General features: G+C 44.0%; 60 protein-coding genes. 13 read left to right on the top strand and 47 right to left on the bottom strand.

Annotation, left to right across the window (positions count from 1 at the left end; translation table 11 throughout):
- Window positions 1-590 (top strand): hypothetical protein (locus AC6I5A_RS01930; protein WP_052167833.1); only part of this gene is annotated, 590 nt, incomplete at its 5' end.
- Window positions 591-596: 6 nt separating this feature from the next.
- On the opposite strand, the gene mnmM is transcribed toward AC6I5A_RS01930, so the two are convergent.
- The 8 genes from mnmM to AC6I5A_RS01890 form a co-directional block, all read right to left on the bottom strand.
- Window positions 597-1,178, bottom strand: coding sequence for a tRNA 5-(aminomethyl)-2-thiouridylate-methyltransferase MnmM (gene mnmM, locus AC6I5A_RS01925; protein ID WP_034611084.1), 582 nt, complete (start codon window positions 1,176-1,178; stop codon window positions 597-599).
- Window positions 1,179-1,381: 203 nt separating this feature from the next.
- Window positions 1,382-1,903, bottom strand: coding sequence for a hypothetical protein (locus tag AC6I5A_RS01920; protein ID WP_034611081.1), 522 nt, complete (start codon window positions 1,901-1,903; stop codon window positions 1,382-1,384).
- Window positions 1,904-2,601: 698 nt separating this feature from the next.
- Entirely contained in the window at window positions 2,602-2,766 is a 165-nt protein-coding gene (locus tag AC6I5A_RS01915; protein ID WP_497900423.1) for a hypothetical protein, read from the bottom strand.
- A gap of 170 nt (window positions 2,767-2,936) precedes the next feature.
- Window positions 2,937-3,836, bottom strand: coding sequence for a permease (locus AC6I5A_RS01910; protein ID WP_034611078.1), 900 nt, complete (start codon window positions 3,834-3,836; stop codon window positions 2,937-2,939).
- 24 nt (window positions 3,837-3,860) lie between these two features.
- Window positions 3,861-4,304 carry a MarR family winged helix-turn-helix transcriptional regulator gene (locus AC6I5A_RS01905; RefSeq protein WP_497900422.1) on the bottom strand — a complete coding sequence of 148 codons (444 nt, stop codon included), beginning with the start codon at window positions 4,302-4,304 and terminating at the stop codon, window positions 3,861-3,863.
- Between the two features lie 96 nt (window positions 4,305-4,400).
- Complete coding sequence (locus tag AC6I5A_RS01900; protein WP_034611075.1) at window positions 4,401-4,646, bottom strand: thioredoxin family protein; 246 nt, start codon at window positions 4,644-4,646, stop codon at window positions 4,401-4,403.
- 65 nt (window positions 4,647-4,711) lie between these two features.
- Entirely contained in the window at window positions 4,712-5,719 is a 1,008-nt protein-coding gene (locus tag AC6I5A_RS01895) for a permease (protein ID WP_034611074.1), read from the bottom strand.
- A gap of 13 nt (window positions 5,720-5,732) precedes the next feature.
- On the bottom strand, window positions 5,733-6,101 hold the full coding sequence (locus tag AC6I5A_RS01890) for an ArsR/SmtB family transcription factor (protein WP_034611071.1): 369 nt from the start codon (window positions 6,099-6,101) through the stop codon (window positions 5,733-5,735).
- Window positions 6,102-6,376: 275 nt separating this feature from the next.
- Between AC6I5A_RS01890 and AC6I5A_RS01885 the strand changes: the two genes are divergently transcribed.
- The 4 genes from AC6I5A_RS01885 to AC6I5A_RS01870 all read left to right on the top strand — a co-directional run bounded on the left by AC6I5A_RS01885 (window position 6,377) and on the right by AC6I5A_RS01870 (window position 8,459).
- Window positions 6,377-6,706: an ArsR/SmtB family transcription factor gene (locus AC6I5A_RS01885; protein WP_497900427.1), complete on the top strand. Its 330-nt coding sequence runs from the start codon at window positions 6,377-6,379 to the stop codon at window positions 6,704-6,706.
- On the top strand, window positions 6,703-6,876 hold the full coding sequence (locus AC6I5A_RS01880; protein WP_497900421.1) for a hypothetical protein: 174 nt from the start codon (window positions 6,703-6,705) through the stop codon (window positions 6,874-6,876). The genes AC6I5A_RS01885 and AC6I5A_RS01880 overlap by 4 nt, the downstream gene beginning before the upstream one ends.
- 150 nt (window positions 6,877-7,026) lie before the next feature.
- Window positions 7,027-7,608 (top strand): HDIG domain-containing metalloprotein, encoded by a 582-nt coding sequence (locus tag AC6I5A_RS01875; RefSeq protein WP_034611068.1) that lies wholly within the window; start codon window positions 7,027-7,029, stop codon window positions 7,606-7,608.
- Between the two features lie 206 nt (window positions 7,609-7,814).
- On the top strand, window positions 7,815-8,459 hold the full coding sequence (locus tag AC6I5A_RS01870) for an MBL fold metallo-hydrolase (RefSeq protein ID WP_034611066.1): 645 nt from the start codon (window positions 7,815-7,817) through the stop codon (window positions 8,457-8,459).
- A 322-nt stretch (window positions 8,460-8,781) separates the two neighbouring features.
- Here AC6I5A_RS01870 and AC6I5A_RS01865 read toward each other — a convergent pair whose 3' ends face one another.
- Genes AC6I5A_RS01865 through AC6I5A_RS01855 form a run of 3 tightly spaced genes read right to left on the bottom strand, consistent with a single transcriptional unit; the run spans window position 8,782 to window position 12,875 of the window.
- Complete coding sequence (locus AC6I5A_RS01865) at window positions 8,782-10,680, bottom strand: ABC transporter ATP-binding protein (RefSeq protein WP_034611063.1); 1,899 nt, start codon at window positions 10,678-10,680, stop codon at window positions 8,782-8,784.
- Window positions 10,677-12,404 (bottom strand): ABC transporter ATP-binding protein, encoded by a 1,728-nt coding sequence (locus tag AC6I5A_RS01860; protein ID WP_034611060.1) that lies wholly within the window; start codon window positions 12,402-12,404, stop codon window positions 10,677-10,679. Before AC6I5A_RS01860 ends, AC6I5A_RS01865 begins: the two co-directional genes overlap by 4 nt.
- 30 nt (window positions 12,405-12,434) lie before the next feature.
- Window positions 12,435-12,875, bottom strand: a complete 441-nt coding sequence (locus AC6I5A_RS01855) for a MarR family winged helix-turn-helix transcriptional regulator (protein WP_034611057.1) — start codon at window positions 12,873-12,875, stop codon at window positions 12,435-12,437.
- A gap of 679 nt (window positions 12,876-13,554) precedes the next feature.
- On the opposite strand from AC6I5A_RS01855, the gene AC6I5A_RS01850 reads away from it, so the two are divergent.
- The 5 genes from AC6I5A_RS01850 (at window position 13,555) to AC6I5A_RS01830 (ending at window position 18,515) form a co-directional block, all read left to right on the top strand.
- Window positions 13,555-14,808, top strand: coding sequence for a hypothetical protein (locus AC6I5A_RS01850; RefSeq protein WP_034611055.1), 1,254 nt, complete (start codon window positions 13,555-13,557; stop codon window positions 14,806-14,808).
- Window positions 14,809-14,895: 87 nt separating this feature from the next.
- On the top strand, window positions 14,896-15,639 hold the full coding sequence (locus AC6I5A_RS01845; RefSeq protein ID WP_034611052.1) for an ABC transporter ATP-binding protein: 744 nt from the start codon (window positions 14,896-14,898) through the stop codon (window positions 15,637-15,639).
- Window positions 15,608-16,360, top strand: coding sequence for a DUF2705 family protein (locus tag AC6I5A_RS01840; RefSeq protein WP_034611050.1), 753 nt, complete (start codon window positions 15,608-15,610; stop codon window positions 16,358-16,360). Before AC6I5A_RS01845 ends, AC6I5A_RS01840 begins: the two co-directional genes overlap by 32 nt.
- Window positions 16,361-16,370: 10 nt before the next feature.
- Complete coding sequence (locus tag AC6I5A_RS01835; protein ID WP_034611047.1) at window positions 16,371-17,798, top strand: sensor histidine kinase; 1,428 nt, start codon at window positions 16,371-16,373, stop codon at window positions 17,796-17,798.
- 15 nt (window positions 17,799-17,813) lie between these two features.
- Complete coding sequence (locus AC6I5A_RS01830; RefSeq protein ID WP_034611045.1) at window positions 17,814-18,515, top strand: response regulator transcription factor; 702 nt, start codon at window positions 17,814-17,816, stop codon at window positions 18,513-18,515.
- A gap of 273 nt (window positions 18,516-18,788) precedes the next feature.
- Here the strand turns inward: AC6I5A_RS01830 and AC6I5A_RS01825 are convergent, their stop codons facing one another.
- From AC6I5A_RS01825 to AC6I5A_RS01805, 5 genes are all read right to left on the bottom strand, one after another.
- Window positions 18,789-20,843, bottom strand: coding sequence for a heterodisulfide reductase-related iron-sulfur binding cluster (locus tag AC6I5A_RS01825; RefSeq protein ID WP_034611105.1), 2,055 nt, complete (start codon window positions 20,841-20,843; stop codon window positions 18,789-18,791).
- A gap of 75 nt (window positions 20,844-20,918) precedes the next feature.
- Entirely contained in the window at window positions 20,919-21,908 is a 990-nt protein-coding gene (locus tag AC6I5A_RS01820; protein WP_034611042.1) for an electron transfer flavoprotein subunit alpha/FixB family protein, read from the bottom strand.
- A 17-nt stretch (window positions 21,909-21,925) separates the two neighbouring features.
- A complete protein-coding gene (locus AC6I5A_RS01815) occupies window positions 21,926-22,693 on the bottom strand; it encodes an electron transfer flavoprotein subunit beta/FixA family protein (RefSeq protein WP_034611040.1) in 768 nt (255 codons plus the stop codon).
- A gap of 691 nt (window positions 22,694-23,384) precedes the next feature.
- Window positions 23,385-24,533: a DEAD/DEAH box helicase gene (locus AC6I5A_RS01810; RefSeq protein ID WP_034611034.1), complete on the bottom strand. Its 1,149-nt coding sequence runs from the start codon at window positions 24,531-24,533 to the stop codon at window positions 23,385-23,387.
- Between the two features lie 26 nt (window positions 24,534-24,559).
- On the bottom strand, window positions 24,560-26,863 hold the full coding sequence (locus AC6I5A_RS01805) for a type IA DNA topoisomerase (RefSeq protein WP_034611031.1): 2,304 nt from the start codon (window positions 26,861-26,863) through the stop codon (window positions 24,560-24,562).
- A gap of 152 nt (window positions 26,864-27,015) precedes the next feature.
- Here AC6I5A_RS01805 and AC6I5A_RS01800 point away from each other — a divergent pair, with 152 nt between their 5' ends.
- On the top strand, window positions 27,016-27,939 hold the full coding sequence (locus tag AC6I5A_RS01800; protein WP_034611029.1) for a DUF2935 domain-containing protein: 924 nt from the start codon (window positions 27,016-27,018) through the stop codon (window positions 27,937-27,939).
- Between the two features lie 204 nt (window positions 27,940-28,143).
- Here AC6I5A_RS01800 and AC6I5A_RS01795 read toward each other — a convergent pair whose 3' ends face one another.
- From AC6I5A_RS01795 to AC6I5A_RS01720, 16 genes are all read right to left on the bottom strand, one after another.
- Window positions 28,144-28,683 carry a gamma carbonic anhydrase family protein gene (locus AC6I5A_RS01795; protein ID WP_034611027.1) on the bottom strand — a complete coding sequence of 180 codons (540 nt, stop codon included), beginning with the start codon at window positions 28,681-28,683 and terminating at the stop codon, window positions 28,144-28,146.
- Window positions 28,684-29,079: 396 nt separating this feature from the next.
- Entirely contained in the window at window positions 29,080-29,637 is a 558-nt protein-coding gene (gene efp, locus AC6I5A_RS01790) for an elongation factor P (protein ID WP_034611025.1), read from the bottom strand.
- Between the two features lie 79 nt (window positions 29,638-29,716).
- Window positions 29,717-30,778: a M24 family metallopeptidase gene (locus AC6I5A_RS01785; RefSeq protein ID WP_497900426.1), complete on the bottom strand. Its 1,062-nt coding sequence runs from the start codon at window positions 30,776-30,778 to the stop codon at window positions 29,717-29,719.
- A 127-nt stretch (window positions 30,779-30,905) separates the two neighbouring features.
- Window positions 30,906-31,352 carry a type II 3-dehydroquinate dehydratase gene (aroQ, locus tag AC6I5A_RS01780; RefSeq protein ID WP_034611019.1) on the bottom strand — a complete coding sequence of 149 codons (447 nt, stop codon included), beginning with the start codon at window positions 31,350-31,352 and terminating at the stop codon, window positions 30,906-30,908.
- 121 nt (window positions 31,353-31,473) lie between these two features.
- Window positions 31,474-32,091 carry a LysM peptidoglycan-binding domain-containing protein gene (locus tag AC6I5A_RS01775; protein ID WP_497900420.1) on the bottom strand — a complete coding sequence of 206 codons (618 nt, stop codon included), beginning with the start codon at window positions 32,089-32,091 and terminating at the stop codon, window positions 31,474-31,476.
- 66 nt (window positions 32,092-32,157) lie between these two features.
- Window positions 32,158-32,715, bottom strand: a complete 558-nt coding sequence (locus AC6I5A_RS01770; protein ID WP_034611017.1) for a hypothetical protein — start codon at window positions 32,713-32,715, stop codon at window positions 32,158-32,160.
- A gap of 30 nt (window positions 32,716-32,745) precedes the next feature.
- Window positions 32,746-34,164 (bottom strand): type IV pilus biogenesis protein PilM, encoded by a 1,419-nt coding sequence (locus AC6I5A_RS01765; RefSeq protein ID WP_034611014.1) that lies wholly within the window; start codon window positions 34,162-34,164, stop codon window positions 32,746-32,748.
- A 267-nt stretch (window positions 34,165-34,431) separates the two neighbouring features.
- Window positions 34,432-35,166 (bottom strand): prepilin peptidase, encoded by a 735-nt coding sequence (locus tag AC6I5A_RS01760; RefSeq protein ID WP_497900419.1) that lies wholly within the window; start codon window positions 35,164-35,166, stop codon window positions 34,432-34,434.
- 71 nt (window positions 35,167-35,237) lie between these two features.
- The gene (locus tag AC6I5A_RS01755; protein WP_052167831.1) at window positions 35,238-35,726 is read right to left on the bottom strand and encodes a prepilin-type N-terminal cleavage/methylation domain-containing protein; all 489 of its coding nucleotides are present in this window, start codon (window positions 35,724-35,726) and stop codon (window positions 35,238-35,240) included.
- A 175-nt stretch (window positions 35,727-35,901) separates the two neighbouring features.
- Window positions 35,902-37,104, bottom strand: coding sequence for a type II secretion system F family protein (locus AC6I5A_RS01750; protein ID WP_034611012.1), 1,203 nt, complete (start codon window positions 37,102-37,104; stop codon window positions 35,902-35,904).
- Window positions 37,101-38,147: a type IV pilus twitching motility protein PilT gene (locus AC6I5A_RS01745; RefSeq protein WP_034611009.1), complete on the bottom strand. Its 1,047-nt coding sequence runs from the start codon at window positions 38,145-38,147 to the stop codon at window positions 37,101-37,103. The genes AC6I5A_RS01750 and AC6I5A_RS01745 overlap by 4 nt, the downstream gene beginning before the upstream one ends.
- Window positions 38,148-38,159: 12 nt before the next feature.
- A complete protein-coding gene (locus AC6I5A_RS01740) occupies window positions 38,160-39,848 on the bottom strand; it encodes a GspE/PulE family protein (protein ID WP_034611006.1) in 1,689 nt (562 codons plus the stop codon).
- A gap of 1 nt (window position 39,849) precedes the next feature.
- Window positions 39,850-40,161 (bottom strand): hypothetical protein, encoded by a 312-nt coding sequence (locus AC6I5A_RS01735; protein ID WP_034611003.1) that lies wholly within the window; start codon window positions 40,159-40,161, stop codon window positions 39,850-39,852.
- Between the two features lie 35 nt (window positions 40,162-40,196).
- On the bottom strand, window positions 40,197-40,745 hold the full coding sequence (locus tag AC6I5A_RS01730) for a PulJ/GspJ family protein (protein ID WP_034611000.1): 549 nt from the start codon (window positions 40,743-40,745) through the stop codon (window positions 40,197-40,199).
- Window positions 40,732-41,124 carry a hypothetical protein gene (locus AC6I5A_RS01725; RefSeq protein WP_034610996.1) on the bottom strand — a complete coding sequence of 131 codons (393 nt, stop codon included), beginning with the start codon at window positions 41,122-41,124 and terminating at the stop codon, window positions 40,732-40,734. Before AC6I5A_RS01725 ends, AC6I5A_RS01730 begins: the two co-directional genes overlap by 14 nt.
- Before the next feature lie 63 nt (window positions 41,125-41,187).
- Window positions 41,188-41,610: a type II secretion system protein GspG gene (locus tag AC6I5A_RS01720; RefSeq protein WP_497900418.1), complete on the bottom strand. Its 423-nt coding sequence runs from the start codon at window positions 41,608-41,610 to the stop codon at window positions 41,188-41,190.
- Between the two features lie 126 nt (window positions 41,611-41,736).
- Between AC6I5A_RS01720 and AC6I5A_RS01715 the strand changes: the two genes are divergently transcribed.
- Window positions 41,737-41,976, top strand: a complete 240-nt coding sequence (locus AC6I5A_RS01715) for a DUF3784 domain-containing protein (protein ID WP_497900417.1) — start codon at window positions 41,737-41,739, stop codon at window positions 41,974-41,976.
- Window positions 41,977-42,278: 302 nt separating this feature from the next.
- A complete protein-coding gene (locus AC6I5A_RS01710; RefSeq protein ID WP_034610991.1) occupies window positions 42,279-42,518 on the top strand; it encodes a hypothetical protein in 240 nt (79 codons plus the stop codon).
- A 68-nt stretch (window positions 42,519-42,586) separates the two neighbouring features.
- Here the strand turns inward: AC6I5A_RS01710 and aroB are convergent, their stop codons facing one another.
- The 15 genes from aroB to AC6I5A_RS01635 all read right to left on the bottom strand — a co-directional run.
- Window positions 42,587-43,699 carry a 3-dehydroquinate synthase gene (aroB, locus tag AC6I5A_RS01705; RefSeq protein ID WP_034610989.1) on the bottom strand — a complete coding sequence of 371 codons (1,113 nt, stop codon included), beginning with the start codon at window positions 43,697-43,699 and terminating at the stop codon, window positions 42,587-42,589.
- Window positions 43,671-44,204, bottom strand: coding sequence for a shikimate kinase (locus tag AC6I5A_RS01700; RefSeq protein WP_497900416.1), 534 nt, complete (start codon window positions 44,202-44,204; stop codon window positions 43,671-43,673). The genes aroB and AC6I5A_RS01700 overlap by 29 nt, the downstream gene beginning before the upstream one ends.
- Window positions 44,205-44,299: 95 nt before the next feature.
- Complete coding sequence (gene aroC / locus AC6I5A_RS01695; RefSeq protein ID WP_034610984.1) at window positions 44,300-45,454, bottom strand: chorismate synthase; 1,155 nt, start codon at window positions 45,452-45,454, stop codon at window positions 44,300-44,302.
- Window positions 45,455-45,473: 19 nt separating this feature from the next.
- The gene (locus AC6I5A_RS01690; protein WP_034610982.1) at window positions 45,474-45,929 is read right to left on the bottom strand and encodes a prepilin-type N-terminal cleavage/methylation domain-containing protein; all 456 of its coding nucleotides are present in this window, start codon (window positions 45,927-45,929) and stop codon (window positions 45,474-45,476) included.
- A gap of 147 nt (window positions 45,930-46,076) precedes the next feature.
- Window positions 46,077-46,895, bottom strand: a complete 819-nt coding sequence (aroE, locus tag AC6I5A_RS01685) for a shikimate dehydrogenase (RefSeq protein WP_034610980.1) — start codon at window positions 46,893-46,895, stop codon at window positions 46,077-46,079.
- 208 nt (window positions 46,896-47,103) lie between these two features.
- The gene (locus AC6I5A_RS01680) at window positions 47,104-47,652 is read right to left on the bottom strand and encodes a YqeG family HAD IIIA-type phosphatase (RefSeq protein WP_497900425.1); all 549 of its coding nucleotides are present in this window, start codon (window positions 47,650-47,652) and stop codon (window positions 47,104-47,106) included.
- A 48-nt stretch (window positions 47,653-47,700) separates the two neighbouring features.
- On the bottom strand, window positions 47,701-48,444 hold the full coding sequence (sigK, locus tag AC6I5A_RS01675) for an RNA polymerase sporulation sigma factor SigK (protein WP_034610975.1): 744 nt from the start codon (window positions 48,442-48,444) through the stop codon (window positions 47,701-47,703).
- 74 nt (window positions 48,445-48,518) lie between these two features.
- On the bottom strand, window positions 48,519-49,001 hold the full coding sequence (locus AC6I5A_RS01670; protein WP_497900415.1) for a hypothetical protein: 483 nt from the start codon (window positions 48,999-49,001) through the stop codon (window positions 48,519-48,521).
- 210 nt (window positions 49,002-49,211) lie between these two features.
- Window positions 49,212-49,658 carry a hypothetical protein gene (locus AC6I5A_RS01665; RefSeq protein ID WP_497900414.1) on the bottom strand — a complete coding sequence of 149 codons (447 nt, stop codon included), beginning with the start codon at window positions 49,656-49,658 and terminating at the stop codon, window positions 49,212-49,214.
- A gap of 169 nt (window positions 49,659-49,827) precedes the next feature.
- Window positions 49,828-51,231 (bottom strand): hypothetical protein, encoded by a 1,404-nt coding sequence (locus AC6I5A_RS01660; protein ID WP_034610969.1) that lies wholly within the window; start codon window positions 51,229-51,231, stop codon window positions 49,828-49,830.
- An 84-nt stretch (window positions 51,232-51,315) separates the two neighbouring features.
- Window positions 51,316-52,113: a hypothetical protein gene (locus AC6I5A_RS01655; RefSeq protein ID WP_034610968.1), complete on the bottom strand. Its 798-nt coding sequence runs from the start codon at window positions 52,111-52,113 to the stop codon at window positions 51,316-51,318.
- A gap of 17 nt (window positions 52,114-52,130) precedes the next feature.
- A complete protein-coding gene (locus AC6I5A_RS01650) occupies window positions 52,131-52,667 on the bottom strand; it encodes a hypothetical protein (protein WP_034610966.1) in 537 nt (178 codons plus the stop codon).
- An 84-nt stretch (window positions 52,668-52,751) separates the two neighbouring features.
- Window positions 52,752-53,741: a hypothetical protein gene (locus AC6I5A_RS01645; RefSeq protein WP_034610964.1), complete on the bottom strand. Its 990-nt coding sequence runs from the start codon at window positions 53,739-53,741 to the stop codon at window positions 52,752-52,754.
- Between the two features lie 106 nt (window positions 53,742-53,847).
- Window positions 53,848-54,366, bottom strand: a complete 519-nt coding sequence (locus AC6I5A_RS01640) for a signal peptidase I (RefSeq protein WP_497900424.1) — start codon at window positions 54,364-54,366, stop codon at window positions 53,848-53,850.
- 19 nt (window positions 54,367-54,385) lie between these two features.
- The coding region (locus AC6I5A_RS01635) for a carboxypeptidase-like regulatory domain-containing protein (RefSeq protein WP_034610961.1) at window positions 54,386-55,627 on the bottom strand (1,242 nt) is incomplete at its 5' end.

Here is a 55,627-nt window from a genome sequence, read left to right as displayed (position 1 = left end):
CTTGTGAACCTGGTTCTTATGAATGTCATTCTTCTAAAGAACCTTTAAGTTTGGGTCTTTCTATTATTGCTCCGGTTAGTTCGGTACCGGGAAGCTCTTCGTTTCTTTTCTTCCAACCGCTGATAACGGAAAAAGTATTTGCTTCCGCAGGTGTTCTCATCGCTGCCCAACTTTTCTTGTTTCTTGCTAACCGTTTTTTTGGTCTTGAGTCAATGCCGGTTCAGAAAGGCCCTGTTATATCCCCGGAACAAACTGGGCGAATGACGCCAAGTAATTTACAGAATTTCTTAGCCTTGGTGACCCGCGCCAATGTCCGGCCTTCTACCAACACATCCGCCCCTTCAACCGGTCAAGAAGTCACTGGGATATCCATTGAAACACCGGAGATTCCTCTCGTTTTTGCTTTAACCGTCTTGGGCAATTATACGGATAAACCTTTTTGTCCGTCTATATCTCTTATTTTACCTTTGTTTACTTTTCCGGGCGTGCGAGGAGCCTTACCTTTACTGATCCTGGAACTTCTAACAACTATTTTTGTCCGGACGGTCGTACCGCCGGAAACGACTGGTTCCAAACCATTGACTGAGTGAATATGTTTATTTAGGACATACTCTTTCAACGCAAATAAGTTCAGCTGGGTTATTGATCTGATTAGTTAAGCAAATATTTACTACGTTGTAATCCTTTTGGCTTAATTTTGAGGTATATCTATCCAAAGCCTCTTTTTCCAATTTACCATTTTCGTGTCCTGTATATGTAACTAGTAATATTATGCCATTGGGTTCAAGTATCTCTAAACACTTTTGAACAGCTACTATGGTAGTTTCCTTTGTTGTGGTAATTCCGTGATCTCCCCTCGGTAGATATCCCAGATTAAAGATTACTAATTTAACATATCCTTGTATGTATTTATCAACAAATTGATGATCATCAAGAATTATTTCCGTTCTTTCAAGAAAATTTAATTCCTGAAGCTTCTTTCTTGTATTTATAATAGCAGCTTCTTGTATATCAAAAGCATAAACTTTTCCTTTATCTCCAACCAGAGAGCATAAAAATGCAGTATCATTGCCATTACCCATAGTGCAATCAACCACTGTATCCCCTTTAGACAATTTTAATTTGCATATTGTTTTAGATATTTCAATTGCATTATTAAAAGTATTCTTCGTATTCACCTGTCACCCCTCATATTACCCGTTATTCTTCATATAAAAACCCGAGTTTGCCAAGAAAGCTACCCCCGACAGGTTATTGCGAGGGCAGCGTTGTGGCGAGTGGAAGAATTAAGTTGGATAAGGCATTATCTCATAGTCCATGGTGTGATACAAGTAACCAGAATATATCCCAACGATCCCATGGCAGGATACCACCATGTTTGTTATACAGTTGCGGACATCTTTCCCGAGCGCTGAATTTGTTTTATTTTTCTTTCCAATCTGCGAGGGAACGTTAGATCTTCATTACTGCAAACTAAGACCTTCCAACCTACCTTATTATACTTTTTCAGATTGCACGGATGCTCGGGATCATGAAGGCAAATCAAAAAATCTTCCACTTGGGCCAAAAATATCTGACCCATTAATCTTTTATTCCAATAGACAGTACTTTTTGGAAAGATATTGCTTAGAACCTCTCTAAGGAGATCCGCCTGCTGAGGAACTTGAGTAGTACTGAATATTTGAGAAATTTTAGAGTTGATGGATGTTAATAAAGCAGGGACCTTTCTAAGAGCAAATGGTTCAAGCTCAGTTCCGGCCTTAATAGTATTATTTTCCTTAAGTGCGTTTTCTATGAGATAATCATTCGTGTTAGACATAGGTTTAGCTAGTTCATAGCGTTCTATCTTGGTTATAGCCTCTAACTTCGTGTCAACTTGGGCAAGTGCCTCAGCAATCGCCAACGCGTCCGCATTTGCTTGCGTTCCAGCTTTGGTAAAAGAGTTAACTTGAGCGAGGGCCTCCGCCAGTGCCCGGGCATCTGCTTTCGCTTGTGTTTCCGCTTGAGCGNNGCTTTCGCTTGTGTTTCCGCTTGAGCGAGGGCCTCATCAGTAACGCACTCTATGTTAGATACTTCCATCGGACTGTCGGTATAGCTATCATGAGATTCTGTGCTAATATCTTTAACATTTACAGCAGTTGAATTGCTATTGGAAGCCTCTTTCTTTTGGGTATCAGTGGCTTTCAATATTCCTTCGCGTAACATTCTGTCCATGATAGCTTGGAATGTAGGAAAGTTATTCATAACGCAAGCGTCAGGAAGCTGTTGTTCAATAAGTTGTTTAACCCCATCTGCCAAGAATTCTGATGGGAGAGTTGGGATATCTTTTAATAATGATGTAAGGTTCATGACGATTTGACAACCCTTTTGAAATTCTCCATCTGAATCAACCCCGTTTAATATGCATACCGTGAAAATTCTATCAATGATCTGATTCACCCATTTTCTAATTCGGGGATCATTCTGAAAATAAGTCTCCATGATTATCCACCTCCAGTTAATACCTTGTAAATAACCTATGATAACCTATGCTTGTCACTTCGGAATAAGTACCCAAAAAATATGCCATAGCTTAGGTTAGCTATGGCTAATAGGTATTGTTTAGTCTTTATCTGACGTTGCTGGATCTTTAGAATTTTTGATAGAATCATCTTTATTATCGGCCTTTTCCTCCGGTACTTCTTCTAACTCGAAATCACAACAACCTCCTTTTTCTTTCTTGCCCATTAGCATATCAAAAAATCCCTTTTTCTTTTTGTTTCCCATAATATTCACTCCTTCATAATCATTAAGACTATCGTTATGCTATTTCCCTACAATAGCACCAACTAACTTTCCCCTAAAATCGCCTGCCATTTTTATCCGGTATTTCTTCCTTCCTCTTTTTCATTTTCACTCTTCATAATCTTATTTTCTCCCTTCACATTGTAAAACCTCTATATAAGCATATTAAAAATCAGTCCAGTTACCACGGCTGTAACGAATACAATCAATACAAAAGCAATAATTATTTTTTTCTTAAAAATGCCGGCAAGCATTGTCAATTCTGGAATGGCTATACCAGCACCGCTAATGATAAATGCCATTACCGCACCAATACTTGCACCCTTACCCAATAACCCAAGACCGATTGGAATAGCTGATTCTACGCGAATATATAGTGGCATACCAATTAATGCTACAACGATAACAGCAAATGGATTATCAGGACCTGCAACTTTTGCAAGAAGATTAGTAGGCATATATCCGTAAATAGCCGCCCCAATTCCAACACCGATTATCATATAGATGAATACTCCCTTGAAGTCACCTAAAGCTGTTATAAATGATGCTTTTAGCCTGTTCTTAAATCCTATTGGCGTATCCTCATTTTGATCATGATCACCACCTTTGATTCTCACATTTTTAACTTGATTTTCCCACCCCATCTTGTCAAGAATTGCACCGAAAATAACTGCAAAAGCAGATGTCAGAATTAAGAATCCAACAGCAACCTTCCAACCCATAAATGTTCCAAGCAATATAAATACTAGCGGATCCATCAACGGGGATGAAATAACAAAGGACATAACAGCACCAAAGGGGACTTTTGCTTGTAAAAATCCGAGTGTCATCGGAACAGTAGAGCATGCACAAAAGGGCGTAATCGCTCCAAAAAGCACCCCCAAAATATTGCCCCAGATACCTTTACCTGCCATCCAGTTTTTCATTTTATCCCGGGGTATATACATGAAAACCAATGCCACAACCGTACTAATTCCAATAAACAATACAACAAGTTCTGATATTATCAATGTAAAATATTTAACTGTTTCGATAAATGTATTCAAGAACATTCCCCCCCACTTGATTGTTTACGTTTAGGCTAAATGTTTTTTCTGTTGTAATGCTTTTACCAGTACCTCCAATACATCATAAATATTTTCGATCATCTGGGGTTCCAGCTCATTTAATACATCATCGAGATAGTTAGTATATTTATCCATTATCTTTTTCATTTCTTGACTTCCTTTAACAGTGGTTGAGACACAACAGACCCTACCATCTATTGAGGAGTTTTCCCGTACGACATATCCCTTGTTTTCTAAGCGATTAATGATTCTTGTTGCCCCGCTTTTAGTAAAATTCAGTGCATTTCCTATTTCCTGAATCGAATTATCAGGATTTTCACAGACCTTTTTTAATGCCATGAATTCAACTAATGAAAGTTCTCCACAACACTCTCCATTAATGCCATGACTTCCAAAATACCAGGCTATTTCTTGCAGGTAGTTATAAATATATGGCATGTTCTTGTTTATCACTGGACTTCTCTCCTCATATAATATAGTTGACTCCAGCAACTATATTATATGTTATAATAATTGACGTTGTCAACTATCAAATTTTTTCTCATCTGTCTATTTATTTAGTTCCGCTTGTAATAACTCAATTACGCGAGCTTTATTTGGTACCTTCCCGACTAATTTAACTTCTTCGTTAATCACCAAAGCCGGCGTACTCATAACTCCATAGGCCATAATACTAGCCATATCCTCCACTTTCTCTACCTCGATAACAATACCCAGCTCGGCAACAGCCTCCCGTACTATTTTTTCAAGCTTTTTACAATTTGAACAGCCTGCTCCTAAAATCTTTGCCTTCATTTTTCAAATCCCCTTCCCATTGTAATTTTAATAAACCGTCTTTCTCAAAATTAAACCGCTTTGAGTTAAAACATAAGCAAGTATCCAAAAGCATTGAATGAATACCCAATAATAATAATCCCTATTGTTACCAAGCCTGCAAATATTCCAAGGAGCTTTGTCTTAACAACCGTTTTGAGCATGATCATTGAAGGGAGAGACAAAGCAGTGACTGCCATCATAAAGGAAAGGGCAGTACCCAAACCTACACCTTTTCCTACTAAAGCCTCAGCAATCGGAAGTGTTCCAAATATATCAGCATACATTGGCACCCCGACGAAGGTTGCTATTAGTACGGAATACCATTTATCCTGGCCAAGCACCGCGGAAATTATATTTTGTGGTATCCAGTTATGGATGGCGGCACCAATGCTAACGCCAATCAGTATATATAGCCAAACCTTTTTAATAATATCTAAAACCTGGTCTTTTGAATATTCCAGTCTGTCATGAGTAGTTAATTCATCTTGTTGAATTTCAACCACCTTATTGCTAAAAACAAAAGGTTCAACATATTCTTCAAGCTTTGCCCTACTGATAATTGTTCCCCCAATCACGGCAAGGATTAGCCCGACTATGACGTAAGCAATCGCAATTTTCCAGTTGAATATACTGGCGAGCAAAATTACTGATGCCAAATCAACGAGTGGAGAAGATATTAAGAATGAGAACGTTACGCCAATCGGAAGACCGGCACTTGTAAATCCTATAAAAAGCGGTATTGAGGAACACGAACAAAAGGGTGTGATTGTTCCCAGTAGTGCCCCCAGTATATTTGCAGATTGTCCCTTGTATCTCCCAAGTATGCTCCTTGTTCTTTCTGGCGGAAAAAAGCTTTGTACATATGAGATTGTAAAAATCAATACCGCTAACAGAATGAATATTTTTACCACATCGTATATGAAAAAGTGAATGCTGCCACCCAGTCTTTCCTGCATGTTTAGTCCAAAAACATTTTCTACTAAAAGTCTAACTAAATTAGAAAGCCACTCCATTCTAAGCAGTTGGTTGTTTAACCATTCAAATATAGACAAAGGATCATCTCCTTTACTTTCTTCTTTGCGTATTAATTTTATCCATACCACATTGGCTCAAATATTGTTCTTTATCCATAAGCCTGCTCTTATCTAGGATTAGCTTCGGGTATTCGTTTAAATTATCCATAATGTTTCTTATTGTACTTGTAAAAACGAAATTTTCGGTCTTGAGTTTATAAAATACAAATTTTTCTTTTCTTTCATCAATGACAAGATTCAAATCCCTGAGCCTCGATAGACTCTTCGATACTTTAGGCTGAGAAACATTCAGAACACCACTAATTTGACAGACACAGAGTTCTTCCTGGGCTAAAAGAATTATGATTCGCAGTCTGGTTTCATCCGATAATATTTTAAATATATTTATTAACTTGTTCATTGTCGCTTCCTTTCCAGATCGAATAATCCATTTAGATTATATATATGCACATATGTGTATATCAATATAATACTCCTTGCTAATATTATTAGCAATATGAATTTTGTTAAAAATACCCGGACAAAAGTGATAAATACATGGTCGTTTGCGTTTAGTAAATTGTAGTGCATCACCATATTATGAATTCATAATATGCATTGACATTTATCGATATAAAGATTATTATATCCATAAAAACATATCGTTAAGAATAGATATGAGGTGTTTATATCATTATAGAAAATAGCTATGAAAATAACGCCAAAGTATTTAAGGCGCTTTGCGATCCCAACCGGTTAATGATCATCGAAATGCTTCAAAGCGGCGAAAGGTGTGCCTGCGAACTTTTAGAGAATTTGAATATTGGGCAATCCACCTTATCGCACCACATGAAGATACTATGTGAATCAGGACTTATTAGCTCTCGCCGTGAAGGAAAGTGGATGTACTATTCCTTAGATATGAAGGGCTGTGAGAGAGCTAAGAATTTGCTTAATGAAATTACAAAAGTAAAAGAAGCTGTCATGGCCGGATATATAATAATAGAAAGGGACCTGGGTTCATGAAAAATGAAAATGAACAAGTAATTGAAAACAAGCAAGCTGAAATAAATTCTGGGGAACTTCCAGAAGAAAATGCTGACAATAAGAATGAAAAGGTTGGCGAAGTTATCTCTGAAAAGGACTTCACGGCTGGTAAAAAGAAATTACTAAAAATAGGTGCCGGTCCCGGTTGAAAGAGCGGTTGATAGTTGTAAAACTCCCGGTCTGGGGGTCCATAGAGACCAATCCTAACATGAATACTAGGTAATAACGACTGATAAGGTTGACATCAAAGGTATAAAAGATTAGTATTTTTTAAAAAGAAACAAAAGAGGAAATTAACCGTGGAACAGAACATACCGACAAGAGAACAAGCCTATGATCTTTTTTCCAAGTACAATAAAAATAGCAGCCTAATCATGCACGCACTGGCAGTAGAAGCTGTTATGCTTCATTTTGCTGATATTCTTGGAGAACTCGAAAAGGAAAAGTGGGGCATCATCGGGTTGTTACACGATATCGATTACGAAATGTACCCTGAACAGCACTGCCTAAAAGCCAGGGAAATACTTATGGAACACAACTGGCCCGAAGACTATATCCATGCTGTGCTAAGCCATGGCTGGGGGATATGCTGCAATGTTGAACCGCTTCATAGGATGGAGAAGATTCTATTCACAATTGATGAATTAACTGGTTTGATTGCAGCTACAGCTATGCTGCGACCAAGCAAGAGCATTCTTGATCTTGAACCTAAATCTGTTAAAAAGAAATGGAAGCAGAGAAACTTTGCTGCAGGTGTAAACCGTGAAGTCATTGAGCAGGGTGCAAAAATGCTGGATATGGAACTTGACTATATCATCGGAGAAACAATCAAAGGTATGCAAAATGTAGCTGAACGTATTGGATTAAAAGGAGAACTATAATAAGTTCTCCTTTCTGCATACGATATGTGATTTTGAAGTGTCAAATCCGCTTGAGGATTTACACATTGTTCCCGCTGCGGTAATGATCGTATTAATTATACGCCCCATCTATGGCAAATGTTGACATGTTGTCCGTAAATCGATAAAATTAATGTAATAATCTGTTTGCTGTTAAGACTTATCATTTCAAAGAAGAGGTGAGAAGATTGAACATTCGTTGGCTTGGTCATTCCTGCTTTCTGTTTACCAATCAAGAGGGGCTGACGGTTCTGACCGATCCATTTGACGAGGATGTCGGGTACCCGGTGCCCCATATCCAGACGGACATTGTCACTGTAAGCCATCACCACTTTGATCACGATTCTGTCCATGTACTTCCAGGGAAGCCTCAAATCGTCGACGGAGAAGGCCCACACAACTTTTCCGGTCTGTCGATTCAGGGCACAGCAACATTCCATGATGCCGCACAGGGCACAAAGCGGGGCAAGAATACCCTCTTTTCTTTCACAATGGATGGCGTACGCATTGTCCACCTGGGGGACCTCGGGCACCTTCTTACCCCGGATCATCTTGCAAACGTCGGAAATGTTGACATCGCCTGTGTTCCGATCGGGGGATTCTACACCATCGATGCGGAGCAAGCCTATCAGGTGGTACAGCAACTTAACCCCAAGATCGTTTTGCCCATGCACTATAAACTGAACAAAAAGATCTCGCTGCCGATTGAAGGGATCGACCGATTTCTTGCATACTTTGCTCAGATCAAAAGGGTAAAAACTCTGGACATTTTCTCTGCTTCCCTCCCTCAAATCCAGGAGGTTATCGTGTTAGAACTTTCTGCAGCCAGATAATGAATTAACCCAAAAACGTGCATTTTTAAAATGCACGTTTTTGGGTTATCCGCTCGGCAACTCCTGACATTGCCTTTATTCATGACCGCATGCCGGTTATTCTAACAAAAGATATTCAAGGAGTGTGGTTATCTGAACACATTGACATCCAAGATGTAATACGTTGCTCCGTAGAAAATTTGATATATCAAGATGTTTATTAGGGCGTCTTTAATGTTCAATTCAGCATTATTTTGTTATAATTTACATTTGTTTGCCCATTGTTTACTAACGGACTCACGCCCCATTCAAACTCATCGTCAATGACTTCGTGAAGGGACCTTTATACTACCTTTTTGTTCAAATTTGCTCCTGTGAACTGACTGTTATAAAGATCTGCATAGAAACCGTTCTGAGCAAGAAGCTCAATATGGTTACCCATCTCGATAACACTTCCTTTGTTCATAACCAGTATCAATTCTGCGTCTCTAATCGTAGAAAGTCTATGCGCAATTACAAAGCTAGTTCTTCCCAGCATAAGTTCAGTCATAGCTCTTTGAATATATACTTCTGTCCGTGAGTCAACACTACTTGTAGCTTCATCAAGAATTAAGATAGCAGGATCAGCCAGTATTGCCCGGGCAATCGTCAGAAGTTGTTTTTGACCTTGGGAAATATTGGAGGCTTCCTCATTTATAATTGTATTATAGCCATCAGGAAGAGTTTTAATGAAGTGATGAGCATGAGCAGCTCTTGCTGCTTGCATAACCTCTTCTTCCGTAGCACTTTCCCGCCCGTAAGCTATATTCTCCATGATAGTACCGTTAAATAGCCAGGTATCTTGAAGCACCATGCCGAACATACTGCGTAAGGCACCACGCTTGATATCTCTGATATCAACTCCATCTATCGTGATTTTACCAGCATTTAGTTCATAGAAACGCATCAGTAGATTAACCAGTGTCGTTTTACCCGCACCAGTTGGCCCAACGATAGCGATTGTCTGTCCCTGTCTGACATCAATATTCATGTTTCTAATTAGGGGTTCTTCTTCTTTATAGCTGAAATCTACGTTTTCAAATCTTACCTCTCCCTTAGGGAAGGCGATAACTTTGGCTTCAGCTCGATCCGGTAATTCTTCAACCTCATCCAGAAGTTCAAAGACACGCTCTGCAGAGGCTACAGTTGATTGAATAATATTAGCTATATTGGCAGTCTGAACAATTGGCATAGTGAATTGTCTGGAATACTGAATAAATGCTAGAATATCTCCAATAGTAATGATACCCCTGGTTGCAAATATACCCCCGACGACACAGATAATAACATAGCCCAGATTGCTGACGAATCTCATTAAAGGCATTATTACGCCTGATATAAACTGTGCTTTATAGCCGGCAGTATAGAGTTTTGCATTAATCGTATTAAAGGTTTCGATCGAATCACCCTCACGGCCAAAGGCCTTAACAACTTTGTGCCCGGTATACATTTCTTCAACATGCCCATTAAGTTCACCCAGTGATTTTTGCTGAGCGGCAAAGTGTCTTTGAGAGTGTTTGGCAATATTCATAGTTACCAGAACATAAAGAGGTAAGGTTAATATAACAATAAGCGTTAATAGAGGGCTAATGGATAGCATCAAAATCACAACACCAATAATTGTTACAGTAGAAGTAATCAGCTGGGTAAGACTTTGCTGGAGCGTGGTTGAGATATTATCAAAGTCGTTGGTAACACGGCTCAAAATTTCGCCATGTGTTCTGGCATCAAAGAACTTAAGAGGCAAGCGTGAAAGCTTTTCGTCAACTTGCTTACGCATATTATAAACCGTTTTTTGGGCAACTCCAGCCATAATATATTGTTGCAGATAACTGAATGCCGAACTAATAAAATATAATCCTAAAAGAATCAATACTATCCGACCAATATACGTGAAGTCCATGGTTGGAACAGGCTGATGCATCTTCAGCGCCATCATTTTGGTGCCAAAGCCTTCTGCTATTTTTGTCACCGCCTTACCCATGATTTTGGGGCCAAGAATACTAAAAATTGTGCTTAAAATTGCAAATATAAACACGGCAATAAATTTAATTCTCTGCGGCTTTAAATATCTCAGTAACCTGAAAAGTGTCCCCTTAAAATCCTTGGCCTTTACTACCGGTTTTCCGAGGGATCCTGCCGGTCCCCCTGATCTTCCACCAAAACCATTTTTGGATTTATCAACTTTACGTTCTTCACTCAAGCTAATTCCTCCTCTGAAAGCTGCGAAGCTACAATCTCACGATATACCTTACAGGTATTTAACAGTTCTTGATGCGTTCCAATGCCAGAAATCTGTCCGTCATCCAAGACAATAATTCTATCTGCATCCCAAACTGTTGAAACACTTTGAGCAATAATAATAACCGTAGCATCTGCAACTTCAGACTTAAGAGCCGCCCGTAGTTTGGCGTCCGTTTTAAAATCCAGGGCGGAAAAACTATCGTCAAAAATATAAATCTTGGATTTTCTGATTAAAGCACGAGCAATCGAGAGACGCTGCTTCTGTCCTCCGGAAACATTAGTTCCCCCTTGGGTAATAGGATGTTCAAAACCTGCTTCCATCTCTAAGACAAACTCCGTTGCTTGGGCAACCTGTGCCGCATGCATAATCTCTTCCAGAGTAGCATCTTCTTTGCCGTATTTTATATTTTCGGCAATAGTACCCGAAAAAAGTACTGTTTTTTGGGGAACATAACCTATCTTAGCCCGAAGCGTTTTCTGACTCATTTCCCGAACATCGACTCCATCAACTAAAACACTGCCACTTTCAACATCGTAGAAACGGGTAATTAGATTAATCAACGTGGATTTACCTGAACCAGTCCCTCCAATAATTGCTGTCAGTTCACCGGGTTTTGCGCTGAAAGATATATTCTTAAGAGCGGGTTGGTCTGCGCCAGGGTAGCAAAAGGAAACTTCCTTAAATTCAACAGTACCTTTCTCACTATCAGCTATTTTTGACTTTTCGGGATCAATAATGTCGAGGTCTATTTCAAGTACTTCATTGATTCTTACTGCCGAAACCTGAGCACGAGGTACCATAATAAACAACATTACCAGCATGAGTAAGGAAAATAATATTTGAGTAGCATATTGAATAAAAGCTAAAAGTGAGCCGATCTGCATAGTTCCATCTTCTATTCTAAGAGCGCCAAACCAAATAAGCGCCACAGTTGTTAAGTTCATAATCAGCATCATGCCCGGCATTAATACGGCCATGATGATATTGATCTGAATTGCGTTGTTCATAAGGTCCCTGTTGGCATCATCAAAGCGCACTCTTTCTTTTTCAATGCGATTAAAAGCACGTACGACTCTAATACCTGTAAGATTTTCTCGTAAAACAAGGTTTAATTTATCTATCTTTTCCTGCATTACCTTAAACAGGGGTAAGCCCCTTTTTAAGGTAACACCAATGATGCAAAAAAGGATTGGAATTACAACCACAAGTACCCAGGCTAACGATGTGTCCTGTCGCAAGGCCATAATAACTCCGCCAATACAAGTTAAAGGCGCAACAATCATCATACTGAGAATTAAAACTGATACTTGCTGAATTTGAGTTACATCATTGGTCGTTCTTGTAATCAGTGTGGCAGTCCCAAATTTGTCAAACTCATGCAAGGAAAAACTTTCAACTTTAGCAAAAATCTTTTCACGCAATATTTTGCCAAAGCCAACGGCTGTTTTTGAGGAAAGATAGGTGGCTACAATTGCGCATAAAGTTACTCCTGCTGCAATGAGTAACATAAAACCACCAATTTTAAGAATGTAATTAATATCTTCATTCACTAAACCTATATCAACAATATCCGCCATAAGGGTCGGTAAATAGAGGTCCAAAAGAACTTGCATAAACAGAAGTATAATCACTCCCGCTATATGTCCTGTGTATTGTTTTAGAAATCTAATTAATTTAACCACAGTTTTCTCCTCGTAATCTATCGTTAAAGGTTACTTATCAGAGTCACTCAAGAGTTTTTTAAGAGTATTAAGACCTTTATAAATAGTATTAAGGTCTTCTGAGGTACCTTGATTCATTATGTTTTCTATTCTTTCCTTAAATCTCTTCCGAAAGTGTTGATGCGCTTCCTTAAAGTGAGGGGAAATACTTACATAAACAACTCTGCGATCCTCTTCACTTCGTTCTCTGGCCACTATTCCTTGTTTTTCAAGCCGGTCAACCATTCCCGATACCGTACTATTCGGTAAACTAAGCTTACTGCTGAGTTCGGTTATCTTGATCCGATTTTCCTTACTTATGATGCCAAGTACCATACCTTGCAGCACAGTAATACCTGAATTCTCAAATACTTTACCCATACTATGCTTAAAGAGGATCATTACTTCCTGAAAAAGGCTTGCTACTTTCGTGCTATTATTAAGGTTATCCATTTCTGCCTCTACCTCCATTCCCCAAATTATTTCGTTTAAGTTGTTTCGAAGGCGTATATTTCATATACGTATATTTCATCTATGAAATATATTACTCTATAAGTTTTCAGGAGTCAAACTATAAATTTAACAGCAAAAAGAAAAGGGGATACTTTAGGGCAGCTTAATATTCACCAGAGCCTGGCGAGAAGTTTATACTTTGTTTATAAGTTGTTTAGGGAAACTTAAGATCAATGGGGTAAGATATCAATAAGGAAGCTTCTTTGGAAACGCCCACAGCTGAATCCGATGGGATACTTCTACCCAACCACCTGCATTTGCTGTTTTCAAAGAGCTATGATGCCTGACTCTATACACAAAAAGGGAGGTAGAAAACGGGAGCCGCCTTCATCCCACGATTAAAACCGCGGGCTACCGGCTACATTTTCGCAAGTATGGAAGAAGCCAAAATGATATTAGCCATAATTGTAATATTTGCAATCTTTATGGCAAACTTCCTTTACGGAGTATGGATTACTCGTCGCTAGCAGAAAAGCAAGTAAGACAACGGACCCGCTGCAGTCGATTTTTTTTATACTTTGTTTAGAGACTGTTTAGAGACTGTTTAGAGAAAATCAATACCAATAGGCTAAAATATATATTGGAAGCTTCCAAAAATACACTAAAGGGGATGAATGGATTGAAATTTAAAAAGAAAACGGCCATGCTGGTAAGTTTTACGTTAGGAACCCTGTTAGTAGCGTCGACAGCACTGGCGGACATTGTCAACAAGAGTGGGTATGACCAGTTAAAGGATGCTCTTAAAGTGACTGCCGGGCAGTGCAGCGAGAAATTTGACAGTTTTACGATGGATATCTCAGCGGTGATAAAGGATAATGAGAAAACATTGATGACCGAAAACACAATTTCTAAATATGACAGAAGTAAGGATGCCTCGGAAAGTATTTCGTCCGGAGAAAGTATACGTGGAGATAAAAACAACTCTCACACATACTCGGACAAGACTTGCAATATACGAGTTTCAGAGGGTGATCCGACCTACTACGTAACGGAGTTTACTGAACAAAGAGATATAGGAGTATTTTTTTCTAATCCTTTTAAGGAAGAGTATGCCGATGATTTTGAAAAAATCGCGGACGCTGTCATCGGGGGACTGAAAGACCATGTGGTAGTCACGGAAAATTCCGATGGCAGTCTGGGGCTGGCAGGCTCTCTGACTGAGCTGCAAATACCGTCTTTAGTCAATGCTGTGGCTTCGTTACAGATGAAACAAAAGTTTAATGGCGATCAAAATAATCCGCCACGTCTTACCGAGGATATTTTTGTCAAGGAAGTAAAAGGTACAGCGAAAATTAACAAAGACGGCGTGATGGAGAACATCTTGGGGAGCGCAGTGCTGTCCGGTAAAGATGAGCAAGGAACGGTTCATGATATAACGGTTGAGATTTTGGCTACACTATCAGACATAAACTCCACAACAGTAAATAAACCCGATCTGACTGGCAAGAAAGTAGTTAAAAACATTGCCAGGAATGAAGGTCCAGGCTATGAAATCTCTAATCCGGAAAAATTTGTCGGCAAGTTTAAAAACGACATCCTGATCGAAAAAGACAACAAGTTTGTCAAAGTCGGCGAGAGGTGTATTGAGATCACGCAGTTTGATAATCAGACGGTCACGGGGCGATATTACGAGGTGTATAAGCCGGGATTTGAAGCATACGCCACCACGCAACGCGATTTCAAATTTAATGCCCAAAAGCCTGACGAGAAGAATTTTTCAGGTTTTGATTACACTACGGAATCCGGGAGTAAGGGAAACTTATACTTTGAACAACGTGCCGGGAAAATACATTTAAGTGGCAACCCCCCTTTGCCTGCAAGTGATTTGGGCGATTTAATCTTTGATTATAATTTCAGTCCGGATCTGGAGTAAGATTATTAATAGAAGTAAATCAATAAGTAGATGGATCACTGCCGGGTATATTCCCGGCAGTCGCCTTAAATTTCAGGGAGGCATGAGATGGAAAAAATTATCGAGCTTAAGAACCTGACCAAATTATTCAAAAATGGACGGGGGATTAAGGATATTAGTCTGGACATCTTTCAAGGAGATATCTTTGGTTTTCTCGGTCCGAACGGAGCAGGGAAAACAACGGCCATGAAAATTATGACCGGACTGATGCGACCGGATTATGGGGATGTGAAAATCCTTGGCTATAGTGTGACGGAAGAGTATGAATTGGCAATGGCCAAGGTTGGCTGTCTGATCGAAATCGCAGAGTCTTACGCTTATCTTACGGCCTTTGATAATCTGAAGCAGTCGGCCAGGTACTACCCTGATGTGGATCACAAAAGGATTGATGAGGTCCTGGAGCTAACGGGAATGCTCAAATATAAAAATGAAAAGCCCAAAAAGTTTTCGCTTGGGATGAAGCAGCGCCTGGGTCTGGCAGCAGCGATATTATCCCGGCCTAAGGTCGTTATTCTTGATGAACCGCTGAATGGTCTGGATGTCGAGGGAATGATCCATATTCGCAAGCTGATTCAAAATTTAGCAGAACAGGAAAAGACCACGTTTTTCATATCCAGTCATTTGATCCATGATGTAGAGTTAACCTGCAACCGCATCGGGGTAATCTATAATGGAAAAATACTGAATGTTGATAGTACACAAAATATTTTGAGCAACTACGCGACACTGGAGAATTACTTTGTAAGTGAGGTAGAGAGAAATGGCCGTGTTTCAAGCTGCGCTGGTGAATGAAATTGAGAAACTCTATAAAAAGAAAAAGGCCTTAGTGGCCGTTTTGCTTTCTCTTGCCGTGATTGTTATCGGGCAATTGGCTATAGTTGGGGTGAGAAGTGGTTTTGGTCTGCGCGGGGCGGGAAGTGTGGAGTTTCCCTTACTCGTATTGGCGGTGGTTGTCAACAGCATCCTGCCGCTTTTTACGGCCTTAGTCGCCATTGATAGTTTCTCAGGGGAGTTTTCTCAGAATAGTATGCGCATCACCTTAACTCGACCGGTGAGCCGTTTAAAGATCTTTTCCGCTAAGATCGCGGCTGTTATTATTTTCATCTTGGCCACGCTTTTATTATTACTGATTTTGTCATTATTGGCCGGGTTTATCTTTAATACTAATTCAGCAAGCTTGGGTTCCTTGGTCAGGATGGTGATCTCCTATTTCGTCAGCTTGTTCCCGATGATTGTTTTGGCTTTAGGTATTGTCCTTTTAGCGAATCTTTTAAAGAGTGGGATATCCGTTTTTTTCGTATCCGTCCTGGTATTTATTTTCTTAAGTGTCCTCGGGGTGGTCTTTTCGCAGTATTCCAGCTTATTGATAACGACGCAACTTAACTGGTTTAATTTATTTCTGGTAAACTCTTTTCCACTTGAAAAAGTTGTGAGGCAATTTCTGCTCATGCTGGGATCTGGTATAATGTTATTTACAGCAGGGTTTTACCTATTTGATAAAAAGGAATTCTAAGGGTGACGTTATGAACCTCAAAAAACGTTTGATTTTAGCCAATGCCTCAACAGTGATTATCCCTATGTTGATTACTGTGCTTATCGCTTTGGCTTCTCTTTATGTTTTCGGCAAATTGTTGGGTATGGATCTGTCATTCGAAAATTATCAAAAGCTATCCCAAATCAAGTTTGAGCTCCTGTATAGTGAAAGGAATATTTTGCATCACACTCCGGAGGTTATAGAGGAAGAAAGCTTTCAAAAGCATCTCCAGGAACAACTCGCCGAAATTAATGGGGAGCTTATATTGATTAAGGATGAAGAGGTTATTTACTCGTCGCGCAATTTCAGTAAGATAGATGTGGCCAAGTCTTTGGAAGCAGGAAAGATGAAGGTGGGAAGAGAACCTGTCCTCATCGGAGAAGTATCATATACTATTCAATTGATTGAGCTTAGGTTAAAGGATGGCACTCCGGGGAAAGTGCTGCTCCTGGCGCCGATGGGTCGCTCGGTAACAAATTTAACAGTTTTTCTGGTGTTAATCGGTGTTTCTTTTCTCCTGGCCTTTCTGGTGACAAATATCGTTATTTCCTATCAATTTTCGCGTAGTATTTTACAGCCGCTTCATAATTTACAAACTGCGGCTGCGGAAATTAGCCGAGGAAATCTTGATCACCCTATTGTTGAAGAAGGAGATCAAGAGATTCAAGCGTTGTGCCGTGATCTTGAACTAATGCGCCTCAAGCTAAAAGACTCCGTGCACACACAACTGAAGTATGAAGATAATCGTAAAATGCTTATTTCCAGTATTTCGCATGACTTAAAAACACCTGTGACCTCAATTAAGGGCTACATAGAGGGGATCCTGGACGGAATAGCGGATACTCCTGACAAAAAGAAGCGCTATTTAGAAACCATAGCTTTAAAGGCTTACCAAGTCGACCAAATGATTGATGACTTACTCCTTTATGCCAAACTGGATTTAAAGCAGCTTCCCTACGAGTTTGAGAAAACCGACCTTGAGGAGTATCTTTTGCTCTGTTTATTAGAGAGTGAATCAGAATTGGACAGCAGTCGGATCAAGATCTCGCTTCATAATGAGTTGGTTCAAAAACAACATGTCTTGTTGGATCGGGAGAGAATGAAACGAGTGATTATGAATATTCTGGATAATTCTCGCAAATACATGGATAAAGATCAGGGCGAAATTAAAATTCATTTAAGAGAAACATCAACCAGTCTAATTATTGAACTGCGTGACAACGGTTCGGGGATCAACGAAGGGGATTTACCGCACATTTTTGATCGCTTCTACCGTTCAGATGCGGCTCGCAGTAAAGGCAGCGGTCTGGGGCTGGCGATAGCAAAGCAAATCATAGAAGGTCATAATGGTAGAGTATGGGCTGTTAGTCACGGGGAGGAGGGGACCAGTATCATGATCTCGTTAAGTAAAGCATGATAACTGGTCAAAGAAATGAAAAAGAAGATCTTGATTATTGAAGATGATCTCAGCATTGCTGAATTACAGAAAGACTATCTTGCAGTCGCCGGTTTCGATGTTAACGTGTGCGCTAACGGCCTGGAGGGCTTAAAAATACTTCAGGAAAACGAAGTTGACCTTCTTATTTTAGATATCATGCTCCCGGGGATAGATGGGTTAGAAATCCTGCAATGCATGAAGGAAGACAAAGATATTCCGGTGCTCTTAGTTTCAGCCAAAAAGGAAGAAATTGATAAGATAAAGGGACTAAGCCTGGGTGCCGATGATTACATTACAAAACCCTTTAGTCCAGGCGAACTGGTCGCCAGGGTAAAAACTCATCTGGAGAATTATGAGAGGCTAAAACAGCGCTTTGGCGAAGGGGCTAAGAAGGGGAACGTCTTGACAATCCGTGGCCTTAAAATAGAAAAAGACTCCCATCGAGTCTTTGTGCGTGGGCAGGAAGTAAGTTTGGCACAGAAAGAATTTGGCTTACTCTTGTACTTAGCCCAAAATCCGAACAGAGTCTTCGGGCGTGAGGAATTATTCGAACGAGTCTGGGGGCTGGACGCTTTAGGAGACTCCGCCACCGTTACTGTACATATCGCTCGACTGCGCGAGAAAATCGAAAGTGAACCATCTAATCCCCAATACGTAGAAACGGTTTGGGGAGCAGGGTATCGCTTTAGGGTATAGCTTGCTTTATGCTAATTATAATTATAAAAAGCCAAATCCATAATAACTCCCCAATGATTTTACCCGCACATTTCCTGACGGGTGTGGAAATAATCAATCATCCCTCAATGGATAATTATATGTACATAACTTATAAACAAAGTATAACCTATTCGCTGCATATCTTCTGTGAAACATGAAAATGCCCCATGAAAATCCATGGGGCATCACAGCGCTTAGCAGCATAGGAGTAATTGTTCTCGCTATACAGAATAAAGCAATTAACTCAGGAATCTACATCGCCTTTTCCAAAATTTCAGCAATATCTAAAGCCTTGATCTGCTCACCGGCTTCACGTGCGGCAATTCCGTCAGCAATCATCGTGAGGCAGAACGGGCAAGCAGTACCGACCATATCAACATTGATCGCGATAGCTTCGTCCGTACGCATTTCATTAATACGCTGCCCTTCGTTTTCTTCAAGCCACATCCGACCGCCACCGGCACCACAGCAGAAACTCTTCGTACCTGTATGGGCCATTTCCCTAATTTCTAAGCCCACAGTCTTGAGCAATTCACGTGGTTGAGCGTAAATCTCATTATAGCGACCCAAATAACAAGAATCGTGGTAAGTGACCGATTTCCCGCCGCTTTGAGAGAGCTTAAGCTTGCCTGATTTGACTAGATCGGAAAGGAATACCGCATGGTGAATAACTTCAAAATCTCCGCCCAACTGTGGATACTCATTCTTCAGGAAATTAAAACAGTGCGGACATTGAGCAATGATCTTCTTGACTCCATAGCCTTTCATGACTTCGATGTTTTCTGTAGCCAAGGTGTAGAATAAATATTCATTCCCTAATTTACGAGCAGAGTCGCCGCAGCATTTCTCTTCATTTCCCAAGATAGCGAAATGAACTCCTGCCGCTTGGAGCAGCTTAACCAGGGCAGCGGAGACTTTTTGATTGCGTGCATCGAAGGAGCCTGAACAGCCGGGCCAATACAAATACTCTGCCTCAGGATCTTCTTCGAAGGTTTTAACGCCAAGGGACGTCAGGAAATCGGCACGAGTGCTCCAACCAATACCCCATGGGTTACCGTTATTCTCCATGTTTTTGAAGGCCAATTGAGCTTCCGAAGGGAACCTGGTTTCCATAAGCACCAGATTGCGGCGCATATCAATAGTCTTATCGACATGTTCCACAAAAATAGGACATTGTTGTTCACATGAACGGCACGTCGTACAAGCCCAAAGGTCTTCTTCTTCAATCACTTCGCCGATAAGCGCCCGACCGGTCCACTCTTCAGCTTCGCTTGCCGCAGCAGCTTCAGTATCAGCATCCGCATCCGCAACCTGAATATTTCTTGGCAATTTTCCTTCAGCAACTGCAAGAGCTGTTTCCTGCATAAGAACCTTCATGTCCTGAATAATTCTTTTTGGGCTGAGATGCTTGCCACTCAAGTAGGCAGGACAGTTATTCTGACATCGTCCACAACGAACGCAGGCGTCCGAATTAAACCATGTTTTCCAGGAAAACTCCCGCACTTGGCTTTTCCCAAAAGTTTCGAGACTCTCATCTTCAAAGTCAATCGGCTCGGGAATCCCAATCGGTCCACGTTTGCGCATGAATTGATTGGCCAAACCAAGAAAGATGTGGAAAAATTTGGAATATGGAATATAAGCAATAAAGCCCATCGCGACCAACATATGGAACCACCAGAGAAAAGCATGCAGTGACAAAATTTGCGCTTCATTAAAATTAGCCGTAAGAAAAGCTGCTATCCACTGCCCAACAAAAGTAAACCCAGCCCACGGATCCGGTATTGAAGCAATCCGCGCGCCTTGAATAAGAAAGCCGGTAAATAAGATCGTAAATAAGAGAGCAAGGGCAATACCATCCTCCGGTTTATTATCTAAACAATCCGGTTTGAGGATATAACGCCTATAGGCTGCAACCAAAATCGCAATCAAAGCAAGGAGTCCGAAGATACTCGTTGTTAACTTAATAAAAAGATAAAGATAGCCATTAAAAATGTGTATCCCAAGATCCATGTCTAAAACAATTATTGCTGTTGCAAAAAAGAAAAATACAAACCCTAAAAAAATTCCCAAGTGTATTAATCCGGGAAACTTCTCTTTGAGAATCCGCTTGTGGAATATGCCGTAAATTAACATGTCTACGATTCCTTGACCAACACTTTCAGTACGGTTTTCAGGTTGCCCTAATTTCCACAATTGTACGTGTTTATATATACCATAACCACAGATAACAAGCGCAATAATCATGGGTATATAAACCAGTTCCCTGGCCCCATGGATAGTATTCCAAAATAGAGGCCGCGTTGCGATTGTGTAATCCATTCGTTTTTCTCCTTGTCCTATTAGCGAAGCGCCTTTGGATGGCGCTTCGCTAAATGTTATTTATTATTCACTGACTAGTTTTTTGAACTCTTGGGTTAAGATGGGTACAACTTCAAAAAGGTCACCAACAATACCATAATCTGCGACATTAAAAATATTTGCTTCGGGGTCTTTGTTAATAGCAACAATAAACTTTGATGATCCCATGCCGGCGAGATGTTGGATTGCTCCGGAAATTCCGCAAGCAATATAAAGAGTTGGCGCAACCGTTTTTCCGGTTTGCCCAACCTGGAACTTCTGCTCTTTCCACCCGGAATCTACTGCAGCCCGTGAAGCTCCAACTGCTGCGCCGACGACATCGGCAAGCTCTTCCAAAATTACATAATTTTCCGGGCCCTTCATGCCGCGTCCGCCGGAGACAATAATGTTAGCTTCTGTAAGGTCTGGACGCGCCGAAGCGGCAATAACAACTTCCTTAACAACAGCACGGAGGTCAGCGGCATCGATATCCGCAGTTTCCTTGACAACTTCTGCCTGGCGAGAAGCATCAGGTGCCTCTGCAGCGAAGGTATTGGGTCGAATCGTGGCCAGAATCGGCCGAACACTCGAGGAAACATGAGCGAAAGCTTTACCTGCATAAATAGGACGTTTGAAATTCACGAAGTTATTCGGGTCCATTTCCATTCCCGTGCAATCTGAGGCTAAACCGACGCCCAGACGATGAGCTAATCGTGGAGCAAGATCTTTTCCGATGGCCGTATTACCTATCAATACTACCTGCGGCTCTTCTTTACGGATAAGTTTGTTAAGCACAGAAGTAAAAGCACCGGTCGAATATTCAGCTAATTTCTCATCATCAATGAGGATGACTTTGTCCGCTCCGGAAGCGGCAACAGTCGCTGCGAGTCCTTCAATACCCTTACCAAGTACAACGGCTACCAAGTTTTCGCCTGTTTCATTGGCTAACTTTCGCCCTTGGCTGAGAAGTTCTAAGGATACTTTACGAATCTGTAAGTCACGTTGCTCGACAATAATAAAAATCCCTTTTGCCATTTCTCTAATTCCTCCTTTTACAAAACCTTAGCTTCTTCACGCAAGAGACGTGCAAGTTCCTGAGCAGCTTGTGCAGCTTCACCGGGAATTACCTGCCCAGCTTTGCGAGCAGTAGGTAAACTAAATTTATCCACGTTCATTTTCGGAGCTATATCACCGAATCCAAGATCAGCAAGCTTCATAGTTTTTAACGGTTTTTTCTTGGCTTTCATAATTCCCGCAACAGAAGGATAACGAGGTTCATTTAGACCTTTTTGGGCAGTTATAACAACCGGTAAGCCGACTTCAATAACCTCTGTTCCGCCGTCAATTTCACGGGTCACAGTCGCTTGGGTTCCATTAACGTCAAGTTTAAGAACACTGCTGACCGAAGGAATATTTAAGCTTTCTGCTATACGAACAGCGACTTGACTGGACCCATCGTCAATTGCAATACGGCCTGCCAGGATAATGTCATACGGTATATCGGAAACCGCTTTAGCCAGGACCTCAGCATTGTTCCATTCATCAGAATTATCCAGTGCCGGATCACTAACAAGGACGCCTTTATCAGCCCCCATCGCCAAGGCGGTGCGTATGGCTTCTTGAGCACGTGCCCCCCCCAAACTGACAACAGTAACTTCGCCGCCTAATTTTTCTTTCAGTTTAAGCCCCTCTTCGATAGCGAATTCATCGTATGGGTTGATAATCAAATTCACCCCATTGGCGTCAATTTTACCGCTACCATCCAGTACAATTTTAGCCTCGGTATCAAATGTTTGTTTGATAAAAACTACGATGTTCATGCTTTCTCCTCCTAACTTTTCCTAGTCTGCTCAAAAGACATTTAATGAGAAAATCTATCTTGGACACCTCCCTGAAAACCAAGGAATTGGTATCTCCATGTAACCAGCCCATAAATCAGCTAGCTGCAGATAGCTACCAGTTCTGCACCTGGAACAGCTTTAAGAAGTTCCCTTGGAGCATCGTAGCCCTCAATATGACGGCCCAGGTAGCAAAGATCATGAAATTCGACTTTTTTCGTCAGTTATCCTGCTATGAAAAGCTTGCTTCCTTAACGAAGGGAACGTTTCTCCTGCCCCCCTGACCAAGGGTTACCGTTCGCCTGAAAGCCTCCCACTTTTGGACAACTTATCCTACATAAGACTAACATTAAATTCTTATTGAGTCAATATTCATAATTAGAAAATATCGTAAAGCAGACTTAATTTTCGATAAATTTCATTGGCATATTATGTCATAATTGCTAATTATATTTTCCCCTGCAGCAACCGGCTTTTTTGGTGTAAATCAATTAGTTAGGATTAGGAATTTAAGAATGCAGCCGATAGCTATAAGAGCGGAGAAAACAAACGTGCATCGGATTCTTTAATACGGTTTGATAACGGACGCAATTTGTACTCTTCCAACTTAAGTTCTTTACTGTCGGCAAGATCTTGATGGGAGTCTTGTTCCGGGCGAAGTGCAAATGCACAATCATCTTATTCTTGGGTCAACTATTTTTCCTTGGTACATCTCCTTATGGTTAATGCTTATTTCGAACATGCCTGCCAGCCTTTTTATATAAGGAGCCTCTTTGAAGTTCACAATGGATATAGCTGTACCGCTTTCTCCAGCCCTGCCTGTTCTTCCCACCCGATGAAGATAAAGCCCCGGATCTTCAGGTAGATCGAGATTAAAGATATGGGTGATCCCTTTGATATCCAGCCCTCTGGCAGCCAGGTCCGAAGCCACCAGCAAGCTTATCTTTCCACTTTTAAATTTATCCATCGCTTTCCTGCGGTTAATCTTGCTCGCCCCTCCGTAGATACCTTCTGCTTCCAAGCCGTGAAATTTAAGTTTTTCCACCGTTTTTTCAATTTCTTCACTTTTATTAATAAAGATTACCGCCCGTGGGGGGATAATCATCCGAACCAGCTTTCTGAGAACTTCAATTTTATCTCTTTGTTCAGCTAAAAAATACATATGCGAAATGGTCGTGGCAATCATGATCTTATCCGTAACCCGAACAACTTCCGGATTTTTTAAGAGTTCCGAAGCCTGTTGCAAGGTAACTGGGGGTAAGGTTGCCGAAAATAATAAAAGCTGTGTCCTACTTAATGTTGTCTTGATAACCGCCTTAACAGTCTGTGAATTATTTTCATCAAGTAAACGATCCGCCTCATCAAGAACCATCGTCTTGATTGTTTGTGATGAGATTTTCTTCTTTTGGATGAGCTCAAGGATTCGACCGCTGGAACCCACAATAATATGCGGTTTTTCCTTTAGTTTTTCTATTTGCCGCGTGATATTTACATTCCCTATGATTGCCGCCGATGTAACTGCTAAACCAGAATTACAAGCCAAAATTTCAATTACTCGTTGAATCTGGATAGCCAGTTCATGCGTCGGAGTAAGAATCATAGCTTGCGTTTCTCTCTTCAAAGTATCAATCTTCTGAAAAATCGGGAGAAGATAGGCCAGTGTTTTACCAGTACCCGATTCCGATTGCCCCACAACATCCCGAGTTTCCAGGATAAAAGGGATCGTTTGTACTTGGATCGCTGTAGGCTCCACGATACCTTCCCGTTTCAAAGCTGCAACTAAAGATTCGTCGAGTCCGAATTGGTCAAATGCTGTTTGCATTGCTTATCTCCATCCTTCTCCCAAACTCATTCTTTCCAAAACTCAAATTTCAATTTTGCTTCGGTTGGATCTTCCCAAATCAAATAAGCTGAGAATGTTTTGCCGGATTTAGATTTAAAGCCTTTAATCAGTGGAGTTTTCCCTTTCTTCAGAAGGCTTTTTATCTGATTCGGAGAAAGCGACTTTCCACAAATTGGAGTTTTCCATATTACAAAGCGGCATCCTTCCCGCCAATTACCGCAGCCAAACCCCTTCTGCCCTTCGATCACCTCTCCGCCGCACTTAGGACAGGTCCCCAACACTTTAACCTGTTCCTCTGAGGCAGTATCCTGTGTCTGATCACCATTCTCGCCCGCTTTTTTGACCGGCTTCTTCTTGTTAGTTGATCCTTGAGCTTTTTTTGAAGGTGCCTGAGCTAAAGGGGTTTTACCGTGGTTGTGTTCAAAGGACCGTAGTTCCCCAATTATCCGACCAATGGCCTCCTCTACGTCCGCCATATATTGTTCGATCGTCAATTCTCCTTTTTCGACTTTAGAAAGATTAAACTCCATCTGGCCTGTCATTTCCGCACTGATCAGGAGTTGGGCCTGAGGGAGCTTTTCCTTGATCAGACGAATGAGTTCAGAGCCTTTCGCTGTGGGTTTCAGGGTCCTTTGCTCCTGAAGGATGTACCCCCTGTCTATAAGACTTTCGATAATAGCCGGTCGGGTCGCCACCGTGCCCAACCCTTTCCCTTTCAATTGTTGGCGCAGCAGCTCATCATCAATCTGTTTGCCTGCGCCTTCCATGGCTTTCAGAAGGTCTCCCTGGGTAAAGCGCTTGGGTGGTTTGGTGGCCTTTTCTTCGCAAAAAACACGCTCCGTCCGCACATTCTCTCCCTTACTCAAGGGCGGAAGAACTGCGTTCTCCTCATCTGCCTGCTCACGGTCATCCTTCTTCCTGGTTTTACGGACAACCCCATCCTCAGTTTCATCCTGGCCGTACACTATCTTCCAGCCTGGACTCAGCAGGACCTTACCTTTTGTGCGAAAGGATTCACCCTCAATCTCAGTGACCACATCGGTCTGGTGATACCGAGCAGGAGGAAACCAAACGGCCAGGAAACGGCGAACGATCAAGTCATATAGTTTCTGTTCCTCACTCGTTAGTCTCTCAATAGCGACTTTCTCTGTGGTCGGAATGATAGCATGATGGGCAGTGATCGTATTGATCACGCGTTTACCTTTAGGCACCCCCAATAGACCTGCTTCATCCACCAGATTCGTGTAGGGTTCTTGACGAACTGCCTGCAGATGTTCAGGCAGCTTCGGCGCAAGATCCTCCGCTAAGTAGGCACAATCAGTACGAGGATAGGTAATCGCCTTTTTCTCATAGAGAGACTGGGCCAATTGGAGAACTTTTTCCGCGCTCAACCCGTGTTTTTTGGAGGCTGCTATCGTCAGAGAGGTCAAATCAAAAAGTAGCGGGGCTGGTTCCTGCACATCTTTTTGCTCCATTTTTGTGATTATTCCTGATTTACCCTGCGTTTTCCCCACGATAGCTTCGGCGTCTTGCCTACTCGTAATCCGTTTAGATTCTTCACCGGGATCAAACCACTTCCCTGGATATTCTCCCGTGGTTGTCCAAAACTCAGCCCGCACTTCAAAGTAAGGTTGGGCAACAAAACGTTCAATCTCCCATTCTCTCTCTGCAATCAGAGCCAGGGTCGGGGTCTGCACCCTCCCAATCGAAATGACATTAGGCTTTTTTCGGACAGCATCAAAGCTCCCAAACAAGGCTGTAAACCCTTCCGTCAGATTCATGCCGAAATCCCAGTCCGCAAATGCTCGTCCGTGCCCTGCTGCCGCCAGTCCAGCCACTGATTCTGCAGAACGAAGACACTTCAAACCTTCCCGTATCGCCGCGGTTGTCAATGAGGAAATCCACAGCCTGGACAAGGGTTTACTGCACTTGGCAGCGTCCCAAACTTCCTGAAAAAGTAACTGTCCTTCACGATCAGCGTCCGTTCCACAAATAACTTCTTCGATTTCCGTTGACTTTAACCAGCGTTGAATCACTTGATATTGTTTAAGCGCCCCGGATTTAACCACCCGGCGAAATACGTTTAAGCCGGGTAAAACCGGCAAACGGTTTAAACTCCAACGCTTCCCCACCCGCTCAAGGTCCATATACGCTTCCGGGCGCTCCAGCTCTAAAAGGTGGCCGTAGCACCATGTGATCACATATTGCTCATTTTCCAGGTACCCGTCCTTTTTACCCCGAACTCCTAAGGCCGCGCCATATTCACGAGCTTGAGACGGCTTTTCAGCTACTATAAGTGTCTTTCCCATGCCTTGGCCTCCATTTTTCTCAATTTCGCAGTAGACCGGCGCGTACTTTTCCACCTGGAATAATAACTATGGATCAGTACTTAACTACGATAATTCGATCGGAGTTTGCATATATATGAATACCTATATAATAAAACAAGGGGGTATTTCTTATGTTATCAAATGAAGAGTATATTCGACAATCCCTTGAACTTAACCTTTTCTTTATGCGGATCATGAAAGAACATGCTTTTTTCCTGGAAGCGGCCTTCAGTCCCAAGGATCAATCCCTGGCCCAGCAGGCCGATGCCCTTAGGTGTGAATTGACTACGTTACTCGCGGAAACCATAATGCTTGCCGATGGGGTTATCAGTCCTGAAGTTTTTTCCTCAGGGGAAATAGTAACAAATTTCACCTGTGATGCCGAACGAGCTACAGAATTCTATACCGGCATCCAGCTTGACACGGAACTGACTAATATGGAACTCTCTTTAGATAGAAATCCAGCCCCAAGCTCCTTGTTAGTCGATCAGATATCAGCCCTGAACCAAAAGGCGATAACGGCAGTGACCGTCTTGGCTGACTACAAATCCCAGCTCCTTCAAGACATCTTAAGCTGCAAAATTTTTACGTTTAATTACCCCTTGCTGGTCAGACATATTCTGCGGGAAGCGCATTTATATTTAAAGACACTGCATCAGTTACAAACCCGCCAAGAAGTAAATATCATCGAGGATATCATCGCGCAAGAGAAATTTTGGAATCGTCAAATGGCTGAACATGCAAAATTTATCAGAGGTTTGTTAGACCCCACTGAAGATGCCCTTTTTGATACGGCCAACCGTTACGGGAAAGTATTCGATGCGCTCTCTGAGCAGGCCATGACAATGACAGAACAGACGACTATCTTACCACAACTCAGCAGTAAAACCTACAAGGCTACAGTTGGTCTCAGAGATTTTAAGAGAGCGGGTACTGAAGGTTTAATCCAATGTAAAATTAAAGCAATTATCGTGCCCTTGTTAGGGGATCATGTACTCCGGGAAGCAAACCATTATCTGAGACTACTCCACAAGTTTAACAGACGGTTACAGTAACCCTCCGCCATATTATATTCAACAATCTGACATTTTATAGGCTGTGGACCTTATTCACAAGATTCACAAGAGTGCTGGCCCTCCAATGTTTAAGAATTTGATGAGCAAAATATTTAATGCGTTGGTAGAGAAGATTATAATATTCTCATCAACGCATATTTTTTATGATTCAACTATCCCCGGCTGTTTGTTCCACAAACAGGTTCAAATCTGCTCTGCTTGTCCGGGCAAGCCGATTCCTTGCTCCCGATAGATTTGTGAATTTTCGGCATATAAGACAGGCCCCAATTCGACTACTCTCAAAGACTCACCGGAAATTTCCTTTTTAACTTGAGCCGGTGCCCCGACAGCCACATGACGAGCCGGTATTTCACAGTTGTGCAGTACCAAACTCAACGCGGCAACCATCGCTTTTTCGCCAACGACAGCATTATCCAGGACTACGGAATTAATCCCGATAAAGCAACCCTTTTTAAGCGTACAACCGTGTACCACTGCCCCGTGCCCGACAAGCACATCAGATTCGATGATCGTTTTCCCGCCCGGCGCGACATGGATCACCACATTATCTTGAATACTGGCACGGGCCCCGATATGAATCGAGCCGTTATCACCACGGATTTGCGCCCCAAACCAAATGTTGGCCCCTGCTTCCACCTCTACATCGCCAATTATCGTAGCATTTGGCGCAATAAAAGCATCCGGATGAATTTTAGGCGTTTTTCCATTTAGTGTAACTATCATCTTTGCATATCATCCCTCTTACTTCATATAGTGCTTCGACTAGTGCTTCGACAAATTTTCTTTTTTCCTTGTTTGCTTATACAACTCATACCTTTGCCTCACGAGACAACACCCATGCCGAACAGACAACTGCAAAGGGCAAACCACTGTGGTTGATCCTCACTCTTTTCGTCCATTAACTTCGGCTTGCATAATTCTGCGATTCCTAAACCCAATTTTCGATAATTCACCAAGATAAATAAATAGCCCCTTGTTCCTAATTTCTTTTAGTATAGCATAACCCCTGAAGTTTCACACTCGATAAATTGGCCAAAAATTCAGCCTAAAAAGGTCCAAAATATAGTATAAATCCGTATGAACAATGATTATTATTAATGAACTGATTTTGCAGTAGAACTAGGCACGTTGAACATAGTTTCCTGTCCTGGTATCAATGATCAGCACATCCCCTTCATTAACAAAGAAAGGAACTTGTACCACCGCACCGGTTTCCAAAGTTGCGGGTTTTGAGCCGCCGGTCGCCGTATCCCCTTTTACGCCCGGTTCGGTAGCGGCAACGACAAGTTGGACAGTATTTGGCACATCGGCGCCGATAACCTGGGTATCAAAAAAGAGTACCCCTAAGGTCATATTTTCTTTCAGCCACTTAACCCCGTCCCCAATTTGCTCCGCCGTCAGAGATATTTGTTCATAAGTTTCCTTGTCCATAACTACGAAGTGTTCTCCGTCTTTATAAAGGTAATCCATATCCCGGCGCTCAACGTGGGCCTTCGCTACCTTTTCTCCGGCATTAAACTTCCGTTCTATAACTCCGCCCGTTTTCACGTTTTTCAACTTAGTGCGGACAAAGGCCGCCCCTTTACCCGGTTTAACATGTTGGAAATCAACCACCGAAAAAACATCACCGTCTATTTGTATTGTTACACCTGTCTTAAAATCGTTTGTAGATATCATAAATGCCTTTTTCCCCCTAATATTCTAGTCTGGTTTACTTCTCCCTTCTAATGTCAAATCCTTAGAAGGGCCTTTTGCTTCACTCAAGGATAATGAGTTCTTTTGGTGCTTGTGTCAAGACTTCGCAACCATTTTCGGTCACTAAAACAATGTCTTCAATCCTGACGCCGCCCCAATCCGGGATATAAATGCCCGGTTCAATAGTAATGACCATGTCCGGTTCAAGCACGCGCTCTTCCCGCATATTCAGGCTTGGTCCCTCATGAATATTCAACCCCACGGAGTGTCCCAAGCCATGTCCAAAGTAAGCGCCATAGCCGGCCTCTTCAATGATTTTCCGGGCTGCCGCATCTACTTCTTTTCCGGTTCGTCCCGGTGCGACCGCTGCAATCCCTGCCCGCTGGGCTGCCAGGACGACCTCATAAACTTCCCGGTGCTTGTCCTCCGGTTCGCCCAAAAACACTGTCCGTGTTATATCGGAGCAGTAGCCCTGATAGACTGCTCCGAAATCCATCATCAGGAACTCGCCTAACCGAATCTTCTTTGAACTGGCCGTGCCGTGGGGTAAGCCCGAACGGACGCCCGAAGCCACGATAAATTCAAAAGAACCTCCACTTGCCCCAGCCCGGCGCATGGAATATTCCAAGTCAATCCCAATCTCCTCTTCCGTCTGACCTATTTCAATCGACTTTAAGACGCTAGCAAAAGCGTCATCGGCAATTGCTACGGCCCTACGAAGTATCTTAATCTCCGTCTGATCCTTTACTGAGCGCAAATCATTAACAAGATTGGGTAGAGAATGAAGTTCCGCTTGTGGGAAGGCATTCTTTAGTTTCCCGAAGTTCTCATAGGTGACAAAGTCTCCTTCAAAGCCAACCCGCTGAGCTTGTCGCCCGGTTTCCGCTAACGATATAAAGTGGTTATATCCCGTCTTAATGATTTCAAATCCAGGAGCCTCACCTTTTGCCTGTTCTATGTAACGGAAATCCGTCAGCAGGAAGGCCTTTTCTGTGGTGATATACAGGGTTGCTTCCCCACCTGTAAACCCGCTCAGATACCGTCCATTCTCCGGGCGAATAACCACATAAGCATCAACTCTTTCTTTGTGCATCTGTTGACGCATTCGTTGTAACCGACTAATGATGCACCCCTCCTTTGCGAGATTCGAAGTTCGAGGTTCGTGGTTTGTGGTTTGTGGTTTGTGGTCCATATTCCATGGTTTGCATATCGCACATCGTACTTCGCACATCGCATATTGAACATCAAATTTAGGCCTTTTCGCGTCGTTTTTGGTAAGCAATGGCATAACGCATCGCTAAAACATAACCGTCTGCTCCCAGGCCTGATACTTGTCCGATACAGACCGGGGCAATAACAGAATTGGCTCGAAATGCTTCACGCGCATGAATGTTTGAAAGATGAACCTCTATTGTCGGAACCCTTACCGCACTGATGGCATCACGAATTGCATAACTTGTATGCGTCCAAGCCCCTGGATTGAGAATTAAAAAATCATTCGGGGTTAAAGCTTGTATCCAATTCAGAAGCTCCCCCTCGTGATTCGTTTGCCGGCATTCCGCGTTAATCCCCGCCTGATTCGCTGTTGCTAACACTTCCTGATTAATCTCCGCCAAGGTACGCGACCCGTAATGTTCCGGTTCACGCAGTCCTAACAAGTTTAAATTAGGACCATGAAATATCCATATTCCAGTCAAATTATCACTTCCTCATTACACCCGAAATTTTATCACAATTTCATCCGCTAGCATAGTTTTTTTAAGTTCACGTTTAAGACTGTCTCAAACTTCAAACCTCCGTTGTCCGGAGGTTTTGCACTCAATGTTTATTAAACGGAAACGTCATACGCCAACGTGGTTGCTCAGGTTCCTGTACAAGCCCTTGAGACTGCTCCTGTACCGGTTGTGCTCCCTGACCATATTGAGAAGATGGCCGTTGGGGCACTTGCTGCGCTTGGATTTGGGCTTGCCCCGCCGGTTTAGCCTGCCCCACGGTAACCCCTTCACCGCTCATTAAACGAGGGGAGAGCACAACATTCAAATTACTGAGCATAATTTGCACTTCAGATGGTCCGCCTTCCCCTGCCGGCTGGTTTTTATGGATTTCGGTACGCGGCAGAATAAAGTGAATTTCGTGGGGAACTTTGGGTTCACCGATGCGTCGAAGACGAAAACGAACTCCCTCGACTTCCATTTCAACTTGATCAAGATACTCCCCTGCAAACTCTTGTCCATGATCCACACGGATTTCTGCATATTGGGCTTGCCCTTTTGTGGGTCCTTGGAAATCCGGAAGAACTATTTTCTGTCCGACTTGAAGCTTAAGTGGATCTACATAGGGGTTAACCTGTAGAAAATCATCACAAGTCCCTCCCCAGCGCTGTGCCAAGCTATAAAAAGAATCCCCGGGTTGAATGCAGTATTCCTTATCCACCATACACTCCTCCTCTCCTTAGCCTATGGAGAAAGGAGAATGTCTCGTTCCAATAATTACCTATTAACTTTACTCCCCCGTACAGAAATAAATCTGGAGAAGCGCTTCTCCGCCTTCGGCCTCCAAAACCACTTCCTGAAGATGAATGCTTCCCTCCTGTGTTTCCTCAAGTGCTTTGAGTGATGTGACAATTCCCTCCCAGTTGCCATGTAAATGAAAGCGAACTAAACCGTAATCCAAACTTGCTGCATTGCCAGTTTCTCGCCGCTCACCAAACCTTTCAACATTTAAGGCAACCACATCCACACCTTCTTTAACAAACGCAGCACGACACTGCTCTATAAGGTCAGGTAACTGGTCCATTGTGGGAATAGTGGCCGCCTTGGTATCCGTTTTGGTGTTTGTAGCACCCGTCTTCAATACATTTTGCCAATAGTTCTCTTCCTTTTGTAATGACCGCAATTGAAGGTAAGCCGGTTGCCAGAGCAACAGAAATCCCAAGACCGTAGCGAGCAAAAACGCCCCGGTTATTCCCTTCACCCTGCGCAGTGAGAGATGCTGAAATATAGGGATTGCAGAAGGTTTTTCCAAGTGTTTAATATTAATTTCACTTGAGAAATAAGCCATGGTTTATCCTCCCTCTCCCTAAGCACATGTCTAAGATGTACCCGGTTCCGTTCCAACCCGTCCACGTTTAGCACTTATTGAGAACTCGACGTTGTTTAGCGACGTTAATTTATAACTTGACAAGGCCGGTTGTTCCCAGCCCATAGTCCGCAGGGTGCGAATCAGGGTTTGAACACTTCCGGCATCCTTGGCCCTTCCGCGTAAGGACAGGCTGCCTTGCTTGTAAATCAACTGCTCAATCTTTAGCTCCGCCCCCGACAAGGCTTGCATGGCTTGAATTTGAGCCAGGCCATCTCCAATTCTCTCAGTGTGGATCTTTACCTTATTCCAGGCTGTTTCGAGATCTTCCTGATGTTTGGCCTGTGCCTCAATTCTGGTTCCTTGGCGAGAAAGCTGTTTAACCTCTTGTTTTAAAGGCAAGGCCATTTGATTAAGTGCAAGCCAAATTATAGTTCCGATCATAAAAAGAACGCATATGAATAACGCCATCCCCCGATACCTTCGTTGAACCGTCTGAGCATTATTCGGTTGACGCCAAAGATTAAGGCCAGGACGATGGGCGGAAATCCGTATACCATAACCAAACGCCGCCTCGTCCCACCCTTTATTTCTCTCAAAGACCTTTTGCCAGGAATCGGGGACGTTCCTTAGCTTAACCTGCTCTACCGCTGAGACATGATTTGACGTTAGCATTCCCTGCGCCAGGAACTCAGCCACTGAGTCCCCACTCCAAACCAAGCGTTTTAAATTAAGATCCGGTTGCTGTGTTCTGTAGTACAAAAGAAAACGCCGAATTTCGTTTTCCCATTCTTCCACCCGCTTGTTCAGAGAACGTACACTTTCCGGGACCGCTCCACGAAATAAGGCAATTTGAAAAGAGTCGTTTTCTCCCTGAAGGTAAAGGACATCTTCGTTCGGTTCAAATTCTAAGGATTGCCCTAAAATAGAAAAGGCAAAATCAACGCCGGTGACCTTAAACCCCGCTCGTCCAAAGATAAAAACATACCGATCAAGTAAACTCAGTCGTGTTGCCCCCAGTAAAATTTGCAGATCTTTGTGCTTTTCTTCGGATAGAACAAGAAAATCAAAGAGTAAATCCGATCTCGCAATGGAAATCTCTTCATCGACCAACAGAGATATTGCCGATTTCCTGTCCCGCTTAGGAATCCAAGGCAACGTATATGAACGAATAAATCCTTGTTGCAGAGGAATTGCCAAATACGCCTTCCGACTTTCACCAGGGTGCTGTGCCCCATAAGTCGATAAGATATCGATTAAAACATTTTCATCCCGCACATTTCCCTGTTCGATGACTCCAACCGGGATAGGAATGCGGTCAAACCTGACTGATGTAGAACTATGACCTTGCTTCCTAAAAGGATGGACCGAAAACCAAAAGGCCCGAATCTCACCGTCAGTTAATTCAAAGACCACTGACCTATTTCGCATAGGACCACCCCTTTAGCGAAGTTCGAGGTTCGAGATTCGAGGTACGATACCTTGATCGAGGCGCGAAGTGCGAGGTTCAGATACCTTAATGTAGTTCGCGGTCGTGATTCTTTCGTCTGTCGTTCGAATATCAATCCTCGAGTTGAGTTCCTTTAGCGAGGCACGAAGCGCGAAGTTCGAGGTTCGAATTCATGCATCAGGCCTTGTCATTCGTCATTCGTCATTCGTCGTACATCGTACATCGTACATCGTACATCGTGCATCGTGCTACGCTCCCCACCATAACGCGAAGATTGCTCCGAATGCAAGATAGGGCCCAAAGGGGATCTGTTGCCGAAAATGTTTTTGTCCCGTAAAAAAGAGAACAAGGCCGACAAGCGCTCCCACCAAACTTCCTATAAAAACAGCAAGAAATATTGAAGGAAACCCTAAGAAGACACCCAGTGCAGCAACCAGCTTTACATCCCCAAGTCCCATCCCTTGGGGATAAACTCGGGCAATACCCCAGAATAAACCTCCTGCGCCCAAGGCACTGAGCACGCTCTCCCATCCGCTCGGATTTCCCGGTATGAGAAAAGCTCCCAGGAGTCCAATTCCCAAAAGGGGAAGGGTAAGGACATCCGGCAAACGGAACGTATCCAGATCAATAAAGGATAAGGCGATTAGCACGGCGATAAAAACCAGGTTTAAGAGTAGTCTGAACGGGTGGGTCTCTGTCCTTAAGCTTAACGTTGCAGTAAAAAAGAAGAGCATCCCTGTAAGAAGTTCAACTGCCGGGTAACGCCATGAGATACGGGCCCGGCAGTTTAGACACTGCCCTTTCTGGATCAAAAAGCTGATAACTGGAATGAGTTCCCATGCCCGTAGAGTGTGTCCACAAGCAGGACAATGTGAACCGGGTGAAACTATGGATTCCCCTCGCGGGACACGATAAATGATCACATTCAGGAAACTGCCAATCAGGAGCCCTAATAGCCCAAGTGTTATACTCATCAAATACAATGCCGTGCACCCTTTTCAAGTTGTATTTCTACGCTTTAAGATTGGAGTTAAGTTGTTATCCTGGATGAATGCTAGTCTGCCGACGACCAAAGGACTTCATCTAAATCTTCATCATAAGCCTGAACTTCGGCTGCCAGACCATTGCTATTCAGATAAATCATAATCGTATTGGTCGCAGTCACAGTATCAGGAATAGTCATTTTCATGGGATCCGCCGCATCAGCCGTAACACTAACTACTCCAAACCCCTTTTTCCCATCAGCGCCATTCTGCTGCGTGGTCGATTTATCCAGCTTACTAATATATTTGGGGATGAAACTCGCACTAGACACTACTCCGCCACTTCCCGTCATATCTGTAGGATACGTTCCGGTTTCGACTTGATAACGATCCAGCGCCATTTTGACCTCGTGTGCTGTAGCAACATCTGCTTTTTGCTGAGCAGATGCTGTACTTGAGACCAATTTAGGAATAGCTATAGCGCCCAAGACACCTATAATAATAAGCACGGCAAGCACTTCAATTAGTGTAAATCCATTCTCTCCCTTGATCTTATTCATTCCCACGTCCTCCTTCATCTTCATAACTACTAACTTCTTCATAACTACTAACTTCATCCAATAATCATAAGTAAGGCGGAACTTATCTGTGGTCAAAAAGCCCCTCCCTCCACATTACCCTCATCGACCTCTAGCTTCTAGCTTCTGGCTTCTGGCTTCCGACCTCCGGCTTCTGTCACTGCAGATATGAACTGAGATCAAAAATTGGAAGCATTACTCCTGCTGCAACTAAGCCGATCAATCCCGCTACAACGAGAATAAGTGCCGGTTCGATCATCCGCGTTAACCGATCGAGCTGATCCTCAAGCTCACGGCGAAACATTTTTGTGACATAGTGGAGCATCCGCTCCAACTGACCTGCCTCCTCAGCGACCGCAATCATTTCCGCCCCCTCCTTGGGAAAAACCCTGCTTGCACGCAGTAAAGGGGCCATGCGTTTTCCCTGCCGAACGTGTAGTACGAGCTGGTTCATTAATTCGAGCATTTCCTGGCCGCGCAACGCTCCTGTTGTTAAGCGAAGAGCTTCCAACAAGGGAATTCCAGCAACTAATAAGCGTCCCAACATCCGATTAAATTGTACCAAATCGCGGAGACGATAGACCTTCCCGATGAGAGGAAGTCTTCCCAGTATGCGTTCCAGACGCTTTTTCCAAAGTTCCGGGCTAGTGAGTCTCAGAACCAGCAAGCCACTGGTGATCAACCCCAGTCCGCTCCACAAAAACACGGGGAGTTTGCGACCGCAGGCAAAAATGACTCCAGTCAAAAAAGGCAATTCCGCGCCCATGTCCATAAAGAGTTTTTCGTACATTGGTAATACCCAAACAGAGAGTATGTAAAGTACAACAACCACAGCAAAAACCAGAAGCATCGGATAAGCCAGAGCCGCTTTAATTTTTTTCTGATAAGCATATTCCTGATCTGATTCATCGGCCACTTCGCTGAGGACTTTTCCCAGTGTTCCAGTATATTCCCCGGCTTTGATCATAGAGAGTACAAACGAGTTAGGGGGTGGATTCTGGAGAGACATAGCCTCCGACAAGTCGCTGCCTTCTTCCACTCGTTCCTTGATTCTCCTCCATTGTTCCTGTTGATATGTTAATTTTTCTTCATGAAAGGTCATTATCTCCAAAGCTTGAAGTAAGGGAATTCCGGTTTCCAATAGAGTAGCTAACTTACGGGCGAAATGGTTCCACTGGAAATTCGTCCTGGACGGTAACAATACGCTTTGCCAGTTGCGACTTGTTCGAATAACTACTGGAAAGTACCCTTCATTTCTTAAGCGCATTTGAACATCTGAAATTTCAGTCCCTACCCATACCCCGTGCTGAATTATTCCATTCGTATCAACAGCTTTCCAGACAAAACGTTGCCTGCTCATCTTCTTAAACTACCTTGACTCTGTAACTTTTCCTGAGCAACATCGTATGCGACAAGACCCTTTTGAACCAGGTCCAAGATTGCTTTATCCATGGTCTGCATGCCTAGTTTGGCATTCGTCTGGATAACGGTAAGCAGTTGATGGGTTTTTCCCTCACGAATCAGGCTGCGAACCGCCGGCGTCGCCAACAAAACTTCCATGGCCACCACACGCCCTTGGTGATCCGCTCTGGGAAACAATTGTTGTGACAATATCCCCTGCAAGACGGCAGCAAGCTGCACACGGATTTGCTGATGTTGATGCGTTGGAAAAACATCAATCATCCGATCCACCGATTGGGTAGCATCATTAGTATGAAGTGTACTGAAAACCAAGTGTCCGGTTTCAGCGGCCGTCACGACGATAGCAATGGTTTCTAAATCTCGCATCTCCCCCACTAAAATTACATCAGGATCTTGCCGCAATACGGCACGTAAGGCATTAGAAAACGACTGGGTATCGTTTCCGACTTCCCTTTGGTTCACCAAACTCAATTGATGGCGATGTAAATATTCGATAGGATCTTCGATCGTTACAATGTGACAAGCCCTTGTACGATTTATGTAGTCAACTAAAGATGCCAGAGTGGTTGATTTACCGCTTCCAGTTGGACCGGTCACCAACACCAGTCCTTTATGAAGCTTAGCCAACTCAATACTCACCGGGGGAAGCCTCAAGCTTTCCGGAGTGGGTATGACAAATGGAATCAAACGAACCACTACCCCGATCGACCCACGCTCTCGAAAAGCATTGACCCGGTACCGTCCGACCTCCGGTAAACTATACGAAAAATCCAATTCACCGCATTCGGCAAATCGTTTGGTCTGTTGGTCGTTCATCAGGGAATGGGCAAACGTTTCTAAATCAGCTTGTGAAAGTTGTTCCGTTTGAAGTTTAACCATTGAGCCATCAATACGCAGAACTGGAGGACTCTCCACAGTCAAATGGATGTCCGAGGCCTTCTGTTCTCCCGCCAAATGCAAAAGTTCTTCAAGTGAAAGCATCTCTTTCTCCTCTTACCCTTCAATTCCAGAAACAGCATGTAGTACTTCTTCCACTGTCGTCAACCCTTCGATCACCTTCAACAGCCCATCTTCAAAGACTGTGAGCATTCCGGAAACCATCGCCTGTTGCTCAATCTCTCTTAAATTGTGGCGAGAAAGTACAAGTTCCTTGATCTCTTGATCATATTGTAAAAACTCATGAATCCCAATCCTGCCTCGAAACCCAGTTCCAAGACATTCCGGGCATCCGGCGGAGCGATAAAGCAGCGTAATAGATGCCGGTAAGTGAAGTGCTCTTTGTTCTGCCGCAGATGCCGGGTATGTTGTCTTACAGTGTTCACACAAGCGGCGAACCAAGCGTTGGGATAAAACCCCACTGACTGCAGACGCCAGGAGATACGGTTCGATCCCCATATCCAGAAGTCGAGCCAACGCCTCTGCGGCTGTATTGGTATGGAGCGTCGATAAAACCAAATGTCCTGTGAGGGAAGCTGTGATAGCGATTCTGGCTGTTTCTTCATCGCGGATTTCACCGATCATAATCACATCCGGGTCTTGGCGCAAGATATGCCGTAATCCGACAGCAAAACTAAGTCCTGCCGGAAGATTGACTTGAACCTGGTTAATCCCTGGAAGTTGGTATTCTACAGGCTCTTCAATAGAAATGATGTTTTGCTCCTCGGCATTTAGTTCCCTGAGCAACGCATAAAGGGTTGTAGTTTTACCGCTTCCCGTTGGACCGACAACCAAGATTAAACCGTTCGTACGTTTTAACAAGACAAGGACTCCTGACTCAACCTCTGAACGCATCCCCAAGCCACCCAGCGGACGCTGGGCCATTTTTGGGTCCAGAATACGCACAACGATTTTTTCTCCATAAACAATAGGCATTGAGGACATTCGAACGTCAACACGCCGAGTCCCTGCACTAAATGTCATTCGGCCATCCTGGGGAATACGGCGCTCCGCAACATCCATTTGCGCCATTACTTTTAAACAGGAGATAATACTCCGGGCAGCGTTCTTTGCAAGAACATGCTTCTTCATGAGCTTACCGTCTATGCGGTAGCGCACCACAAAATTATTTTTTTGAGGTTCCCAATGAATATCGCTTACCCCTTGCACAACGGCCTCGTGCAGCACAGAATGGACTAATTTAAGTGTGGGCGCATCTTCTTCCTGAGAATCGACCTCACTGGACTTAATCAACCCAATTGCCTGATCTTCGAATGTTTTATCTTTAAGATGAGCAAGTCGGGCAACCGATTGCTCCACCGTTAAACACTGTCGAATTGCGGTTTGAATTTCCTCTGTCTTGGCAAAGACCGGCTCAACCTCTAACCCGGTAAACATCCGGACATCCCGGAGGGCACGTTCATTGGTGGGGTCTAACATGGCGACTCTTAAGATTCCCGAACGTCGTTCAAATGGGATAAGGGTATGGCGAAGAGCCATTTCTTCGGGAATTAATCCCGCAATCCCTGGGTCAATAATGACTTTGATCAGGGAAATCTCAGGGATACCGAGATATCGGCGGACTGCTTCCGCTAACCTCGCTTTGGTCAATACGCCCATACGCTCAAGAACCTCACCGATCGGTTCTCCACTTCCCAGCGTAACTTTTAATCCTCCCGCCAATTCCTTTGCGTCAATATAACTACCTGCGAGTAAAAACTGACCAAATTCATGATCTTCCTTCATGTTACCTATGTAACTCCTGATAGCTCTTCATGACCCACTTTCCGCTTTCTAACTGAACTATTTGTTCAATTTTTCGAACGGCCAAACCCGATCGTCCTTCAGAAGTTACTTTATACCCTCCTCCACTCAACTCAATTACGATATCAACACGCCCGGTAGCTAAAGATAAGCTCCCCCCTCGCAGTTCAGGGTTGACAAGCAGATGAGCTTTCGCCCACTCAATTCCCCCTTCAGCCACGTAGAGGGCCTGTTGGCTTTGGGTAACACGTCTCACCATTCGGTTCTCCGCATTTGCTTTAAGATACCCTTCCATCCCCAGTCCTGACAAAGTCGTTAAAAGAAGGAGGATCAGAAGGGTGGCATAACCGGTTGACCTGTGCTTATTGGAGACACGGGCGAATACGTCCGCCTCCGGATGACTCCACGCCAGGTCGTACTTTGTCCACCTACACTTGCCTCCAGAAATACTTCCCACAACCCCGGTTCCACCTCCGTACATTCCCATTTTGCCAGATAACTTGCCAAAGGCTGCGAACTGCCTAAATGTCTCCAGTAAAGGTCTTTCGTCCCATCCCGATCCAAATCATCAATGAAATAAGAGTCAAGCGTGGGTATTGGGTTAGCATCATCAGGCATCGGCAAAACCCTTAACACTCCAGGATCTTTGACCCATTCCACGCTTTTCGCCATACGAATCGCATCGGAAACGGTTTTTCCAGCCGTCATAACAGAGTAGTGCGCTTCCAAATGATTTTTAAGTGCACGTGTCCCCCGCCACTGATCCGTCATTATGCGCATCGAAGTCATCAGCAAAACCCCAGAAATTACTAAGGCAATTAAAGTCTCCAGGAGAGTGAAACCACATTCTGTATAGACCCCCCCTCTATTCAACAGCATAAAGGCTCTCCAGTTTATACCAAGCAGGATTTCCCCGTTCAACCCAACGCACTTCCACACTGACTCTCAAAAGTTGTGGAATATCATCCCAATCTGACACTATCAGCCAGCGAAATTTCCCTTCGTGTCCTTCCACCGTCCCTCCCGGTATGCAGGCTTGCCGAGCGATATTCTCACTCCATATCTGGACAGCCAAGCGATCCATAATTTCCTGGGCAAGATTTGCCCCTTCCATAAGGCTAGAGGCTTGCCGGGCTTCGGAAACTGCTCCCTCTGTCAAACCAAAGAGCACCGCAAACCCTAAGGAAAAAAGGAACAGGCCCAGCAATACATCAAACAGCACATACCCTTGCGAGGCCTTTGTTTTGTCCGTCGTCATCCCCCCTTAATGTTTTTCTGCTTTCTCCCTCCCTTCCCCCAGACCGGTCTAAGAGCTAGCGTTCTATTTCACTTGCCCCAAAGCATCGATCTGATAAACTTGTGTATCATTAAAAGGATTTATGGGGATTTCGTCCAAATAAGGACCCCGCCAGCCATTTGCGTTCGTCGAAGGGTAAACCAGGTCCGAAACATTTGAGGGATAAGTTCCGGTATCAATCCGGTAAAGTTGAGCAGCTCCTTCAATTCTTTCTCTGTTGGCTAGATCGACACGAATCCGAACCCGATTTGTCGCTGAACTAAAATGGGGCGTGACTAAGGTCAAAATAACTCCCATTAGGAAAAGAACCAACAATAGTTCTAATAAAGTAAAACCGGCTTGCCAATTATTCTCTTTTGCCCATCTCTTGCTCCTACTTCCAATAATTTTCACCACCATGTCCGAAGATATAGTCTCATTTTTCCTTTTTTTACTTTCTCTATCCACTTTTGAAACTCCTGCCACATCGACGAGCGTCGACGTATCTTGGTCAGAAATACGTCGATTTGCTATTCTCTCTAAATAAATTGCAGATATTCCCAATAAACGCTACTATTTCCTTCCGGACGATAAATGGTATTTGTAGTAAGGGGCTACTATACAATGTCTGAGGAGAATAAAAAGAATGTTAACATTAAGAACCTAAGAGAATTTATCGCGAACATCTTATTTGTCTTATCTGGTATTATTCTGATTGCTACACTGCTCATGTTCTTGAATCAGAAGTTAGCTGCTGGAATTGTTTTTTTCCTGATAGTTCCAGTATCAATATACACAGTAATCAAGTCACAAGGTTATGACGAAACAAAATAAATCATCGCAGTAAATCAAAGATATAGGAATTCGAGGTCGGGAATCCGCATGAGTGAGGAATTCGCGCTAATTCGGGGTCAGGCTTGAAATATTCCTTTTTTATTAATCTCCCTAATTATTTCATCCACAGCTTTAGTTCCTTAACTTTACCACTTCTGACTTTTGAGACCATTGATGCCGGTATATTCAGTTTCCTTGCCAGGTCAGAAATTGCATAGTTTCCATATACCTTTTATAACTAAGTACAATTATGTTACAATATTTCTATGAATTCATAAAGCATCAGAGAGAAGCGTGAATTTATGAGAGTATGGAACGGAACAATGACAACAAATGAATTTACTGCTGATGTTCAGGTATATATTATAAAACAATTCAGTTGTTCATTAGATGATTGGTATGGTTTTGGTATTGTTAAATCATCTGAAAGTTTTGAACCGAAAGAATATCAGACAAATTTAGGGGACATTGTTATCACTAGAATTTCTTATGATGATGGTATTACATTTAATTTTCAGGGTCGAGGCGAACTGAATTTATAATTGAAAAATCTGGCAAAGATCTCTCGATCCTTGCCAGACCCCTTTCCGATGAATTCGAAGGTCTAACCTCAGTCTGCTGAAACTACCTGTTTCCAGGCATCCAATATCTCCTGATCAGTACACTCCTTGGATATAACCGCTCGCCCAATCCCATGCGGCAGAATCAGGATCTTTCGTCCCCCCAGGTTTTTCTTATCCGTTTGCATCCGTTGCAACAAAGCCTTTGGGTCTTGCTCGATACTCGTAATCTCGCCAATTTCGGTCGGCAGCCCAAAAGTGTTCAGCAAAAGCTTGATGCGCTCAACCTCAGCCACGGTCATCAACCCTTTGGCCTTGGCCAGATAAGCAGCCGCCACCAGACCGATGCTCACCCCTTGACCATGGGTCACGCCACGGTAGTTCATCTCCGTTTCCAAGGCATGCCCGAAACTATGTCCTAGATTCAGCAAGGCACGTTTCCCTTGTTCCCGTTCATCTTGAGAAACAATCCCCACCTTGACAGCTGAAGATCGGCTTACCATTTCGCGCCAAATCAAGGGATCCCGTTGCTTAAGGCTCTCTTGCTGTGTTTCAAAAAACTCAAAAAGACCCATGTCGGCAATCAAGGCATGCTTTATGCTTTCCGCTAAACCATTTTCAACTTCTCCCCAGGGCAAGCTGTCCAGCGTTGTGAAATCTGTCCAAACTGCCCGTGGAGGATAAAATGCTCCCAATATATTCTTACCGGCCGGAAGATTCACCGCAACTTTCCCGCCAATACTACTGTCCACTTGCGCCAATAACGTGGTAGGAGCTTGAATCAAACGTATCCCCCGCATGAAGGCACTGGCAAAAAAACCGGCCAAATCTCCGATCACTCCGCCTCCAAGGGCAATAACAAGAGTATGACGGTCCGCACCGCAACGCAGTGCCGCTGTCGTAAGCTGGCTCAAACGTTCCAGCGATTTTTCCTTTTCTCCGGCAGGTACTGTCAATAGATTCACGCGCTTGTCAAAAAAGCCTTTCTTAAGACGCTCTGCGTAAAGATCTCTGACTGCATGATCTGAAATAATCAAAATGTGCTCCAGATCTTCAAATTGAGAATGAAGGTACGCCCCTAACTCTTCGAGAGGGGCTCCTAAAAACACTGGGTACGGTCTATCCGCCGTTACTTCAATCTTTTGCAACTCTGCAAAACTCACAATTATCCATCCTTCCCAGCCATGCCAAAATCTCGTTGACCACTTCATCGATATTTTTTTGAGACGTATCCACTGTAAAGTCAGCCTTGGCGTAATATTTTTGCCGTTCGGACCATAATTTTTCTATCTCCTCTCTTGGACCCTTGAGAAGCGGGCGGTTATGTTTATGTCCGATTCGGCTGAGAATTGCTTCAATCGAGGCATGAAGACCGATCATAATCCCATTCTTGGCCAAAGCTTCCCAGTTGAGCGGGTTTAACACGGTCCCGCCTCCCGTCGCAATCACGATTCGCTCCTGCTGACTGAGCCGCTTAACTACGATCCTTTCCTCCGAACGAAAACGGGTCTCTCCATGCCGTCGGAAAATTTCAGTCACACTCAAGTTGGTAACGTCTTCAATTACATAGTCTGTGTCGAAAAAATTCCAAGCCAGTGACTGGGCCAGGCGTCTGCCAACTGTGCTTTTGCCGGTTCCCATAAAGCCGATGAGAACGATGTTTTGCATAGAGATCACCCTCTTAAATTCGATGTTCGATGTTCGATGTTCGAATTTGCTGTTCGAATTTCTTGCATCGTGTGTTCGGTCTATTTACGATGAAGCTAGAACTTCAAAGTAAGTAAGTTTTCTAGATAAGCCTCCCAGGCTGTTTGTAATTCCATAAAACTATCCGCCGGAAATTTCTCAAGCACCGCTTCGGCGATCACCCAAGCCACCACATGTTCCAAAACAACCAAGGCCGCCGGCACAGCACAAACATCTGATCTTTCAACACTAGCCTTAGCCACCTCCTTGGTTGCCAGATGTACCGTGTCCAGAGGCCGATACAAGGTTGGGATCGGTTTCATAACCGCTTGAAGGATAATGGCTTCCCCATTGCTCATTCCCCCTTCAATTCCTCCCGCATGGTTGGAGGCCCTGGCAAAGCCTTGCCCCTGGCGATAAATAATCGGATCATGAACCAACGAACCCATACGTTCCCCTGCTTCAAATCCCAGCCCAAAAGAGACCCCTTTCATCGCTTGTACGGAGAGAACTGCCTGGGCCAGTTTTCCATCTAACTTGCGGTCCCACTGCACATGGGAGCCCAGTCCGGCGGGAAGATTATGTACCTGTACCTCTAATAGTCCGCCCAGGGATTCACCCTGCTCCCGAGCTGCAAGGAGTCGTTCCCCCATCTTTTGTTCAGCTACAGGGTCACCCACGGACCACTCCGATAGTTTTACACGCTGCCAATACTCTCTCTCGTCAATATACTCCGCATGAACGCCGCCTACAGCGAGAACATGCCCTCTGATCTCCACCCCAAGGGCGGATAACCCTTGTCTAACAATGCTGCCAATCGCGACCCGCATGGCCGTCTCTCTGGCGCTCGCTCTCTCCAGGATATTCCGAACTTCGGTGCGGTATTTGAGAGCTCCGGTTAAGTCGGCATGTCCTGGTCGAGGGGTCATTACTTTTCTGCTCTCCAGATCAGCATCTTCTCCCCAAGCCATGATCCCCGCCCAGTTTTCCCAATCACGGTTTAAAATCTCCAACGCCAGCGGCGCCCCTGTACTTAAGCCGCCGCGGACTCCGGAAATGAAGTGAACCTCATCCAGTTCGATAGCCATTCGCCCACCACGCCCGGGGCCTTGCTGACGCTTTCTTAATACCTCATCGACTCGTTCCTTGGAAATCTTTATTCCTGACGGAAGGCCTTCGATAATTCCAACTAATTTCTGACCGTGTGATTCTCCTGCCGTTAAAAACCGCACTATCGGTCCCCTCTCCCTATTACTTTTCTCTGATCCGCATACCCACTGGGGCAACAACGACGCTCTTGCGCTCACCTGATGAGTTTGTCAAGGTGATAGTTGTTCCGACACTTCTCCCTGCAGCATTAAAGGTTATTTTACCGTCTTTATCCCCTGGTGCTCCAATAAACTCAATCCCATCTTTTAAATAGACATCCTTCACTCTTGTGCCTTGGCGAAAGATCTGATAATGGTGATCCCCCGGTTGATAATAAAACTTCATCGCATACCAGTTATTCTCCGCCAGGGCGGCCTGCCGGACATCCCTGATTTCCTCCAGTAATTGGGTAGACGCCAGGTCCAGATGCTGCTGTTCAAAGTGTATCGGAAGCTTAACGAGGAGCACGAAACCCGCACCCGATATGAGAATCAAAACAAGCAACATTTCCAGCAGCGTATATCCTCGCTCCTTAATCCTGACTCTGACTCTGCTCATTTCTATCTTTCCTTTTGCTCTCGGCTTAATCCACGGCAAATCTTAAAACGATTTACACCCACTCTTCCGTAACAGGACGGTCAGGACTGTTTTCTATACATGGATATATCTATCAAGACCGTGCCCTGCTACACATGTATATATCTGTCAGGACTGTGCCCTATACAAGGCCTGTCGCATTACCTCGACGGGAGCTTGACCTCCCAGCCAGAACTCCCAAGCTAAAGCCCCTTGATAAAGCAGCATACCTAAACCGTTAAGCGTTCGGCACCCTTGTTTTTTGGCCTCTTGTAGAAAAGCCGTTTCCCTGGGGTTAAAGATAATATCGACAACGAGCGCTTTTTCAGAAATTCCTTGTACGGAAAACGGAAATGGCTCACCACGTAACCCAACCGAAGTCGTCTGCACCAAAAGATCGACATCCTCAATCCAGTCCCCTGGAGCAAACTTCCCAGACGTTGCCGTTCCACCCCAATGCTTAATCAACTCCACTAGAACCGTTGCCTTTTCAGGCGTGCGATTAAGAATATGTACTTGCATACCCTGTGCAGACAGTGCTAAGGCAATCCCTTTAGAGGCTCCGCCCGCCCCGAGTAAAACTGCTTTTTTCCCCTTAAACCCGTTGAGATTTCCTTCCACAGAACGGATAAACCCATCGCCATCCGTGTTATGACCAATTCGCTTCCCCTCATGGATTTTCACGGTATTGACAGCACCAACGCGCCTGGCCTGGGGAGTAAGCGTATCCAGGTGGGAAGTGACCTTCTCCTTATGGGGCAGAGTTACGTTCCAACCGGAAAACCCCAGGGCACAAAGGCCATCTACCGCCTCCGCCAAATAGCTGGGCTTTACGTGAAAACGTTGGTACTCTGCGTCAATTCCTAAGGCTTCATACCCGGCATTGTGCATCCTTGGAGAGAGGGAGTGTTCAATTGGATCCCCGATAACCGCATAATGTTTCTCCATTTATAACATTCCTTTACTTCATGAATTCGCTGGCCAGGACTCGAACAGAACATTCGAGATTAGACCGTTGGCTATGACTCGAACAGGACGTTCGGGGTTAGAGCATCGCCTGGATGGCTAGATGCCATATGGCGGGAAGGGGCGCTCCATAAAGCATGAAAAAGGAATGGCTGACCATTCCCTTAATTCTCAATTCTCAATTCTCAATCTATCTTGGGCTAACGGGTTTCGCCGGAGCGCAATGCTTCATCAACCAGACGAGCACCTTCTCCATTCGACGCAGAAAGCGAGTTCCTATAAATTCACGATCATTAATGGGGGTGACTAATATCGTGTAAAGGCCGAGCCGATTTCCACCCAGGATATCCGTAAACAACTGATCTCCAATCACAGCCGTATTCTTATACTCTGTTCCCAAAAGTCTCATGCCCACCCGAAACGCTCTTCTTCGAGGCTTAAACGCCCCGAAAACAAAAGGAATATCCAAGTAATCCGCAACAACGGCTACGCGCTGGCGCTTACTGCAGTTGGACACAACGCACGCACTAATACCGGCAGCCTTAACTTTTAGAAACCACTTTGTCACTTTAGGAGCTACTTCGACATCATTCCATGGGGTCATAGTATTATCCAAGTCTATAATAAGCCCTTTGATCCCGTCCCGAGTAAGTTGCTCAACCGAAATAAGATCAAGGGAAGGCGCTTGAATTGTTGGTTGAAAATACTTAATCATTGAATCCTCCATGGTATTGCAGATGTTTCTATGATTATACCTTAGAGGATACCTCGTAAGCAAGTAATGGACTTATTTTTTAGAATTAATCTTTCTCATTTCTTCCATTAATTTTTGAATCGCTTTCTTTTCAATGCGGGAAACATACGAACGAGAAATATCCAGGGCCTTGGCTATCTCCCTTTGTGTCCGTTTAGGACTGTTCCTCAACCCATAACGCCACTGAAGCACCGTTTTTTCCCTTCGGTTTAACTTCTTGACAAGTTCGAGCAGAGCTTTTTGCTCTGACTCGTTTTCAACCTTTACAGAAATATCCTCCTCGTTTGAACCAAGTACATCGATTAAAGAAATCTCATTACCCTCTTTATCCATCCCAATCGGATCGTAAATTGAAACTTCTCCCCGGGATTTTTTTAGTGAGCGCAAATGCATCAAGATCTCGTTTTCTATACAACGAGCCGCATAGGTGGCAAGCTTGGTCCCTTTATTTGGATCAAACGTATTAATCCCCTTGATTAACCCAATCGTGCCAATGGAAATCAGGTCGTCGCCGTCTTCCCCTGTTCCATCGAATTTCTTGACAAGATGAGCTACCAAGCGCAAATTGTGCTCCACTAGCGTATTACGCGCTTGCTCAACCTCACGGGTAAGGGTAAAGGGTTCTGTTTTACTTATACTAAGGATTTGTAAATAACGCGCTTCATCTTTTTCATTTAAGGGCTGGGGAAAGGCATTATTGTTGATATACGAGACCAGTAAAGAAACTCCCTTAAGAACGGAGAGTGCCATACTGACAATAATTAATTCCGCGAACATCTACTCCACCCCTTTCGCACTGTTCTAATACTTATGCTTGAGAGGTGGGAATTTTGCTTATCCACTTTTAATAATCATTCCGGCACTTTTACTAAGTAAAACTTTGCATTAGAAATATCCGTGCGCTCTTGGGTTTCAACTTGCCTGGCGATTAATTCAAGTTCTTCATGATGTTGCCTTGACAATATTTCCAGATGGTCGAATCGGGTATCATGTTCTTCTAATTTCTTATCTATTAACTCGAATCGGGTATCATGTTCTTCTAATTTTCTAAAGACAATCCCAAATTGGTTTTGAATTTCTCCAAAATGTTTAATTGCCAATTCCTGAAATTGATCTTGTTCTTCAAATTTCTTAACCACTAGATCCTTGAATTGATCTTGTTCTTCAAGTTTCTTAATCACTAGATCCTTGAATTGATCTTGTTCTTCAAGTTTCTTAATCACTAGATTCTGAAATTGATCTTGTTCTTCAAGTTTCTTAATCACTAGATTCTGAAATTGATCTTGTTCTTCAAGTTTCTTAATCACTAGATTCTGAAATTGATCATTATCCAATTTACTATTCTCCTTTCGCGTTTTTACCTTGTGAAATACTTCTTTAACATTATACCAAATATTTGCAGGAATAACATCTCTTTTTCCTGGCAAGCAGTGACGAGAGATTCCCCTCAACTACCAGGGCGAGACACTTTAAGAGGCTATAGCGAACATCGAGGATGCAAAAAATGTTGGCTGGAAACATCAATAGAAAGCAATCCTTTTGCCCTATTTAATGATTATATTCTGAATTGATTTAGCTCTAGGTGTCAATGAGTTGTAAATGGTCAAAACAAAGCGGTAAGTACCTTTCGGGCTGCCCGCAGGAATAGTGAGGCTTGCCGCTTCTCCCACTATGTTCACAGGTTGATTCACCTGGCCGGGAACATTGGCATAGGAGCTGCTGCCATATTTTCGTTGAAGGGTGACTTGCACGTTTCCTGTACCCAGGGTTTGAATGGTAAAGGGAACGGACACAGCTGCCGCTGATGCATCAAAAAACTGTGTCCCGGCAACGGCCCTGATACCGTATTTTTCGCAGGCTGAAAGTGTTATGGGCACTGACCCGGCGGCCAGCAGACTCCCGTTTCGGGGGGTCGCGGCATAGGAACTGGCGTAGACTTTGACCTGCATAGTATATTCACCGGCTGTCAATGGATTATCACAGCCGCTCATATCAATACTTACGGCAGTTGCGCTGTCGACATTTGCCGACAAAAATGTATAGGGATAATAGCCAGAAACGAGGGTTCCATTGACTATTGTACCGATAGGCAGCTTAAGCGTTGCGCCGGACTGCTCCAGATAAATTTCATAAAAATAGGACTTGCCGTCAGTCTTGTAATCATAACCCGTTACACCGGTGTGCGTTTGCTGCCGCTGTCTGACTTGGATAGGTTGTTGCCGTGGTCCCCATCTTGATAAATTGATTGAGGGTTATACTGCCGGCCAGATCCTCCGTCAGATTCTTATAGTAGTATACTCCGTCCGCCAGCATGATCACCGTAGTATTTGCCGGCAGTGTTACTGCAGTGGATCCCTGTTTAAACCCGATAGTCTGCGTGGAAAGCTCGGTACCGGCTGCTGCTGAGTAACTGACCCTGTAAGCCACGCTAAATGCGCTGTCGGCTGTGACAGCAAGCGTGCTTGTCTCGGGCACGACTGCATAGGTGTAGTATTTACCCCCCGCAACCTTGGCACTGGGCAGAAATATTCCAATGGTAGGGACTCCGCCGATGATGTCGGTCCAAATATCGTGACCGTCTTCATTTCTGGCTTCTTCCAGACCGTTTAAATTATCGATAATTTCTTCCCACTCTTCTCCTGTCGGGTTTGTGCCTATAAATACTCCGCCGTCTTCGATATCATCGTTTCCCCCTATTGAACCAATTGCCGGTTCAACAGTTGTGTAATTGTTCCATGAATCCGAACCACTGTTATATACACCGGCTACACCGCCCACATTTGTGGTGCCGGTGACCTCTCCGATATTCAGATTGTTGCCCATCTCAAGATTACTCTTGTCGACACTCCCGGCGACGCCGCCCACATTATTCGTACCGTTAACCACACCTAAGTTCAGGCAGTTGCGTATACTGCTGTTGTTATAGGCCAAGCCAACAATACCGCCTACTTGATTTACCCCATTCACCGTACAGTAGTTTATACAGCGAAATACTGAGCCTGTCGTATAACCGGCTATGCCGCCCACATAGTCTTTGCCGGTAACTGCGCCGTATACCGAGACGTTATTGATATCCCCTATGCCATTATGTTTGTCCGTAATGCCGAATAAACCCTGGTAGTCCTTGGTTGGCTGGTTGATATAAAGTCCGATTATCTTCATTCCGTTGCCGTCGAAAACGCCTTTAAATGCCTTACTTCCGGACGTTGATCCTATGGCGGTAAACTCACGTTTATTTTGGTCCGCCGGGTCAAAAGTATAATTGTCCGTCATGGCATTAAGCAGAATATCCTGCGTAAGCTTAAGGTATTGCGCTTGGTAATCGATACCCGCATTTACCCTGTTGGAGAAATAAGCCAGCTGCTCCGCAGTACTGATCAGATATGGGTCGCTCTGGCTGCCTGACCCTCCCGCAAAGCCTCCGGCTGCCGTGCCGTTCCATTCCGCACTGATAGCATAAAGGGGCCTAGCCGGGATAAAAAGCAGGGTAATAAGAGCAGACAGCAACATTGTCATGTATATGAAGACTTTAATCAATTTGTTTTCCCGTGCTGTATTCTTCATCTTCATGCTCCTAACTTTGCCGTGTGCAAACTTCTTAGAAACGTCCGTGCTTTATTCCGCATTTTCCATCTTCTACTTCTAATCTTATGACACCGTAACCCCGCTATAGTTTGCCGCAGGGCTATCCTTGAAAAAGATTAGCTCATATACTGCCGCCTTATTAAGCACAGTCGTCATTGTTCTCGCGGTAAGGTCGAGGCTTGTGGCGTTTATTACAATTGGGTTGGTCATATCAGGAGATGCACCGACTGGCCAATTAATGGTTACTGCCCTGGTCAGGGCGGCAGTGCTGTCTTTCTCCAGGGTTACCTTCAGCCAGGCAATTGGTGAACCGGCATTGTCAGCGATTGTATAAGAGAGTGCCGAGTTGATGATAAAAATCCCTTGCAGGGTTTTGGTGTAGGGTGAAGTGGAGACCGCCGTCACTGTGACCGTCAAAGGGCTGTTTGGATCGGCAGGTACGGGAATAGACAGCTCAATGGTGGCTTCATTGCCCGGTGAACCCCCTGCGGCAAGAGTTCCTTCGGCACTGCTGCCTGAGGCCGTTGCCGTAACAGAATAGGCTATGTCACTGGCCGATATATTCAGCGTACTGTCAAAATTCCGCAGTTTAAAGGTGATTGTCGCGGCTGACTGCCAGTCAGTGCCGAGATAATAAGTCGGTATAGCTGATAAATCAGCCCCCAGCAGATCACTGGTAAAATAAAACTCCTCATCGGCAGTGGCTGCGTAATTGTTCAACACTACATTATATATATAGCTGGCAAAAACTGCCACCGGAAAACAAATCAGCAAAATAACGGCCAGGGAGAAGACCATCATTTGCTTTTTCGGACGTTTCTGACTTAAATCATCGGAAATATTAGCAGATTTATTTTTCATCCCCGCCACCCGCTCTTTTATGATTGAACAGCCCGTAATTGAAGCTGCATGTAATCTATTTCATTTTTATATGTATCACTCTTGCTGCCTGGCGGCCAAACGATCGTCAGCTGATAAGATTTTGTTTCCGCCACATTGGCCGTGAATTCCTGTGCTGCACTGACATAGCGGTTACTGTCCGGCTGACTGAGCAAAACAGGGCTGCCTGCTTTGGTTAGAGCGTACTGCAAAGGAAGGTTGCCGGTAGTCCGCAACTCAAGGGTAACGCTTTGATTATAGCCGCTTACCTGTCCGGATTCATCCTGATTAGTAATGGAGATAGGAATGATTCTCGTAGTTCCTGGTTGCATATCCTCCAAATTTACTGAATCCGCCTGGTGACCCAGAATCCAGGCGGGAAACTCTACCTCCGGTATTACTATATTTTCCGGTCCGGAATTATGGATTACCGTGCTGAAGCGCGAAAAGGAAATCCCCGTCACCAAAAAAGATATTAAGAAAAGATACGCTAAATACATATGTACTTTGATTTTTTTGGGACCAGGATCTTTCATTTTCTCACTCCCTTGCTTAAAAAAGCTAGTTCATTGAATTTCCATGATCAATGAATGTAATAAGGGCCGTTCTGTTGTTCCATTTTAATTAGGTGCTACCTGATCCCCGCTGATACGGAAAATAACCTGTACTATTGGTTTGGCATTTAAAGCATGCGCGGCAAAGGTGTCATAATCATCATAGGCCGCTAACAGTGAAGTATTACAGGCGTCAGTGGCGGCATTTGCAGCCGCGACCAGAGCGTTATAAGCAGCAAAGTGATCTTCCGTGCATTCTTCACTCTCAGGCGGCCAGGTGCCATCGGGCTGCGGGCTGCCATGTACGTTCAAATAGGCATCGATGGCATTAACCGCAGCTTCATGCTGCTCCTGCAAACCGCCTGAACCGTAATACTGATCATAAGCAAGTTGATAATACTCAGGATATATTCCGCTGCCTGTAGTCGGATTCGATGTTACTGCCGCAACGCCGGTGTCATTAATAAAATATGAGGTATTCCATTGCCATTGGATTGTAACCGTAGCTTCGTCAGCACTGCTATATGAAAACCTTGGTTTTCCGTCCGCTAAATCAAAAATGCTGAAGTAGCCTTGCTCATCCAGTTCCTGATCCTGCAGCCTGAACCAATCGGTCTGAAAAACGAGCGGTGAACTGTCCTGCGCGCCTGCGTTCATGGTGGCCATCACTTTGAAAATAAGAGGCGCATAAACATCCTTCCCACTATAAGTAGCAATGACCGCTTGATTATCGTCTGTAGTAAGTTTGATTAATTCATTGGCATTCATTTCAACATTATATTCAACGTCTACATCTGAGCTGCCACTCCTTAAGGAGAAGCTTTTCTCGCCCCAGTCCATTGGTTCGACGGCACTTGCGTTAAATAAATCAAAGGTAAACCCTTTATTATAATACTGTTCATCGTCCTCACCTTTGGCGCTGAAATTCCATTTAGCAATCAGCACCGTGTCCGAACCACTATATTCCTCGCTATACCGAGCCAGAGTTGATGACAAGATCACAAAGCTTACTACTGCCAAAACCAAAAGCCGTAAAATAATTCTGGAAAGCTTCATCAATCTCACCCCCGGCCTCAGTTGATTAGCTTTTGGTTTGATATGTCCCTGCAATTGCTGACTTCATAAATGGAAACTGATATTTATCCTTCATGAATGGAACCTGCTATTTATGGACGGCGCGTATCCTATGATATAATTCTTCGCTGTATATGCATAGGACTAAAAGAATGAGCAACACTACCATGCCGGGCGGGGTCTTAAAAAATAAGATAGCCACTCCTATTCCCGGTATCTTAAACAGCATTTTACCCAGAATCTGATCGGCTGCCACTGTATCATCGACCGCATTATTATTATCACCTTTGAGAATAAAGGCCCCGTTTTCTTCTCCTACAATACGGTGAGTGTAAGTTATGCTGCCGTCCAGGTATGTAACCACATCACCGGGCTGATACCTGGAGGAGGGCTGCTCCCGGATTACTGCCACATCCCCGGGCATAATCGCCGGCTCCATGGAGCCGGACATAACGACCAAGGGGGTCATACCCAAAAACTTGGGCACTGGATTCTTAGTAACTGCCTTATTGATACCCAGGTAAAGATTAATCAAGATCACCAGAGTGAAAAAACCAAAAAGGCCATATTTCAAACAATTGATCGCTATTCGTTTCCAGTCCAGCACCAATCTAATCCCATCCTTTTTATTTTCTCTGGGCTGAAACCCGGATTGTCAGAGTACATACTACTTCCCCCGCATGTTCAGCGATACTGTTATCACTGATACCGCCATCATCCCAGAACCATTCCAGGGTATAGTCGTTCTTCATTGAGTCGGCCATGCTGAACGGTGCTGCAGGATTTGCAGTTACCGCCCTGATCTCGGCGGTTATATGCCAGTTAGCATCACCATTTACATAACGATTGGTTTTATTATCATATAAACGATATTTCATGGGTATATTCAGCGAATTATTAGTTTCCAGTATATCAATATCATAATAAATAGCAAAGGGATTAGCGGTATTATCAATTGTAAATTTGTGCAGTCCGGTCATACCGGGAGCAATGCGCTTGCTGCTGCCAAAGATATTGATGTCGGCAGCAGCTGCCGGAGCCTTATTAAAATCCTTGGCATCTACTGTACTGTATACCCTAAGGGCATCTTTGGGGGGAATCACGGGAGGAATCACGGGGGGAGTTACCGGTGGTGTAACAGGCGGGGTTACAGGCGGAACCACAGGCGGAGTTTCAGGCGGAACCACAGGCGGAGTTTCAGGAGAAGTTTCAGGTTGTTCCCCCGGCAAGTAACGTTCCCGTACAATAACTTCAGGCCTTATAATCGGCTGACCGGTGGGCTGACCGCTGCCGTCTCGCGGAATTTCGAGGACTATTTCAATTAGTTTTACATCAACCGCAACCTCCAGCACGTAGGTGTTAATATCAGTTTGTATCAGGAGCGCATCGGCAATAGCTGAATTGCGGTTAATAGTCACTTCGCAACCGGCCAACCAAATCCGATTTTGGTCAAGAACACTGACGATATGCTCCCCATCTTCGACATTATCAAAATAAAAGTAGCCCTCACTATCAGTATAGGTGAGGCGAGGTTCACTTCGCAGCTCCACCAGTCCATTAGCGTAAGGACTACCGTCAGTATAGATAACCCTTCCCTTAATATTTACTAACTTCTCAACCGGCACAATCCACTTTGCCGGAGGATAGAAGAAGTTTTTAATTTTTTCCAGGAAAGGGGCTGCCCGTTCCGCATCTTCGACAGGAGGAAGACCGGAAGATATAACAAACACCGTCGATCCGGCGGTCATATCGCGGATGACCCCATAGACCGAAACAGCTATGTAAACAACAATCATTGCAATAATAGCCAATAATATCCTGTTCTTACGGTTATGCGCATAGTCCAAGCTATCACCTCCAGGGCGGCT

The organism is Desulfosporosinus sp. Tol-M2 (genome assembly GCF_059735615.1).
Note: the sequence above shows the minus strand (reverse complement) of the source record. Positions and strands in the feature narration are given on the sequence as shown.

Bases quoted from the DNA above. Each gene is read 5' to 3' on its own strand.
- AC6I5A_RS01915 (WP_497900423.1), bottom strand. From the start codon at position 2,766: ATGGGAAACAAAAAGAAAAAGGGATTTTTTGATATGCTAATGGGCAAG.
- AC6I5A_RS01910 (WP_034611078.1), bottom strand. From the start codon at position 3,836: ATGTTCTTGAATACATTTATCGAAACAGTTAAATATTTTACATTGATA.
- AC6I5A_RS01900 (WP_034611075.1), bottom strand. From the start codon at position 4,646: ATGAAGGCAAAGATTTTAGGAGCAGGCTGTTCAAATTGTAAAAAGCTT.
- AC6I5A_RS01890 (WP_034611071.1), bottom strand. From the start codon at position 6,101: ATGAACAAGTTAATAAATATATTTAAAATATTATCGGATGAAACCAGA.
- AC6I5A_RS01880 (WP_497900421.1), top strand. From the start codon at position 6,703: ATGAAAAATGAAAATGAACAAGTAATTGAAAACAAGCAAGCTGAAATA.
- AC6I5A_RS01855 (WP_034611057.1), bottom strand. From the start codon at position 12,875: ATGGATAACCTTAATAATAGCACGAAAGTAGCAAGCCTTTTTCAGGAA.
- AC6I5A_RS01845 (WP_034611052.1), top strand. From the start codon at position 14,896: ATGGAAAAAATTATCGAGCTTAAGAACCTGACCAAATTATTCAAAAAT.
- AC6I5A_RS01840 (WP_034611050.1), top strand. From the start codon at position 15,608: ATGGCCGTGTTTCAAGCTGCGCTGGTGAATGAAATTGAGAAACTCTAT.
- AC6I5A_RS01835 (WP_034611047.1), top strand. From the start codon at position 16,371: ATGAACCTCAAAAAACGTTTGATTTTAGCCAATGCCTCAACAGTGATT.
- AC6I5A_RS01830 (WP_034611045.1), top strand. From the start codon at position 17,814: ATGAAAAAGAAGATCTTGATTATTGAAGATGATCTCAGCATTGCTGAA.
- AC6I5A_RS01820 (WP_034611042.1), bottom strand. From the start codon at position 21,908: ATGGCAAAAGGGATTTTTATTATTGTCGAGCAACGTGACTTACAGATT.
- AC6I5A_RS01815 (WP_034611040.1), bottom strand. From the start codon at position 22,693: ATGAACATCGTAGTTTTTATCAAACAAACATTTGATACCGAGGCTAAA.
- AC6I5A_RS01810 (WP_034611034.1), bottom strand. From the start codon at position 24,533: ATGCAAACAGCATTTGACCAATTCGGACTCGACGAATCTTTAGTTGCA.
- AC6I5A_RS01805 (WP_034611031.1), bottom strand. From the start codon at position 26,863: ATGGGAAAGACACTTATAGTAGCTGAAAAGCCGTCTCAAGCTCGTGAA.
- AC6I5A_RS01800 (WP_034611029.1), top strand. From the start codon at position 27,016: ATGTTATCAAATGAAGAGTATATTCGACAATCCCTTGAACTTAACCTT.
- AC6I5A_RS01795 (WP_034611027.1), bottom strand. From the start codon at position 28,683: ATGATAGTTACACTAAATGGAAAAACGCCTAAAATTCATCCGGATGCT.
- efp (WP_034611025.1), bottom strand. From the start codon at position 29,637: ATGATATCTACAAACGATTTTAAGACAGGTGTAACAATACAAATAGAC.
- AC6I5A_RS01775 (WP_497900420.1), bottom strand. From the start codon at position 32,091: ATGGTGGATAAGGAATACTGCATTCAACCCGGGGATTCTTTTTATAGC.
- AC6I5A_RS01770 (WP_034611017.1), bottom strand. From the start codon at position 32,715: ATGGCTTATTTCTCAAGTGAAATTAATATTAAACACTTGGAAAAACCT.
- AC6I5A_RS01765 (WP_034611014.1), bottom strand. From the start codon at position 34,164: ATGCGAAATAGGTCAGTGGTCTTTGAATTAACTGACGGTGAGATTCGG.
- AC6I5A_RS01755 (WP_052167831.1), bottom strand. From the start codon at position 35,726: ATGAATAAGATCAAGGGAGAGAATGGATTTACACTAATTGAAGTGCTT.
- AC6I5A_RS01750 (WP_034611012.1), bottom strand. From the start codon at position 37,104: ATGAGCAGGCAACGTTTTGTCTGGAAAGCTGTTGATACGAATGGAATA.
- AC6I5A_RS01745 (WP_034611009.1), bottom strand. From the start codon at position 38,147: ATGCTTTCACTTGAAGAACTTTTGCATTTGGCGGGAGAACAGAAGGCC.
- AC6I5A_RS01740 (WP_034611006.1), bottom strand. From the start codon at position 39,848: ATGAAGGAAGATCATGAATTTGGTCAGTTTTTACTCGCAGGTAGTTAT.
- AC6I5A_RS01735 (WP_034611003.1), bottom strand. From the start codon at position 40,161: ATGGAAGGGTATCTTAAAGCAAATGCGGAGAACCGAATGGTGAGACGT.
- AC6I5A_RS01730 (WP_034611000.1), bottom strand. From the start codon at position 40,745: ATGCTGTTGAATAGAGGGGGGGTCTATACAGAATGTGGTTTCACTCTC.
- AC6I5A_RS01725 (WP_034610996.1), bottom strand. From the start codon at position 41,124: ATGACGACGGACAAAACAAAGGCCTCGCAAGGGTATGTGCTGTTTGAT.
- AC6I5A_RS01715 (WP_497900417.1), top strand. From the start codon at position 41,737: ATGGTATTTGTAGTAAGGGGCTACTATACAATGTCTGAGGAGAATAAA.
- AC6I5A_RS01710 (WP_034610991.1), top strand. From the start codon at position 42,279: ATGAGAGTATGGAACGGAACAATGACAACAAATGAATTTACTGCTGAT.
- AC6I5A_RS01700 (WP_497900416.1), bottom strand. From the start codon at position 44,204: ATGCAAAACATCGTTCTCATCGGCTTTATGGGAACCGGCAAAAGCACA.
- AC6I5A_RS01690 (WP_034610982.1), bottom strand. From the start codon at position 45,929: ATGAGCAGAGTCAGAGTCAGGATTAAGGAGCGAGGATATACGCTGCTG.
- aroE (WP_034610980.1), bottom strand. From the start codon at position 46,895: ATGGAGAAACATTATGCGGTTATCGGGGATCCAATTGAACACTCCCTC.
- sigK (WP_034610975.1), bottom strand. From the start codon at position 48,444: ATGTTCGCGGAATTAATTATTGTCAGTATGGCACTCTCCGTTCTTAAG.
- AC6I5A_RS01665 (WP_497900414.1), bottom strand. From the start codon at position 49,658: ATGAGCGGCTGTGATAATCCATTGACAGCCGGTGAATATACTATGCAG.
- AC6I5A_RS01660 (WP_034610969.1), bottom strand. From the start codon at position 51,231: ATGAAGAATACAGCACGGGAAAACAAATTGATTAAAGTCTTCATATAC.
- AC6I5A_RS01655 (WP_034610968.1), bottom strand. From the start codon at position 52,113: ATGAAAAATAAATCTGCTAATATTTCCGATGATTTAAGTCAGAAACGT.
- AC6I5A_RS01650 (WP_034610966.1), bottom strand. From the start codon at position 52,667: ATGAAAGATCCTGGTCCCAAAAAAATCAAAGTACATATGTATTTAGCG.
- AC6I5A_RS01645 (WP_034610964.1), bottom strand. From the start codon at position 53,741: ATGAAGCTTTCCAGAATTATTTTACGGCTTTTGGTTTTGGCAGTAGTA.